Annotated in this window: 52 protein-coding genes, 1 tRNA gene and 2 pseudogenes (2 of these 55 only partly in view); 20 read left to right on the forward strand and 35 right to left on the reverse strand. The window is 57.1% G+C overall.

Annotated features, from left to right (window positions below; genetic code table 11):
- From glnG to glnA, 3 genes are all read right to left on the reverse strand, one after another.
- On the reverse strand, positions 1 to 178 hold the beginning of the coding sequence (gene glnG / locus ENH71_RS09860) for a nitrogen regulation protein NR(I) (RefSeq protein ID WP_294135241.1). The gene continues 1244 nt to the left of window position 1, outside the view; the window shows 178 of its 1422 coding nt (coding positions 1-178); the start codon lies at positions 176 to 178; its stop codon lies off the left edge, out of view.
- 21 nt (positions 179 to 199) lie between these two features.
- A complete protein-coding gene (gene glnL, locus ENH71_RS09865; RefSeq protein ID WP_294135237.1) occupies positions 200 to 1348 on the reverse strand; it encodes a nitrogen regulation protein NR(II) in 1149 nt (382 codons plus the stop codon).
- 332 nt (positions 1349 to 1680) lie between these two features.
- A complete protein-coding gene (gene glnA, locus ENH71_RS09870) occupies positions 1681 to 3090 on the reverse strand; it encodes a type I glutamate--ammonia ligase (protein ID WP_294135234.1) in 1410 nt (469 codons plus the stop codon).
- Positions 3091 to 3522: 432 nt separating this feature from the next.
- Here glnA and thiI point away from each other — a divergent pair, with 432 nt between their 5' ends.
- Complete coding sequence (thiI, locus tag ENH71_RS09875; RefSeq protein ID WP_294135232.1) at positions 3523 to 4977, forward strand: tRNA uracil 4-sulfurtransferase ThiI; 1455 nt, start codon at positions 3523 to 3525, stop codon at positions 4975 to 4977.
- A 63-nt stretch (positions 4978 to 5040) separates the two neighbouring features.
- On the opposite strand, the gene ENH71_RS09880 is transcribed toward thiI, so the two are convergent.
- The 3 genes from ENH71_RS09880 to ENH71_RS09890 all read right to left on the reverse strand — a co-directional run bounded on the left by ENH71_RS09880 (position 5041) and on the right by ENH71_RS09890 (position 8929).
- Positions 5041 to 6171 carry a HupE/UreJ family protein gene (locus ENH71_RS09880; RefSeq protein ID WP_294135229.1) on the reverse strand — a complete coding sequence of 377 codons (1131 nt, stop codon included), beginning with the start codon at positions 6169 to 6171 and terminating at the stop codon, positions 5041 to 5043.
- A complete protein-coding gene (locus ENH71_RS09885; RefSeq protein ID WP_294135227.1) occupies positions 6168 to 7412 on the reverse strand; it encodes a tetratricopeptide repeat protein in 1245 nt (414 codons plus the stop codon). The genes ENH71_RS09880 and ENH71_RS09885 overlap by 4 nt, the downstream gene beginning before the upstream one ends.
- An 86-nt stretch (positions 7413 to 7498) precedes the next feature.
- Positions 7499 to 8929, reverse strand: a complete 1431-nt coding sequence (locus ENH71_RS09890; RefSeq protein ID WP_294135225.1) for a DUF4331 domain-containing protein — start codon at positions 8927 to 8929, stop codon at positions 7499 to 7501.
- Between the two features lie 459 nt (positions 8930 to 9388).
- On the opposite strand from ENH71_RS09890, the gene typA reads away from it, so the two are divergent.
- Both typA and dtd read left to right on the forward strand, forming a co-directional pair.
- Positions 9389 to 11215 (forward strand): translational GTPase TypA, encoded by a 1827-nt coding sequence (typA, locus tag ENH71_RS09895; RefSeq protein WP_294135222.1) that lies wholly within the window; start codon positions 9389 to 9391, stop codon positions 11213 to 11215.
- Between the two features lie 293 nt (positions 11216 to 11508).
- Entirely contained in the window at positions 11509 to 11943 is a 435-nt protein-coding gene (gene dtd / locus ENH71_RS09900) for a D-aminoacyl-tRNA deacylase (RefSeq protein ID WP_294135219.1), read from the forward strand.
- Positions 11944 to 11970: 27 nt separating this feature from the next.
- On the opposite strand, the gene ENH71_RS09905 is transcribed toward dtd, so the two are convergent.
- From ENH71_RS09905 to fabA, 20 genes and pseudogenes are all read right to left on the reverse strand, one after another.
- Positions 11971 to 14100, reverse strand: coding sequence for a TonB-dependent receptor (locus ENH71_RS09905; RefSeq protein ID WP_294135216.1), 2130 nt, complete (start codon positions 14098 to 14100; stop codon positions 11971 to 11973).
- 124 nt (positions 14101 to 14224) lie between these two features.
- Positions 14225 to 15019, reverse strand: a complete 795-nt coding sequence (tatC, locus tag ENH71_RS09910) for a twin-arginine translocase subunit TatC (protein ID WP_294135214.1) — start codon at positions 15017 to 15019, stop codon at positions 14225 to 14227.
- Positions 15020 to 15568: 549 nt separating this feature from the next.
- Positions 15569 to 15775 (reverse strand): annotated as a pseudogene (gene tatB / locus ENH71_RS09915) (Sec-independent protein translocase protein TatB); the annotation flags it as partial.
- 91 nt (positions 15776 to 15866) lie between these two features.
- Positions 15867 to 16121, reverse strand: a complete 255-nt coding sequence (gene tatA, locus ENH71_RS09920) for a twin-arginine translocase TatA/TatE family subunit (RefSeq protein ID WP_294135211.1) — start codon at positions 16119 to 16121, stop codon at positions 15867 to 15869.
- Positions 16122 to 16200: 79 nt separating this feature from the next.
- Positions 16201 to 16557, reverse strand: a complete 357-nt coding sequence (locus tag ENH71_RS09925) for a phosphoribosyl-ATP diphosphatase (protein ID WP_294135347.1) — start codon at positions 16555 to 16557, stop codon at positions 16201 to 16203.
- Positions 16558 to 16616: 59 nt separating this feature from the next.
- Positions 16617 to 17036: a phosphoribosyl-AMP cyclohydrolase gene (gene hisI / locus ENH71_RS09930; RefSeq protein WP_294135208.1), complete on the reverse strand. Its 420-nt coding sequence runs from the start codon at positions 17034 to 17036 to the stop codon at positions 16617 to 16619.
- A 28-nt stretch (positions 17037 to 17064) separates the two neighbouring features.
- Positions 17065 to 18633 (reverse strand): ubiquinone biosynthesis regulatory protein kinase UbiB, encoded by a 1569-nt coding sequence (gene ubiB / locus ENH71_RS09935; RefSeq protein WP_294135203.1) that lies wholly within the window; start codon positions 18631 to 18633, stop codon positions 17065 to 17067.
- 10 nt (positions 18634 to 18643) lie between these two features.
- Positions 18644 to 19282 carry a 2-polyprenyl-3-methyl-6-methoxy-1,4-benzoquinone monooxygenase gene (gene coq7, locus ENH71_RS09940; protein ID WP_294135344.1) on the reverse strand — a complete coding sequence of 213 codons (639 nt, stop codon included), beginning with the start codon at positions 19280 to 19282 and terminating at the stop codon, positions 18644 to 18646.
- Positions 19283 to 19336: 54 nt separating this feature from the next.
- Positions 19337 to 20644 (reverse strand): phosphoribosylamine--glycine ligase, encoded by a 1308-nt coding sequence (purD, locus tag ENH71_RS09945; protein ID WP_294135200.1) that lies wholly within the window; start codon positions 20642 to 20644, stop codon positions 19337 to 19339.
- Between the two features lie 16 nt (positions 20645 to 20660).
- On the reverse strand, positions 20661 to 22232 hold the full coding sequence (gene purH, locus ENH71_RS09950) for a bifunctional phosphoribosylaminoimidazolecarboxamide formyltransferase/IMP cyclohydrolase (RefSeq protein ID WP_294135199.1): 1572 nt from the start codon (positions 22230 to 22232) through the stop codon (positions 20661 to 20663).
- Between the two features lie 60 nt (positions 22233 to 22292).
- Positions 22293 to 22637 carry a DNA-binding transcriptional regulator Fis gene (gene fis, locus ENH71_RS09955; RefSeq protein WP_294135195.1) on the reverse strand — a complete coding sequence of 115 codons (345 nt, stop codon included), beginning with the start codon at positions 22635 to 22637 and terminating at the stop codon, positions 22293 to 22295.
- Positions 22637 to 23689, reverse strand: a complete 1053-nt coding sequence (gene dusB, locus ENH71_RS09960; RefSeq protein ID WP_294135192.1) for a tRNA dihydrouridine synthase DusB — start codon at positions 23687 to 23689, stop codon at positions 22637 to 22639. The genes fis and dusB overlap by 1 nt, the downstream gene beginning before the upstream one ends.
- Entirely contained in the window at positions 23682 to 24311 is a 630-nt protein-coding gene (locus tag ENH71_RS09965) for a DUF3426 domain-containing protein (RefSeq protein ID WP_294135189.1), read from the reverse strand. The genes dusB and ENH71_RS09965 overlap by 8 nt, the downstream gene beginning before the upstream one ends.
- Before the next feature lies 1 nt (position 24312).
- Positions 24313 to 25197 (reverse strand): 50S ribosomal protein L11 methyltransferase, encoded by an 885-nt coding sequence (prmA, locus tag ENH71_RS09970; protein WP_294135187.1) that lies wholly within the window; start codon positions 25195 to 25197, stop codon positions 24313 to 24315.
- Positions 25198 to 25227: 30 nt separating this feature from the next.
- Positions 25228 to 26583, reverse strand: coding sequence for an acetyl-CoA carboxylase biotin carboxylase subunit (accC, locus tag ENH71_RS09975; RefSeq protein ID WP_294135185.1), 1356 nt, complete (start codon positions 26581 to 26583; stop codon positions 25228 to 25230).
- Between the two features lie 12 nt (positions 26584 to 26595).
- Entirely contained in the window at positions 26596 to 27057 is a 462-nt protein-coding gene (accB, locus tag ENH71_RS09980; protein WP_294135182.1) for an acetyl-CoA carboxylase biotin carboxyl carrier protein, read from the reverse strand.
- 68 nt (positions 27058 to 27125) lie between these two features.
- A complete protein-coding gene (gene aroQ / locus ENH71_RS09985; protein WP_294135180.1) occupies positions 27126 to 27566 on the reverse strand; it encodes a type II 3-dehydroquinate dehydratase in 441 nt (146 codons plus the stop codon).
- A gap of 140 nt (positions 27567 to 27706) precedes the next feature.
- Positions 27707 to 28156, reverse strand: a complete 450-nt coding sequence (locus ENH71_RS09990) for a protein-disulfide reductase DsbD domain-containing protein (RefSeq protein ID WP_294135175.1) — start codon at positions 28154 to 28156, stop codon at positions 27707 to 27709.
- Between the two features lie 28 nt (positions 28157 to 28184).
- Positions 28185 to 29402, reverse strand: a complete 1218-nt coding sequence (fabB, locus tag ENH71_RS09995; protein ID WP_294135172.1) for a beta-ketoacyl-ACP synthase I — start codon at positions 29400 to 29402, stop codon at positions 28185 to 28187.
- A gap of 62 nt (positions 29403 to 29464) precedes the next feature.
- Complete coding sequence (fabA, locus tag ENH71_RS10000; protein WP_294135169.1) at positions 29465 to 29992, reverse strand: bifunctional 3-hydroxydecanoyl-ACP dehydratase/trans-2-decenoyl-ACP isomerase; 528 nt, start codon at positions 29990 to 29992, stop codon at positions 29465 to 29467.
- A 163-nt stretch (positions 29993 to 30155) separates the two neighbouring features.
- On the opposite strand from fabA, the gene ENH71_RS10005 reads away from it, so the two are divergent.
- Genes ENH71_RS10005 through ENH71_RS10015 form a run of 3 tightly spaced genes read left to right on the forward strand, consistent with a single transcriptional unit; the run spans position 30156 to position 33868 of the window.
- Positions 30156 to 31658, forward strand: coding sequence for a mannose-1-phosphate guanylyltransferase/mannose-6-phosphate isomerase (locus ENH71_RS10005; RefSeq protein ID WP_294135167.1), 1503 nt, complete (start codon positions 30156 to 30158; stop codon positions 31656 to 31658).
- 15 nt (positions 31659 to 31673) lie between these two features.
- The gene (gene galU / locus ENH71_RS10010; RefSeq protein ID WP_294135164.1) at positions 31674 to 32501 is read left to right on the forward strand and encodes a UTP--glucose-1-phosphate uridylyltransferase GalU; all 828 of its coding nucleotides are present in this window, start codon (positions 31674 to 31676) and stop codon (positions 32499 to 32501) included.
- Positions 32502 to 32521: 20 nt separating this feature from the next.
- Positions 32522 to 33868, forward strand: a complete 1347-nt coding sequence (locus ENH71_RS10015) for a phosphohexomutase domain-containing protein (RefSeq protein WP_294135161.1) — start codon at positions 32522 to 32524, stop codon at positions 33866 to 33868.
- On the opposite strand, the gene ENH71_RS10020 is transcribed toward ENH71_RS10015, so the two are convergent.
- From ENH71_RS10020 to pgi, 4 genes and pseudogenes are all read right to left on the reverse strand, one after another.
- Positions 33855 to 34346, reverse strand: a complete 492-nt coding sequence (locus ENH71_RS10020; RefSeq protein ID WP_294135159.1) for a GNAT family N-acetyltransferase — start codon at positions 34344 to 34346, stop codon at positions 33855 to 33857. The two genes, ENH71_RS10015 and ENH71_RS10020, sit on opposite strands and share 14 nt — an antisense overlap.
- Positions 34346 to 35281, reverse strand: a complete 936-nt coding sequence (rimK, locus tag ENH71_RS10025; RefSeq protein WP_317622404.1) for a 30S ribosomal protein S6--L-glutamate ligase — start codon at positions 35279 to 35281, stop codon at positions 34346 to 34348. Before rimK ends, ENH71_RS10020 begins: the two co-directional genes overlap by 1 nt.
- Before the next feature lie 84 nt (positions 35282 to 35365).
- Positions 35366 to 35782, reverse strand: a pseudogene (locus ENH71_RS16080) (retropepsin-like aspartic endopeptidase); the annotation flags it as partial.
- On the reverse strand, positions 35779 to 37443 hold the full coding sequence (gene pgi / locus ENH71_RS10030) for a glucose-6-phosphate isomerase (protein WP_294135155.1): 1665 nt from the start codon (positions 37441 to 37443) through the stop codon (positions 35779 to 35781). The gene pgi and the pseudogene ENH71_RS16080, both read right to left, overlap by 4 nt.
- A 184-nt stretch (positions 37444 to 37627) precedes the next feature.
- On the opposite strand from pgi, the gene ENH71_RS10035 reads away from it, so the two are divergent.
- From ENH71_RS10035 to ENH71_RS10045, 3 genes are all read left to right on the forward strand, one after another.
- A tRNA-Thr gene (locus ENH71_RS10035) sits at positions 37628 to 37705 on the forward strand.
- Positions 37706 to 37739: 34 nt separating this feature from the next.
- Complete coding sequence (locus ENH71_RS10040; RefSeq protein ID WP_294135153.1) at positions 37740 to 38132, forward strand: acyl-CoA thioesterase; 393 nt, start codon at positions 37740 to 37742, stop codon at positions 38130 to 38132.
- A 323-nt stretch (positions 38133 to 38455) separates the two neighbouring features.
- On the forward strand, positions 38456 to 41401 hold the full coding sequence (locus ENH71_RS10045; protein WP_294135150.1) for a TonB-dependent receptor plug domain-containing protein: 2946 nt from the start codon (positions 38456 to 38458) through the stop codon (positions 41399 to 41401).
- A 113-nt stretch (positions 41402 to 41514) separates the two neighbouring features.
- On the opposite strand, the gene cobB is transcribed toward ENH71_RS10045, so the two are convergent.
- Complete coding sequence (cobB, locus tag ENH71_RS10050) at positions 41515 to 42264, reverse strand: Sir2 family NAD+-dependent deacetylase (protein ID WP_294135147.1); 750 nt, start codon at positions 42262 to 42264, stop codon at positions 41515 to 41517.
- A 106-nt stretch (positions 42265 to 42370) separates the two neighbouring features.
- On the opposite strand from cobB, the gene bcp reads away from it, so the two are divergent.
- From bcp to ENH71_RS10070, 4 genes are read left to right on the forward strand one after another with little or no spacing between them, the layout of a single operon-like run.
- Positions 42371 to 42844, forward strand: a complete 474-nt coding sequence (gene bcp, locus ENH71_RS10055) for a thioredoxin-dependent thiol peroxidase (RefSeq protein ID WP_294135144.1) — start codon at positions 42371 to 42373, stop codon at positions 42842 to 42844.
- Positions 42841 to 43653 carry an alpha/beta fold hydrolase gene (locus ENH71_RS10060; RefSeq protein WP_294135141.1) on the forward strand — a complete coding sequence of 271 codons (813 nt, stop codon included), beginning with the start codon at positions 42841 to 42843 and terminating at the stop codon, positions 43651 to 43653. The genes bcp and ENH71_RS10060 overlap by 4 nt, the downstream gene beginning before the upstream one ends.
- Positions 43650 to 44423, forward strand: a complete 774-nt coding sequence (locus ENH71_RS10065; RefSeq protein ID WP_294135137.1) for a pyridoxine 5'-phosphate synthase — start codon at positions 43650 to 43652, stop codon at positions 44421 to 44423. Before ENH71_RS10060 ends, ENH71_RS10065 begins: the two co-directional genes overlap by 4 nt.
- Positions 44395 to 45687, forward strand: coding sequence for an MFS transporter (locus ENH71_RS10070; protein WP_294135134.1), 1293 nt, complete (start codon positions 44395 to 44397; stop codon positions 45685 to 45687). The genes ENH71_RS10065 and ENH71_RS10070 overlap by 29 nt, the downstream gene beginning before the upstream one ends.
- Here ENH71_RS10070 and ENH71_RS10075 read toward each other — a convergent pair.
- Positions 45665 to 46285 (reverse strand): arylesterase, encoded by a 621-nt coding sequence (locus tag ENH71_RS10075; protein WP_317622403.1) that lies wholly within the window; start codon positions 46283 to 46285, stop codon positions 45665 to 45667. The two genes, ENH71_RS10070 and ENH71_RS10075, sit on opposite strands and share 23 nt — an antisense overlap.
- Before the next feature lie 316 nt (positions 46286 to 46601).
- Here ENH71_RS10075 and ENH71_RS10080 point away from each other — a divergent pair, with 316 nt between their 5' ends.
- The 4 genes from ENH71_RS10080 (at position 46602) to pdxH (ending at position 51388) form a co-directional block, all read left to right on the forward strand.
- Entirely contained in the window at positions 46602 to 47318 is a 717-nt protein-coding gene (locus ENH71_RS10080) for an ABC transporter ATP-binding protein (RefSeq protein WP_294135124.1), read from the forward strand.
- On the forward strand, positions 47311 to 49944 hold the full coding sequence (locus tag ENH71_RS10085) for an ABC transporter permease (RefSeq protein ID WP_294135121.1): 2634 nt from the start codon (positions 47311 to 47313) through the stop codon (positions 49942 to 49944). The genes ENH71_RS10080 and ENH71_RS10085 overlap by 8 nt, the downstream gene beginning before the upstream one ends.
- A 65-nt stretch (positions 49945 to 50009) precedes the next feature.
- Positions 50010 to 50702: an MORN repeat-containing protein gene (locus tag ENH71_RS10090; protein WP_294135118.1), complete on the forward strand. Its 693-nt coding sequence runs from the start codon at positions 50010 to 50012 to the stop codon at positions 50700 to 50702.
- A 47-nt stretch (positions 50703 to 50749) separates the two neighbouring features.
- Positions 50750 to 51388, forward strand: coding sequence for a pyridoxamine 5'-phosphate oxidase (pdxH, locus tag ENH71_RS10095; RefSeq protein WP_294135110.1), 639 nt, complete (start codon positions 50750 to 50752; stop codon positions 51386 to 51388).
- A 15-nt stretch (positions 51389 to 51403) separates the two neighbouring features.
- Here pdxH and ENH71_RS10100 read toward each other — a convergent pair whose 3' ends face one another.
- Positions 51404 to 52663: a 6-phosphofructokinase gene (locus tag ENH71_RS10100; protein WP_294137781.1), complete on the reverse strand. Its 1260-nt coding sequence runs from the start codon at positions 52661 to 52663 to the stop codon at positions 51404 to 51406.
- A gap of 190 nt (positions 52664 to 52853) precedes the next feature.
- On the opposite strand from ENH71_RS10100, the gene ENH71_RS10105 reads away from it, so the two are divergent.
- A complete protein-coding gene (locus tag ENH71_RS10105; RefSeq protein WP_294133932.1) occupies positions 52854 to 53432 on the forward strand; it encodes a UbiX family flavin prenyltransferase in 579 nt (192 codons plus the stop codon).
- Here ENH71_RS10105 and ENH71_RS10110 read toward each other — a convergent pair.
- On the reverse strand, positions 53427 to 53963 hold the full coding sequence (locus tag ENH71_RS10110) for a TIGR02444 family protein (protein ID WP_294133931.1): 537 nt from the start codon (positions 53961 to 53963) through the stop codon (positions 53427 to 53429). The genes ENH71_RS10105 and ENH71_RS10110 overlap by 6 nt on opposite strands.
- A 73-nt stretch (positions 53964 to 54036) precedes the next feature.
- Between ENH71_RS10110 and mpl the strand changes: the two genes are divergently transcribed.
- Positions 54037 to 55446: a UDP-N-acetylmuramate:L-alanyl-gamma-D-glutamyl-meso-diaminopimelate ligase gene (gene mpl, locus ENH71_RS10115; protein ID WP_294133925.1), complete on the forward strand. Its 1410-nt coding sequence runs from the start codon at positions 54037 to 54039 to the stop codon at positions 55444 to 55446.
- A gap of 10 nt (positions 55447 to 55456) precedes the next feature.
- Positions 55457 to 56083 (forward strand): LON peptidase substrate-binding domain-containing protein, encoded by a 627-nt coding sequence (locus tag ENH71_RS10120; RefSeq protein WP_294133922.1) that lies wholly within the window; start codon positions 55457 to 55459, stop codon positions 56081 to 56083.
- An 18-nt stretch (positions 56084 to 56101) separates the two neighbouring features.
- Here the strand turns inward: ENH71_RS10120 and ENH71_RS10125 are convergent, their stop codons facing one another.
- Positions 56102 to 56374, reverse strand: partial view of a chemotaxis protein CheW gene (locus tag ENH71_RS10125; RefSeq protein WP_294133919.1) — the 3' portion only. 213 nt of this gene lie beyond the right edge of the window; 273 of the gene's 486 nt are visible here — the last part of the coding sequence; the start codon falls outside the window, past its right edge; its stop codon occupies positions 56102 to 56104.

Here is a 56374-nt window from a genome sequence, read left to right on the forward strand (position 1 = left end):
CGGGCATACGGATGTCGCTGATGATGGCGTCAGGTCGCTCTCTTTCCAGTCGATGCAGCAGGTCGTCGCCATTGTCAAAGCAGTGCGTGCTCAGACCAGAGCGGGTGAGAGACTTTTCCAGCACCCAGCGGATGGACTTGTCGTCATCCAGTACCCAGACCGTTGTGTGTTTGCTCATGGTATCAATACCCCGTTAAGACTACTTGCCAAACTGACCATTGTAGATCCCGGCGCTGTATGCACCCGCACCGTTATTGCCTGTCGGCGCCTGCGTCAGGACAGGCAGATAAATGGAAAAACGCGTGCGGCCCGGTTCGCTGCTGCACTCGATAATGCCTTTGTGCTGGTTGACGATGGAGTGGGCGATCGACAAGCCCAGTCCGGTGCCTTCCGCGCGCCCGCTGATCATCGGGAAAAAGATGTTGTCGACCAGCTCCGGTGGCACGCCAGGACCGTTGTCAACAACCTCCAGTCGTGCCACCAGGCGGTGGAATACGGTGCCAATGGTGACGTTGCGCATTACCCGGGTTTTCAGTTCAATCAGCCCTGAGCGATGTTTGACGTGCGGGCTTTCAAGCGCCTGCACGGCATTGCGCACGATGTTCAGAACGGCCTGGATAAGTTGTTCGAAGTCACCCTGCAGCTCCGGAATACTCGGGTCGTAGTCGCGTACCAGCGTGATGTCTCTGTCGCTGACCTCGGCGTCGACCAGATTACGCACGCGCTCCAGCACCTCATGGACATTAAGCGAGCGGTACTCCATGGGTTTGCGTGATCCGACCAGGCGATCAACCAGCTTGTGCAGGCGGTCCGCCTCTTCAATGATGACATTGGTGTAATCGGTCAGGTCGGAATTGGGAAGTTCGCTGGCCAGCAGCTGCGCTGCGCCGCGGATACCACCCAGGGGATTCTTGATTTCATGCGCCAGGCCACGAACCAGTTCACGTGTGGTTTCATGCGTGGAAATCAGGGTCTCGTCGCGACTGATGCGCTCAGCATAGTTCATGCTCTGGATTTCAATCATCACCGCGGCATCGGGAAAGTCATGCAGTGGCGTAACCGTATAGTCGACCTGCAGACTTTTGCCGTTGAGCAGGTGTAATTGTGTTTTGCGTTTGGTGAAGCTGTGGTTGCCATCAACCGCCTGCCGGATAGCAGTCACGTCGTCGGTGGCGTGGAGGAAGATATCGCCCACGAAGGCGTTGTTGACCTGGCGTCCGCTGATGGCCAACAGGGTTTCTGCCGCCAGATTGATGTATTGCAGGCGCAGGTTGTTGTCCAGCACCAGGATAGAGGTTGCCATTGTGTCTAACAGGCGCTTGTAAGAGTTGTGACTGCTGGATTGCATGGTTGTTCGACATACCTCGTTAGTTAAGGCAGGAGCATGCAATAAACAAACCATCTTCGGTAAATAGGCTCATTACAGCGCATGACGCGGTTGTTGTGCTTTTTTGGCGCGGTTTCCCGTGGTTCTGCAACGAAGCAGTGGCATCCGCAATGTTGCGAGCGGCCCAACTATGCACCAATATGGTGCGATTGGCAATTTAAACGTCAGATCGCGTGCCTGGTATGGCCAGATGAGTGCTCAAAAAAAACGCCCGTCGGTTGCTTCCGACAGGCGTTTTTTGGCGTCAGACCCTGGCTGCGGTATCAGCGCTCAGGGTCCTGGCTGCTCGGGGATCAGCAGCTGTAGTACATATCAAACTCAACCGGGTGAGCAGACATGTTCAGGCGTGTGCAATCCTGTTGTTTCAGTGCGATGTAACCATCGATCAGGTCGTCGCAGAATACGCCGCCCTGTTTGAGGAATTCGCGATCCTGGTCCAGTGCTTCCAGCGCCTGATCCAGTGAGTAGCAAACCTTTGGAATTTCCGCTTCTTCCTCTGGCTCCAGGTCATACAGATCTTTGCTGGCAGGGTCGCCAGGGTGGATCTTGTTCTTGATGCCGTCAAGGCCAGCCATCAGCAATGCAGAGAAGTACAGGTAAGGGTTGGCAGTACAGTCGCCAAAACGCACTTCAATACGAATCGCTTTCGGGTTGCCGCCCAGCACATACGGAATACGGATGGAAGCAGAACGGTTGCGTGACGAGTACGCCAGCAGTGTTGGTGCTTCAAAACCCTTGACCAGACGCTTGTAGCTGTTGGTAGAAGCGTTACCGAAGGCGTTCAGCGCTTTGGCGTGCTTGATGATACCGCCGATGTAGAACAGGGCGGTCTCAGACAGACCAGCATAACCGTCGCCGGCAAACATGTTCTTGCCGTCTTTGGAAATCGACATATGCACGTGCATACCGGAACCGTTATCACCTACCAGCGGCTTGGGCATAAAGGTCGCGGTTTTGCCGAAAGCGTGCGCAGTGTTCAGTACGCAGTATTTCAGGATCTGTACTTCGTCAGCCTTGTACACCAGTGAGTTGAACTTGGTGCCGATTTCGCACTGGCCAGCGTTGCCCACTTCGTGGTGGTGCAGTTCGATCTCAAGGCCCATGGCTTCCATGGTGTCGCACATGGCGCCACGCAGGTCGCTCAGTGAGTCAACCGGAGGTACCGGGAAGTAGCCGCCTTTGACTTTCGGGCGGTGACCCATGTTGCCGCCTTCGATGGACTTGCCGGAAGACCAGGCTGCTTCTTCGCTGCCGATCTTGAAGAAGGCGCCGTCCATTGCCACGTTCCACTTAACTTCGTCGAATACGAAGAACTCAGGCTCCGGGCCGAAAAACGCCTGGTCGCCGATACCGGTGGACTTAAGGTATTCTTCAGCGCGGCGCGCCACGGAGCGCGGATCACGGTTGTAACCCTGCATGGTGCGCGGCTCGATGATGTCGCAGCGCAGGTTGATCTGCACTTCGTCAGCAAACGGATCGAGCACGGCTGTCGTGTCATCCGGCTTCAGGATCATGTCTGATTCGTTGATGCCTTTCCAGCCGGCGACCGAAGAACCATCAAACATCACGCCTTCCATAAAGCCTTCGTCAACGACGGCTGCAGGGAAGGTTACATGCTGCTCTTTACCTTTGGTATCGGTAAAACGCATGTCAACCCACTTGGCATCGTTCTCTTTGATTAAGTTTATAGTCTTCTCAGACATTCCTGATCCTCCGTGTGATCGAGAATTGGGTGACGGTTAAGGTCACAGTTTAAAATCTGATACGGTCGCGGTTCGCTGCCGTTACTCAGTGTTTATTTTCTTGTGTGCCGATCTTGTGCAGTGGTTCGCACTCAACAAGCCGGGCATTCGGCATTATAATAGCGTTTGTATACCATGCCCGAGTACCGGTGAATGAGCAAGATATATGCCATTGTTCACGGGTGCCGGGACCCCTGTATATCAAGAGTTCGCTGGCCGGGCAGTGTCAGTGAGCCAATAATTAGGCACCAATATGGTGCATTAAAAACAGTAATCGCACACAACGGGTGCATAATGCCCTTTTTTGATGCGTTAGTCTCACTTTCCGCCTGGAAATTTTTCCCGGTCACTCGTCATCCGCTTGCCAGACAAGTCGAACACAAGGTCAGTACCATGCTTTTTGTTATCCGCTTTTTCCCTGAAATCACCATCAAGACGCGTCCGGTGCGCCAGCGTTTGATCAAGGCGCTCCGGCGTAATCTGAGGATACTGATGGGCCGGGTCGATTCGCGTATCAGTGTAACCGGTGACTGGGATATTCTGGAAGTGGAAACCCACAGCGACGATGAAAATCTGGTCGCGCAGGTTATCGACATGCTGCGCGACACGTCGGGCATCTCCCTGATCAGTCAGGTCAGCAAACGGCCACTGCCCGATTTTGACGGAATCCTGGCTGAAGTTCTACCGTTTTACCGTGAGCGTCTGCAGGGGCGCAGCTTTGCTGTGCGCAGCAAGCGTCAGGGCAAGCACGATTTCAGCTCCATGGATTTGGAGCGTTTTCTGGGCGCCGCCCTGATGCGCGAAACCGGCGCCAGCAAGGTCGATCTGCGTCAGCCGGACGTCACGGTGCGTCTGGAGATACGCCAGCAGACCCTGTATGTGGTAACCCACCAGTGGCGCGGTCTGGGAGGGTATCCCATGGGTACCCAGGAGCCGGTGCTGTCGTTGATTTCGGGAGGCTTTGATTCAGCGGTGTCGAGTTACCTGTTCATGCGCCGTGGCATACAGACACATTTTCTGTTCTTTAATCTGGGGGGTAAGGAACATGAGTTGGCGGTGAAAGAGGTAGCACTGTATTTGTGGATGCGCTTTGGCTCCTCGCACCGGGTCAAGTTCGTCAGCGTGCCGTTTGAACCGCTGCTCAGTGAGATTCTGAGCAAGGTCGATACGGGTCACATGGGTGTGGTACTCAAGCGCATGATGATTCGCGCTGCCGATCAGGTTGCCCGCGACATGAAGTTGTCGGCGCTGGTAACCGGAGAATGCGTGGCACAGGTGGCGAGCCAGACCCTGCCCAACCTGAACGTGATTGATCAGGTGACCGACATGCTGGTTCTGCGGCCACTGATCGTGACCGACAAACAGGACATCATCGACATGGCCCGGCGCATTGGCACCGAAGAGTTTTCGGCTCAGGTGCCGGAGTACTGTGGTGTGATATCGGTGAGGCCAACAACCCATGCCAAAGTGCACCGGGTTATTGAGGAGGAGGCCAGGATCGATTCAGCATTGGTGGACGCGGCGGTGGCTGCGCGCGAAGTGCAGATGATTGATCGTGTGGTCGAGGTGCTGGAGCATCGCGATGTCGAGCCTGAGCAGATGACGCACGTGCCGGCGGGCGCCGTGGTGATTGACATCCGGCACCCCAATGAGCAGGAAAGGGCCCCGCTGAGCACTGATGATTATGACGTCGCCGTGGTGCCGTTTTATCAGCTGGGTACGCGGTTTGCGACCATGGATGCATCGCGGCAATACCTGTTGTATTGCGACAAGGGCATGATGAGTCGACTGCATGCCTCGCATCTGAAAGACGCAGGTTATCTGAACGTGGCTGTGTACCGGCCCTGAGCGCTAACGCACTGATAGCATTGGATGGCTGATACGGCTTTGAGCGCGATCAGTCACCGGCCCTTAACTAAACAGGGCCGGTAGCGATCGTTCTGCCAGCCAGAGGGCGCCGAATCCGGTGATAACGACACCGCTGGCAACCAGCGCCAGGCGCCGGGGTAAACCGGCACGGGCGCTAAGCAGTAAAACCGGCACCAGTACGGCAACAATCACCAGTTGACCTACTTCAACACCTATATTGAAGCTCAGCAGGCTGCTGATAAACAGGTGCGTTGGCAATGACAGATCGCCAAGTACGCCGGCAAACCCGAAGCCGTGGATGAGGCCGAAAGCAAACGCGACTTGCCAGCTGTGGCCGCGAAAAATCGGGAAAATAATATTGAGACCGGTCACCGCCACCGACAGCGCGATCACTGATTCAACCAGTCGCGACGGCAATGCCACAATTTGTAAAGTAGCCAGAATCAGCGTGATGGAATGCGCCACGGTAAACGCGGTGACCACCTTGAGGATGCTGAGGAACAACGTGGGTCGCGGAGTTGCGCCAAGAACTTGCGGGGAATTGCGGGCGGCGTTGGCGCCCAGAACAATCGGAATGATAAGTGCACACAGGAACAGGATATGGTCCAGGCCTATCCAGATGTGCCAGACTCCTTCGATCAGAAATGTCCAGAGATTGGCGAGCGCCGCGACAGAACCGGTTGCCTCGACCCGGTGCGTGGGCTCGGACGGGGAGAACATGCGCAGATGGCTGTTGCCGTTGTGGGTGATGTTGAGTATGCCGCGATGCGATGTATCTATGTCGAACAGCAGGTTGTAGCTAATTTCAGGTACGCCAGAGCTGTCGCAAACCCCACTGAGCGGCAGGTACAGAAACATGGCAGAGTTGCGCCGCTCGACCTGAAAGGCGCCGGGCTGCAATGAGCAAATGCTATCAGCCATGGTCAATTGCAGGCGGGACATTGTGTAGTCAGCAATCGCTGCGCGACGTGCCTGGATTTCTCCCCAGGTGATCTCGGTATCGAGATTCTGGTCGACGCCAACAGCGAGCTCCAGATCACTGGTGGCGATCAGCCAATGCCCGGATATCTGGTTGTTATCTACCGAAAGATCAATAAAGCTGTCGCTCAGGCTATGGCTGAACGCCAGTGCCGGCCAACACAACAAGGCGGCCAGTACAAGTCTTGCTATCATGGTGTTGACTCCGACATGCTATCCAGTATTTCCTGTAAGTTTGCATCTTCAGTGCCCGCGTCACTGATCCAGCGCTCGATTCTGGCCAACGTATCGTGGTCATTATTGGCGGCGGCTGCACTTGCCAGTAACCGCGTATCAGAAGGCTCCTTTTGTTGTTTCCAGTTTTCTGCGGCGGCGCTCAGTGCTGCTGCCGGCTGGTCGGCCAGCGCCAGCGCATACTGTGCATATTCTTTGTATGGAATGGCTTCGTTGCGGATGAAAGCCAGTTCGAAATCCCGGTCAAGTCTGGCCAGTAGCAGGTCGGCGCGTTGCTGATCTGCCGGCGTTCCTGTTGCCAGCAGGGCTCTGGTCAGCAGGATGCTGAGCTCTGCGTTCAAGGTGTTGTCAGACTCGCCTGACAGCAAGGCAATAAGGTCATGGTATCGGCCCTGTTCGAGTAACAGATTGCCGTAGTTGACGGTGACAAAGCTGTTGGCCGGTGAGATTCGTAGCGCGTTTCGGTAATAGTCCTCGGCCAGCGTTGGCTCGTCCAGGCGATGAGCCAGAACGGCGGCTGTGGTCAGTAATTCGGAATAGTCCACAATATTGAGACCGCTGCCGTCACGCAAGGTATCACGTAGCAGAGTCAGAGCCTGCCGGGCGTTGCCGGTGACGCCATCAAGCTGCGCCTGACAGTTGATAAAAACGGGGCGCCGCGCCGATGTCCGTAGCGCTTCACAGCTTTGTGCTACCCGGGCGTAGTCGCCGATCACCAGACCAATCTGTGACTCAATCATCAGGGCCTGAATGTAGGCAGGACCGGCATCTGCGCCGGCACTGATAACGTGTCGCAACTCTGTCAGGGCTGCCCGGAACTGGTGATTGTGCTGCAGCACCGCTGCCAGCAGAATATGATACATCGCCGGTTGTGCTGTTTCGTCCGGCCAGCGCTGCAGGATAGCCTGTGTCCGGCCGTACGCGCGAGCCTCACCACTCGCGGCAGCAATCTGATAAGACGCCATGGCCTGCTGCAGAATGTCCGCTGCGCCGTTGTCGGTGGCGCGCGCTTGCTGCTGCCGGCGAATATCCGCTGCCAGCTCGACGATAGCGGCGGGCAGAGTGTCGACAATGCTGCTATTGCTTTCAGGCGTGTATGGTTGCGCCTGAATGGCTGGTGCCAGCAAGGTCGCTGCTATGAGGCTTGTCGCCAATGCCCACAGTCGCACAGCGTGCGTACCTGCTTGTAATGTGTAAGACATGGTCAGTTGTAACCTTTTCGGGAAGAACTTTATAAGGGCATGAGGCGGAGCATCCCTGCTCCGCTGTCATGCAGGCTAGCTTGCTATCACTGAACTGCCGAGCCCGGCAGTGGTTCGTTCAGGTAGGGAAATGCAGTTTTGAAATCTGCTGCGCTAACCGTGGTCTGGTCCGTGAACGGAGCCGTGTTATTCGGCGCTACCGCTGCGTCTTCGACCAGCGCACCCATCATCACACGCAGCGCGATATCAACCACATCATCACCCGGCCGGCGTCCGTTGGGGAAACCCGCGGTGTCGTTGGCAAGCACGCCCATGTTGAGTTGCTGCGCCGCCGGTTTGGGCGCGATGGATGTATTCAGCCGCAACATTTCACTGCGCGGGAACATGTCGCTGGCGATAGTCTCCGGCAGGTTAAGCCCGGGCACACCGGTAACGGCGGCTATGACATCAGCGCGCGGAAAGTTCGTCGGCGCGACGGCACCGGCGTCAGAGAACAGCAACTCCAGCAGGAAGGGCAGTGTGGGGTTCTCTACGTAGTGCACAAACTGGGCATCGTCGTGCGGATGGCTGCCGTTGAACTTGTCTTTGTCCGGCAGACCAATGACGAGCTCGTTCACCAGCGGGAATCCCAGTCGTGATACCTGCATGGGTTCCTGATCTCCCATATTAAGGCTGGATGTAGTCCAGGCGCCAATCACCGGGTCTTCGGCGGTCAGACAGGAGATCGGTACTTCCAGTGCCAGCGAGGTTACGCTGGCGGCGCCAATGGGATTGGCGACTGCGTCTTCCGAGCCCAGAGGGTTCAGGTTAACCAGATCGAATACCTGGCCGAGATTGACGGCAAAGCCTTCATTGCGCTGACCGACAAAAACGCGGCCGGCGGTGTTGCAGTCAGGTATGCTCAGCGGATAAATGTGCGAACTGGCGTACTGCGCATAGTTCGGGATTGATTTGGTGCCGATATAATCGACCGGTTTGCGAAATGTTGTCGCACTGGTGTCGGCGTTCACTGCGAATTCACGCTGTCCGGTCCTGCGTTCGCCACGGATGACACTGAGCTGGTACTCCTGTCGCGAGTTGACATTGGCGGTGTCGGCAGCATCGGGCCCGATACCACCGGCATTGATCAGCGGGATTGGGACACTGACCCCGTCCACCGGCACTGTGACGCCAGCCAGTATGGTCGAGAAATCAAAGCTGAAGGTGATGTCTTCGATAGAGTCGCCATCATTGTCGACATGAATTTCATACAGACCTGCGGTTTCCAGGTCAAAGTAGTTGGGGCCACCGTACGCAGCCTGCAGCGGGAAATAATTGGCAATAATGGTGACGTAGTCTTCCCGGCCCTCTTCATAACTGCGGAACATGTACAGGTCGGTGGCGTCCAGACGGGGCATGCCGGCGATCATTGGCGCTTCCCGGTGACTCGAGGCGTAACTTAGCGCGGAGACACTGGCGATAGCGGCTGCCAGGGCTATTTTTGTCCATTTCGATCGGTTGTTTTTTAATGTGTTCATACTTGACTCCAATTGACATGAGTGTGATGCATTCGCAGGTCCGCAAGTCGCCCGGGGGCTTCACGCCGGAGCACTGCTGAATCTGTCATCGCCCCTGTTACGTCGCCAGGGTTGCCGGTGGACCGGTATTATTGAACGATATGGTTGTTTTGTTACGGGAACGTGATGGACCTAACAGTTTGCGAAAGTCACCCTGTGAACCGGGTCACAGATCGCGCAATCGAACCGGGTGGCAAAAGCGAGGCGTTAGCGTGGCAGCAGAACCCGTAGCAGCCGGGGTGTTTTGAGGTATTTTTGAGGGATGGATGTCGGGATTCGCCCTGATTGACTGGATACCAGCGCATGGTTGTGTTTTTTACGTCAAAAAGTACTGTGTAATGGAATTGTCAAGATAGTTGTTGTATAATCTCCCACCTTTTTTTCGGCAGTGCTCCCCCCTTTTAGTAATAGGTGTCCCCAGTGATTGAGAAGATCCGCAATATCGCCATTATCGCCCACGTTGACCATGGTAAAACCACGTTGGTCGACAAACTCCTGCAACAGTCCGGCACTCTGGGCGATCGCGGGGGTTCCGTAGAGCGCGTAATGGACTCCAATGACCAGGAAAAAGAGCGCGGCATCACCATTCTGGCCAAAAACACCGCTATTAACTGGAATGGCTACCACATTAACATCGTGGATACCCCCGGACACGCCGACTTTGGTGGTGAAGTAGAGCGCGTCATGTCCATGGTGGACAGCGTGCTGTTGCTGGTCGACGCTGTCGACGGCCCCATGCCGCAGACCCGCTTTGTGACCATGAAGGCTTTCGCCCAGGGTTTGCACCCGATCGTGGTGATCAACAAGGTGGATCGTCCCGGCGCGCGTCCTGACTGGGTGCTGAACGAAGTCTTTGACCTGTTTGACCGACTGGGTGCCACGGATGAGCAGCTGGACTTCCCGGTGATCTATGCCTCTGCGCTGAATGGTATTGCCGGCATGGAAGCCGATGATCTGGCCGATGACATGACACCGCTGTTCCAGACCATCATCGACAAGGTACCACCACCCCCGGTTAACGCTGAGGCGCCTTTTCAGATGCAGATCAGTGCTCTGGACTACAACAGCTATGTTGGCGTTATTGGTATCGGCCGTATTACCGGTGGTGTTGCCAAACCGAACATGCAGGTTACCGTCATCGACAAGGACGGCGAAACCCGCAAGGGCAAGATTCTGCAGGTGAAGAGCCATCTGGGTCTGGATCGGGTTGATGTGACTGAGGCCCGCGCCGGTGAGATCATCTGTATCACCGGTCTGGACAGGCTGAACATCTCCGACACGCTGTGTGACCCTGACCATGTCGAGGCGATGACGCCGCTGACGGTTGATCAGCCCACCATCACCATGACCTTCCAGGTCAATGATTCGCCCTTTGCCGGCCGAGAAGGCAAGTTCGTCACTACGCGTAATATCAGGGAGCGCCTGGATCGCGAGCTGATCCACAACGTCGCGTTGCGCGTTGAGGAAGGGGAGACGCCGGACAAGTACAAAGTATCGGGCCGTGGCGAATTGCACCTGTCGGTATTGATCGAAACCATGCGTCGTGAAGGTTTTGAGCTGGCGGTATCACGCCCTCAGGTAATCATGAAAGAAATCGACGGTGTGCTCAGCGAGCCGTTCGAGATCCTGATGATTGACTGCAACGATGAGCACCAGGGTTCCATTATCGAAGAACTGGGCCTGCGTCGCGCTGAAATGTCGGACATGCTGCCCGACGGCAAGGGTCGTGTACGCCTGACCTTTACGGTACCGACACGAGGTCTGATCGGCTTCCGCTCCATGTTCCTGAGCATGACCTCGGGTACCGGCATGATGAACCATGTATTCGATCATTATGGTCCGGCCAAGGCGGGTGATCTGGCCGCGCGCAAGAATGGCGTGCTGGTATCCATGGTCACCGGCAAGGCTTTGGGTTATTCCCTGTGGGCACTGCAGGAGCGTGGCCGTCTGTTCATCGAGCCGAACGTGGAAGTCTATGAAGGCATGATCATCGGTCTGCACAGCCGCGACAACGACCTGGTGGTGAACCCCATCAAGGGTAAGCAGCTCACCAACGTGCGAGCGTCCGGCACCGATGAAAACATCGTGTTGACGCCAGCCGTGCGGCATACGCTGGAGCAGGCCATGGAGTTTATCGATGAGGATGAGCTGGTTGAGATTACTCCTGCGAGCATTCGTATCCGGAAGAAGCATCTGACCGAGAGTGATCGGAAGCGTGCCAGCCGTGGTGGGTTGGCTCGGGGTTAATGCGATTTTTGTCTGTGGGCTGCGCCTGATGACCGGAAGTAGGGGGGAGGTTCCTTGCACATGTGCTGCGCTCACATCCCCCCTACTCCCGGTCCTCAGGCGCGCGTAAGCGGAAGTGACCATTCTCGAATCAACAACGGTAGAAGCACGTGCCGGGAACAGTGGGAGGTTCCTTGGCCTGCAAATGCTCCTGCATTGCAGGCATTTCCGCCATCCATGGCGGTCACTTACACCCTCGCTCACGACCCCTCACTACTGAACATCGTGCGCAGTTAACTGACAGTGGTGTGTTCATGATCGCTTTGATTCAACGTGTTACGCATGCCAGTCTGAAGATTGATGGGGCTGAATACAGTCGTATTGGTCAGGGGCTGGTTGTGCTGTTGGGTCTGGAGCGGGATGATACGCTGGCAGCAGGTGAGAAGCTGCTGGGTAAGGTGCTTGATTACCGTGTGTTTGCCGACAGTGAAGGGCGCATGAATGGCAGTGTGCGGGATGTCGGCGGTGCGGTGATGCTGGTGTCGCAATTTACGTTGGCGGCTTCAACCGACAAGGGCCTGCGGCCCGGTTTTTCGTCGGCCATGCCACCGGCAGAAGCCGAAGCGCTTTATGACCAGTTGGTCACCTGGCTGCAGTCTGAGCATCCCGGCACTGTCACCGGCGAGTTTGGTGCCGATATGAAAGTGTTGCTGGAAAACGACGGCCCCGTCTCCTTTATCTTGCGATAGCGGTATCAGGGGCCTGTCATCCCTCCGTCAGAAGTACATCATGAAGCGGCCATAAATGCTTCGGCCCAGTCCGGGCAGTCTTTCCCGCATAGCAAGGTCAGGGTTTACTGCACGGTTGTATGCGCCCAGATGATCACGATAGGTTTTGTTCAGCAGGTTATTCACACCCAGTCCGATTTCCGTGCGTGCTGTTGGCCTGAAACTGGTCGACAGGTTGACGATTGTGTAGCCAGGTGTCGCTTCTTCCAGGTTGGTCAATGACACGTCGTCCTGACGAGCGTAACTGACGCTTTCCAGGGAGCCGGACCAGTTATTGCCCTGGTAGTCGACAGCCACTATCAGATTGTCTGGCGCGATGCGGTACAGGTTGTCATCGATGTCACGTCGTTCTCCGCGCACCATGCTGGCGACTGCGCGCAGCTCAAAACGGTCGCTCAGCGCAAAGCCCGACTCCATATCAAAACCGGTGTAGCGTGCTTCTACGTTAGAGAAAACCAGCGGTATGGGAGTGCCCATGCCCATGTTTGCCATCATCCGGGCGAAATTGTTGGTCAGGGCAATGGTGCTCGGTGTGCCCTGAATAAAGTCATCTACCTGCTTGATAAATGCGCGTGGATAAAACGTAAGGCGCCCCTTTTCCAGATCAAAGCCGAGTTCGATTTCATGTGCCACCTCCGGGGTCAGATCCGGATTGCCCACATACGTTTTGCCGTCCGCGAGGCCACCGGTCGATTCTGCTGGCAGCCACAAATATCTTTCCTGGTAAGACGGAGATCGGCTCTTGCGCGCTGCACCGGCATACCAGGTGACATCATAGCCTGCGTCGATGCTGAAGCGCGCAAACCAGTCGGTATTGTTGTCGGTTTTAGACAAATCCTGGGCGTTGAACAGGTTGGCGATATTATTCGCCATCATGTTCATCATGAATGGACCACCAGCGGCCAGATTCATCGGGTTGAGATTGGCGTCGACCCGGGCCGAGTCAGTTCGCACCTGATTGAAGCGCACGCCGACATCAAGCCCGCTGATGTCGCCAAGCGATATGTTGCGCTCAAGGAATACCCCCGTCACATTCCTCTCTGAATCCTTGAAGTTATCGATAAAGAAAAACCTGCTGTTCGGATTCTGTATCAAAGCGATATGATTTGAGTAGTGTCCATCAATACCGACTTGCCATGATCCATTGGCAACCTGACGTTCAGCCTTAATGCTGAAGCCTGAATTATCGCTGGCAGTGTACGCGTGGCGGTACCTGGAAATGTCTGCGGGCGGCGTGCGCAGGTGATAATTCGTCATCCAGTGACCAATATCATTCATCGACACTTCTGCCGTTATCTTCAGGTCCGGGCTGTCCCATACATAGCGTCCGCGGATAAGGTCACTGTCAACCAGTTGTATGTCCATGGGCAGTGCAGCGGTGCCGGCGTGGCCAGTGTCATTTTTGGTGAAATCAACACTGAACTCGTGATCGCCGGAGCGAAAGCTGTAACCCAGGTCATAACGGTTACGCTCGTACTCCGAGGGGCGAATGGTACCGTTGCCAAAATCACTGTCATCAGCCTGCTCGGTCATGACAAAACCGCGAAACAGGTGATTACGATTGGCGAGGGAGAGGAATACGCTGCCTACCAGCCCTTGATTGACAGATTGCGCGCCAAAGTAGGTGCGGCCGCCCCATTCAAAGTCATTGCTGTCGCCAAAGTCGCCGCTATAGGTTATGGCCTCCATGTGGCCGCCGATGGTCTCCTGGCCGGCACTGACCGGCGTGATGCCACGGCTGATCGTGAGTGATTCCAGCGCCGCTACCGGCGCGTAATGCAATGGTGCATCCATCGCGTTGGGGCCGCCAGAGCTGACATGAGCGCCGTTGATGACAACATTAATTCGGTCGCCGTGCATGCCACGGTACTGCGCCACGCCGGTTAATTCGCCATTACGGTTTACGTTGGCGCCGGGCATTTTTTTTAGCAGCTCGGCGGTGTCAGCGGGTGCGACCATAACGTCATCGGTGCGGACGGTATGGGAATCGCGCGCGCCGATAACCACCATCTCTTCGACGGCACCTTGCGGTTGCGCAGTTGCAGCAGCAGTCATGACGGTAAGGGAGGTCAGGCCAAGCGTTATGAGTTTGCGGGGGGAAGTTGGGAGTATTGTCATAGCGGTCCTCTGCGATCTATCCTGAAAATATCTGTTCAGGATGGATTATAGGGAACGAAGAGGGCCGTTGCGCTGTGACATATTGCCACTGCGACGGATTGTCACAGTGGCAAGAACATGAGGATTAGAGATCGTCGGAGTCGATGTTGCCTTCTTCTGCGGCTTTTTTCTTTAAAAACGCGCTGCCAAAGAAAACACCCACCTCAAACAGCATCCACATCGGAATCGCCAGCAGCGACTGCGTAAACGGATCCGGCGGCGTCAGCAGCATCGCTACCACGAAACATCCGACAACGACGTAGGGGCGTTTCTTCTTCAGGTCTTCCGGTTCAATCAGCCCGGCCCACATGAAGAGGAATACCGCAATCGGGATCTCGAACGCAAAACCAAAGGCAAAGAAGATCTTCAGCACAAAGCTCAGATAACTGGCGATGTCAGGCGCGACGGCAATGTCTTCGGGTGCCACGGAGACAAAGAAGCTGAATACGACGCCAAACAGGACATAGTAGGCGAACGCCATGCCGGCATAAAACAGCATCACACTGGAAACAAACAGCGGAATGGCCAGTGATTTTTCGTTCCGGTACAGGCCGGGTGCTATGAATGCCCAGATCTGAAACAGAAGATAGGGCGCGCATACAAACAGCGAAGCGTAGAAGGTCAGTTTGAACGGCGTGAAGAACGGTGATGTCGGATCGATTGCGATCATGCTGGTGTCTGGCGGCAGCACCGACACCAGGGGCGACGCAACAAAGGTGTAAATGTCATTGGCGAAATAGATCAGTGACAGAAACACCACCAGTAGGGCAATAATGCACCTCAGGAGGCGGTCACGCAATTCCACAAGATGCCCAACAAGGGTCAGATCTCCCGAGACGTGCGATTGCTGCTTATTACCCGCTGAAGGGTCTTCTGTCATGTCAGTCTCTCAATTCTTGCCGGAGGATGAGTCCGAATCTTTCGGCTTGTCATTAACGGCAGAAAACTTACCTTTTTGCATGCTTACAATACCGCTGGGCGGGGTGCTGTAGATATCCCGGGAGGCCGCTGACTCGTCCGGGGATTCCCCGGCTTCCGGCGCCGCTTCCGCGTCGATGCCGGTCTGCGCGGTGGACTCTACGGAGACGCCTGCTTTTTCTTCTACGACCTGTTCGTCGGTTGCATGCCTGTCGGTTGATTGTTCGTCAGCGTCCGGGTCGTCAGTGGCTGGCGCGCCTGCCGTCTGCGGGGATGTCTCAACCTGGGTTAGCTGTGGTGTTGGTGTGGCGTCGGCCTTGCCCGGCGCTTGATAGTTTTCCGGCGCAGGTGTCGGGATGCCTTCATCGGCGCTGGTGGTTGCTTTCGGCGCGGGCGTATTCTTGCCGTTCACATCGATTGAGCGTTTCACGCTGTCTTCGGCGCTTTTGATCTCTGACTGCGTATCCTTGATCAGTTTGTTGGCATTTTGTTTGGCTTTTTCGATATCACCCAGAATGGATTCGTTGTGCAGCTGACGCCGGATTTCATCGGTATTGATCTGCTGTTCAATCTCGGATTTGACGTTGTTGAAGCTGCGTTTGGCCCGGCCAAACCACAACGCACCGGTGCGGATGGCACCGGGCAGTTTATCCGGGCCCAGTACCAGCAGGGCCACGATACCGATGAGTAGCAGCTCCATAAAACCTATATCAAACATCGCTGCAATCCACGTGCTATACCCATGTAACGGTGAGACGTAAAGCCTTCAGGCACCCCAGACGGAACAGGGGCACCCGGCGCTGTTGTTGTTACTTGTCTTTTGCTTTTTCGGTGTCAGCGTCGTTATGCGTTTCGCTGCGCATCGTATCCGTGCCGATCTGACCGGGGTCTTCCTCGTCCTTGTTGTCGTCCTCGTCATCCTTGTCTTTGACCGCCTGCTTGAAGCCCTTGAGCGCGCCGCCCAGGTCGGAGCCCAAAGTGCGCAGCTTCTTGGTGCCAAACAACAGCACGATGATCAGTGCGATGATTAGCAGTTGCCAGATACTGATGCCGCCGATACCCATGTTTCCTCCGGTTTAGCCTGTAATTTGTCACCTGAGTGACACTGTGTTTGATGAATCCGTGTTTTGTGGCTCTGTGTTCTTATGAGTCGGGCCTGGACGCCTTTTCCACCAGACCCGATATGTTAAAACGCTTTGCCAGTTCTTCCAATACCTGTTCGTGGTTCAGGTTCAGGTGGCTCAGCATCACCATGCTGTGGAACCACAAATCTGCGGTCTCACTGATCAGTGCCGCGGCATCGCCACCGGCGTCGGTGTCGCGCGCTGCCAGAATGGTCTCTACTGCTTCTTCGCCGACCTTTTCCAGTATCTTGTTCAGGCCTTTCTGATGCAGGCTGGCGACGTAGGAGGTGCTGGCATCTGCCTGTTTGCGCTCAGCCAGAATGGCGGCGAGCTGCGTCAGGGTGTCGGGGCTTGCTGTGGTGCTGTTATCGCTCATGGCTGTTTGTGTTTCGCTCAGGGCTGCTTGTGTTTCGCTCAAGGCTGTCTTTGTTTCGCTCAGGGCTGCTTCGCCGGGCTGCCGTACATCACTGACGGATCCTTGAGTACCGGATCCGTGGTCTGCCAGGAGGTTTCGCCATCAACGGTGGTCAGCGTCTGGTAGAAACAACTTTCACGCCCGGTATGGCAGGCGATGCCGCCGACCTGCTCTACCAGATAACAAACCGTATCGCCGTCACAGTCCAGCAGGATATCGTGGATACGCTGCACATTGCCCGATTCTTCGCCTTTACGCCAGATCTTCTGACGTGAGCGCGACCAGTACACCGCGCGCCCTTCCGCCAGCGTCAACGCCAGTGCTTCACGGTTGATCCAGGCATGGGTGAGCAGGCGGCGGGTTTGGCTATCCTGCGTGACGACAGGCACCAGGCCGTCGTTATTCCATTTGATCTGATCCAGCCAGGCTGTGTGACTCATGTTTGGCTCGCGTTAACAGTATGCTCTTTCACTGCGTAAAATACAAAAAACCGATGACAAGTGCGGCCACAAAAGCCACTGTCAGCAGGTGTCTGGTCTGACGCCGACGGCGCTTCTCGATCTGTCGTTGCTGCGCGATGACAATTTGCAGCGTTTCGTTGAGAGCGGCCACCTTCTCATGCTGATTCAGGCTGTTCAGTACCAACTGCGGCAGCTGCGGAAATTGCTCAACCCAGTCGGGCACATGATTTTTCAACTCGCGCCACAGGAACGAGGGTTTCATGCGGCGACGGTTCCAGCTCTCCAGAAACGGCAGCGCAGTCTGCCACAGATCAAGCTCCGGGTACAACTGACGCCCGAGCCCTTCGACATTGAGCAGGGTTTTTTGCAACAGCACCAGGGATGGTTGCACTTCCATATTGAAGCGTCCGGCGGTGCGGAACAATTGCACCAGCAGGAAACCAAAGGAAATATCCTTTAATGGTTTTTCGAAAATGGGTTCGCACACGGTGCGCATGGCTGCCTCAAATTCCACCACCTTGGTGGTCTTCGGTACCCAGCCGCTTTCCACATGCAGCTCAGCCACCTTGCGGTAATCACGCTTGAAAATGGCCAACAGATTGCGTGCCAGATACTGCTGATCTTCCCGGCTCAGCGAACCGATAATGGCGCAATCAATGGCGATATATTTGGGGTTCTGCGGATCTGTCGGATCGACAAAGATATTGCCGGGGTGCATATCGGCGTGAAAGAAGCTGTGTTCGAAAACCTGGGTGAAAAAGATTTCGACACCGGTTTCCGCCAGCTTCTTCAGATTCACCTGCCGGGCCTGCAATTGCGTTATATCAGATACCGGAATGCCATTGATGCGCTCGGTGACCAGCATGCCGTCCCGACTGACGTCCCAGTACACCTGCGGCACATAAAGCAGGGGTGAGTGCTCAAAGTTGCGGCGCAGCAGCGTGGTGTTGGCGCCTTCGGCCATCAGGTTAAGTTCGCCCAGAATGACGTGTTCATAGTCGGCAATCACTTCGCGTGGCCGCAGGCGACGTCCATCGGGCACATGGCGTTCGATCAGGCGCGCCAGCCACTTGAGCACAACAATATCCTGGCGGATGGTTTCGTTGATGCCCGGCCGCAGTACCTTGATGACCACCTGGTCGCCGTTGAGCAGGGTGGCTTCGTGCACCTGGGCGATAGAGGCCGACGCCAGCGCAGTGTTGTTGATGGAGCGGAAGTGACTTTGCCAGGGACTTTCCAGCGCGGCTTCGACAATGCTGGTAATGGTGGGCGAGGTAAAACCCGGTACCCGATCCTGCAGGCTTTGCAGTTCGTCAGCCAGGGCGTGGGGCAGGAAGTCCCTGCGCGTAGACAGAAGCTGACCGAATTTGATGTAGATGGGACCCAGCTCTTCCAGGGCTGTGCGCAGGCTCTGTTCAGGTGACAGGCGGCGCGCGGCGTGACCGGCCCAGGGCAGGCCAACGATGCCCATGATCAGGCGTATCAGCCACGAGCGCGCGGTCAGCGGGCTGAGCTGATGCAGTCGGTACTTGGCAGCGACCGAGATAATTTTGAGGAGACGGGGCAGGTGCGACACCGTTGGCGTCTCAGATCCGGTGGGTCAGTGTTTTCATGACCCCTGCCATCAGCTTCATGCCTGCTTTGACGGGCAGAGGCAATTCAGCGCCGCCTGCGGCCATGGCCGCGTCACCGTGAGTGCGCTCGTCCATGATCATCTGCGTCAGCACGGCTTTACTCTTGTGGTCATCGGCGGGCAGCCGCTCAAGATGGTCTTCCAGATGCTCGCAGACCTGCCTTTCGGTTTCGCCGACAAAACCCAGGCTCCATTTGTCGCCTATCAGTCCGGCTGTGGCTCCCATGCCAAATGACATCGCATACCAAAGCGGGTTGAGCACGCTGGTGCGGCTGTCCAGCTCCTGCAGGCGGGTTTCACACCAGGCCAGGTGATCAATCTCTTCACGGGCGGCGTGATCCATGCCTGCGCGCACATCGGGCAGTCGTGCGGTCAATGCCTGACCCTGATACAGCGCCTGGGCGCAGACTTCACCGGTGTGATTGATACGCATCAACGATGCCGCCTGTCGTCGATCGGCGGCGGACAGTTCGGCTTCATCAACAGCCGCAGCCGGTGTATGACGGGCAGCATTGCTGCTGCCGGGGATCAGTGTGTGCAAGGCCTGGTCGAGCTGTAACACCAGCCGATCGGCGAGACTGAATGACAACATGTCCTGTTTTTTGTCCATGGTTTGTATCATTACCTCATCTTGCGATTAGTGCCTTCACGCAGGCGTTACCTTCTGCATCTCACGGGTTATGGCCCGGTAACCGATATCACGCCGACACGCCATTTTGTCCCAGCTGATCCTGTCAGCCAGTTCATAGGCGGCCTTTTGCGCCTGTGTGACGGTGTCGCCAAGTGCCACCGCGCACAGTACGCGGCCACCATTGGTAACTACCTTACCATCTTTCAACGCAGTACCGGCATGGAATACCTTGGCATTGCGTTCGTTGCCTGTGGTCGCTTCCAGGCCATGGATCGGAATTCCTTTGTCGTACGCTTCCGGGTAACCGCCACTGGCCAGCACCACACCAATACTGGCGCGGTCATCCCAGTTTGCCTCAACTTCGTGCAGGCGTTTGTCCAGCGCAGCTTCGCACAATGCTGCCAGGTCGGATTGCAGGCGCATCATCACCGGCTGCGCTTCGGGATCGCCAAAGCGGCAGTTGAACTCGATCACGTTGACCGCGCCTTGCGGAGATATCATGACGCCGGCATACAGAAAACCGGTATACGGGTTTCCTTCGGCTGCCATGCCGCGCACAGTTGGCATGATGACCTCGGCCATGATGCGCTCATGCACGTCCCTGGTGACCACCGGGGCCGGCGAATAGGCGCCCATGCCGCCGGTATTCGGCCCCCTGTCACCGTCGTCGCGGCGTTTGTGATCCTGCGAGGTAGCAAGCGGCAGCACGTGCTCGCCGTCTACCATAACAATGAAGCTGGCTTCTTCTCCTTCGAGGAAGGTTTCAATAACAACACGACTGCCGGCATCACCAAAGCTGTTGCCGGACAACATGTCGCGAATGGTGGTGTCGGCCTCATCCTGATTCTGCGCAATAATCACGCCTTTACCGGCGGCCAGGCCGTCGGCCTTGATCACGATGGGCGTGCCCTGCGCCTTGACGTAAGCGATAGCCGCGTCAGCGTCGGTGAAGTTCTGGTAGCTGGCGGTGGGTATCTGGTGCCGTGCCAGGAAATCCTTGGTGAAGGCCTTGGAGCCTTCCAGTTGCGCGGCGCCCTTGCGGGGGCCGAAGCAGCGCAGACCCTGTTCCGTAAAATAGTCCACCACGCCGGCTACCAGCGGTGCTTCGGGTCCGACCACTGTCAGCCCGACATTATTGCTGTTGGCAAAGTCGACCAGTGCCGCAAAGTCCAGCGGGTCAATGGCCACATTCTCAATGCCCGCTTCGGTGGCGGTGCCGGCATTACCGGGCGCAACAAAAACGGTGGTAACGCCGGACGCCTGCGCCAGCTTCCAGGCCAGCGCGTGTTCGCGCCCGCCATTGCCCAGTACCAGAATATTCATAGTGTCTTCGTCCGGATTAATGTCTGAAATGGCGAATGCCGGTGAACACCATCGCCATACCGGCTTCATCGGCCGCAGCGATGACTTCGGCGTCGCGCATGGATCCGCCCGGCTGAATGACCGCAGTGATGCCGGCAGCGGCGGCGGCATCAATACCGTCGCGGAACGGGAAGAACGCATCAGACGCCATCACCGAGCCGGCGACTGTCAGGTTTTCATCAGCGGCCTTGATGCCGGCGATTTTGGCGCTGTAAACCCGGCTCATCTGGCCGGCGCCCACGCCAATGGTCTGCTGGTTCTTGCAGTACACAATGGCATTGGATTTGACAAACTGGGCGACAGTCCAGGCAAACATCAGGTCGCTCAGTTCCTGTTCGCTGGGCTGGCGTTTGCTGACCACGGTCAGGTCGCCTTTGCTGATCTGGTGTATGTCCCGGTCCTGCACCAACAGACCGCCGTTGACGCGTTTGAAGTCCCAGGCCGGCACCGGGTCTGCCGCCAACGCACCGCAGCTTAAGACGCGTACATTGGGCTTTGCTTCCAGCACGGTCAGCGCTTCATCAGATACCGTTGGCGCAATAATGACTTCGCTGAACTGTTGGTCAATTATGGCGTTGGCAGTGACGGCATCAAGCTCTCGGTTGAATGCAATGATGCCGCCGAATGCCGATGTTGGATCGGTTTTGAAGGCCAGTTGATAGGCAGCTTCTATGGTGTCTGCCACAGCCACGCCGCAAGGGTTGGCGTGTTTGACAATGACACAGGCGGGCTGCGAAAAGCTTTTGACACATTCAAGTGCTGCATCCGTGTCAGCAATGTTGTTGTATGACAGTTCTTTTCCCTGCAGTTGTTCGGCAGTACTGACGCTGGCGTCCCGGGCGTCGTTTTCAGCATAAAAAGCTGCGCTCTGGTGCGGGTTTTCGCCGTAACGCAGATCCTGCCTCTTGTGAAACTGGCTGCTGAAGGTTCGCGGATAGTCGCTGCCGGTGACGATGCGGCCCAGATAGTTGGCAATAGCTCCGTCATAGGCAGCGGTATGCTCAAAGGTTTTGACCGCCAGATCAAAGCGGGTGGCCTGACTCAGGGTGCCGCTGTTGAGCTTCATTTCAGCAATGATGCCAACATAGTCGTCCGGGTTGGTAACCACAGCGACCCAGGCGTTGTTTTTGGCGGCGGCGCGCAGCATGGTGGGACCACCGATATCAATATTTTCAATTGCCGTGGGCAGATCACAGTCGGGACGGGCAACGGTTGCCTCGAACGGATAGAGGTTGACCACCACCAGGTCTATCGCCGGGATGTCGTGTTCCTGCATTACGTCGCCATCGATGTCGCGGCGCGCCAGGATACCGCCGTGCACTTTCGGGTGCAGGGTCTTGACCCGACCGTCCATCATTTCCGGAAATCCGGTATAGTCAGCGATTTCGATGGCGGGAATTTTTTCTTTCTGCAGCAGGCGGAAAGTACCGCCGGTAGAAAGGATCTCCACGCCAGCCTGGTGCAGGGAGCGGGCGAAATCGGCAATGCCGGTTTTGTCCGAGACGCTGATCAGGGCGCGTCGGATAACAGCAGGTTTATCTGTAGACATAACGTAATCTTTACTTGGGTGTAGTATGAAAAAGGTGGGATGGGACGTTTAATTCAACAATCAATCCGACAATCCGTTTTGCCGGAAATTCAGCAATCCGTGCTGCTTCAATTTTTTGCGTAGAGTACCACGATTCAGGCCCAGCATGGTAGATGCCCGGCTCTGGTTGCCATCGGTCTGTTTGAGCACAGCCTGCAGCAGAGGCGCTTCAACTTCGCTTAAAACCAGCTCGTACAGATCGCTGATCAGGCCTTCGTCATCAACGTCGGCAAAATAATTTGCCATCGCCCGCTCCACCGCCTGTCGCAGGCTGCAGCGGGAGCTCTCGAGACTGAACGCTGCGTGTTCGGCTGGCGATAGCAGCGCCTCTGATGGCAGGCCGGAAGCCGGATCATCTTTTTTCATCAAGCCAATACCTGACGTCTAGGGTCGTCGTTATGGCGCCGCGCAGAAGGCAACAAGTCAGCAGGGCACAGGTTTTCTGCAGCACTGGCGGCGTGATAGGTGCTCAGCAAATCCAGTTGTGCTTCAGCGTCACTGAGCTGCATGAATTGTTGTTTGAGCGCTTCGCCGTGCGGCAAGACCTTACTGTACCAGTCAATGTGTTTGCGGGCAAAGAGCGGACCGCGAACGTCGCCATAGAACGCGTGCAAGGCGCTGATGTGGTCAATCATCAGGCTGCTGATGTCGTGCGGCGGCGGAGTTTCGCTGGCAGACCCGGTATCCAGATACTGACGGATCTGCCGGAATATCCAGGGATTACCCTGTGCTGCACGTCCGATCATCAGGCCGTCAGCTTTGGTGTGGTCCAGCACGTATCGGGCTTTTTGGGGACTGTCTATGTCACCGTTGGCAATGACCGGAATGCTGATTCGCTGTTTGATCTCGGCAATGGTGTCGTATTCCGCGTCGCCCAGAAAACGACACTCCCGGGTGCGGCCATGCACGCTGAGCATGGCAATGCCGCAGTCTTCGGCAATGCGGGCAATGTCGAGACCGTTGCGCTGCTCCCGGCTCCAACCGGTGCGTATTTTAAGCGTTACCGGTACATCGACCGCTGAGGTCACCGCGCGCAGAATGCGTTCAACCAGTTGCGGGTCCCTGAGCAGCGCCGAACCGGCCGCCTTTTTCAGAACTTTCTTGGCCGGACAGCCCATGTTGATATCAATCACTTCTGCGCCCTGCCCGGCGTTGACGCGAGCGGCATCGGCCATCATTTGCGGATCAAACCCGGCAATCTGGACGATATCGGGGCCGCACGCAGTTGAGTGCTTCAGGCGCAAGCGATGCTTCTCCGTATCCCAGAGTGCCGGGTTGGCGGCGACCATTTCTGCCACCGCCAGCGTGGCACCCTGCTGCAGGCAAATCTCGCGAAACGGCAGGTCACTGACGCCGACCATGGGGGCCAGCATCAATGGCTGTTGCAGAGTATGGCGACCCAGTGTGAAGCTATTCATGGGCAAATCGTACCTGATAATTCACCGCGTCGTCAGCCGGCGTGGCGAAAGCAAGTTGTATGGTGAGACTTTCCTGCGCCGACAGGGCCGTTGGTGAGGCTGCTGCCGCGTCAAGGTGGTCCCGCGGGTAATAGTCTTGCGGGTAAAAGCGTCGGCCGGCTGTCTCGCGGCCGGTGGTGTCCGAAAACACCAGGTCGATGGCCGGTAAAGGCTGGGCAAAGTCGGCAGCGTTGGTGAAGCTGAGTACCATCTGTGAAATATCCTGAAAATCCGGGTGTGGCTCGATGGACAGCTGATTGCTGACGATTCTGCTGCTGTCCTGCCGTGCAGGTAACACGCAGTCGGCAACGTCGCACAGGGCCAGCAGCCAGGGGCGTATGATTCCGTGTTGGCTGATACGGTCGAGATGCTGGTAGCCGATCTGGGCAATCAGGCTGGCGGTCAGCAGCAGGCAAAGGCCGGCGTAGCCAGCAGCGCGCCAGAACGGGGTGCGCCCGGCCGGAGCGGATAGCGCGGCGGAAATTCCCGACTCGTCCGGATCGGGCAGGCGAGACGTCAGCGCACCGGAGAAAGTGCCGTTGTTGTTGTCAGGCGCGGTGTCAGTTTCGACCAGTGTCCACATATCAGTTGCCCGTCAGCCGGGTGCCTTCGATCCTGACCCACTCGTCCTGGATGACAGGCGCCTGCATGGCAAAAAACGGCGCATAAGAGGCCATCAGGGTTTCCGTTTGTTCGGACAGTACGCCGGACAGGATCAGTTTACCGCCTGGCTTGGTGAGGCTGGTCAGGACCGGGGTCAGTTCTGCCAAGGGTCCGGACAGGATATTTGCCACGACGATGTCCGCGGGGGCGTGGGCCTCTCCGGGCAGATGCACGGTCATCAATCCGGCAGAGATGCCGTTCATGTCGCGGTTATTGCCGCTGGCAGTGACCGCCTGCGGATCATTATCCACGGCGACGACCCGGTTGGCCCCGAGCAGAGCGGCGGCAATGGCCAGAATGCCCGAGCCACACCCGTAATCGATCACGCTCTTGTTGGTCAGCTGTTGGCTGTCCAGCCAGGCCAGGCAAAGCGCCGTGGTCGGGTGGGTGCCAGAGCCAAAGGCAAGGCCGGGATCGAGCATGATATTGACCGCGTCCGGCTCCGGGGGTTCGCTCCAGCTTGGGCACACCCAAAGTCGCTCGCCAAATCGCATTGGCCTGAAATCGCTCATCCAGGCGCGTTCCCAATCCTGGTCAGCAATTTTTTCGGTTAACAGATCGCTTTCCAGCAACCGGCTGCCGGCGGTAACGGTGGCAATGATGGCATCGGCGTCGGCGTCGTCTTCAAACAATGCGCACAGCAATGTCTGCTGCCACAGAGGGGTGCTGCCCGGATCGAGCTGGAAAACCGGTTCATCTTCAGCGTCGAGCAATGTCACCGACACTGCCCCGATCGACTGGAACAGCTGTTCCATCTGCGGGGCTTCTGCGTCGGTGATCCGCGCCTTTATCTGTAACCAGGGCATAATCGTTTCCACATGACCGGAGGTCGGCCGTCAGGCTTTCTTGTGACCACCATTGAGCATGTTTTCCAGGTAGTGGATGTTGACACCACCCTTGCGGAAATTGAAATCGCGCAGGATATCCTTGTGCAGCGGCGTATTGGTCCGGATGCCGTCAATCAGCAGTTCGTCCAGCGCATTCTGCATACGTACCAGCGCTTCATCGCGGTCTGCCCCGTAGCTGATCAGCTTGGCAATCAGTGAGTCGTAATACGGCGGTACGGTGTAACCACTGTAAATGTGCGAGTCGACCCGTATGCCGTTGCCACCCGGCGCGTGAAACAGGTTGATTTTGCCCGGGCAGGGCATGAACGATGACGGGTCTTCGGCATTGATACGGCACTCAAAAGCGTGGCCCTTGATTTTGATATCTTCCTGTTTGATGTCCAGTGGCATGCCGCTGGCGATCTTCAGTTGTTCCTTGACGATATCAATGCCGGTGACCATTTCGGTGACCGGGTGCTCTACCTGAACACGGGTGTTCATTTCGATGAAGAAGAACTGCTCATCCTGATACAGGAATTCGAGCGTGCCGGCACCACGATACTTCATCAGCTTGCAGGCCTTGATGCAGGTCTCAGCGACCTGTGCGCGCACGTGGTCGGGAATACCGGGGGCCGGTGCTTCTTCAATCACCTTCTGATGCCGGCGCTGCATGGAGCAGTCGCGATCGCCCAGATAAATCGCGTCGCCCATGCCGTCGCCCAGCACCTGGATCTCAACGTGGCGCGGGTTCTCCAGAAACTTCTCCAGATAAACGACGTCGCTGCCGAAGGCGGCTTTGGCTTCAGACTGGGTAACATATATGGCTTTCAGCAGCGCCGCTTCACTGTGCACGACACGCATGCCGCGACCACCACCACCGGCGGCGGCCTTGATGATCACGGGATAGCCGATACGCTTGGCAATGGCCAGAGTGCGCTCGGAGTCGCCGTCCAGCGGGCCGTCGGATCCGGGTACGGTGGGGACGCCGGCGTCGATCATGGCCTTGATGGCGGACACCTTGTCGCCCATCAGGCGGATGGTTTCTGCACGCGGACCGATGAAAACAAAACCGCTGCGCTCGACCTGTTCGGCGAAGTCGGCGTTCTCTGACAGGAAACCGTACCCGGGGTGGATTGCCACCGCATCAGTGACTTCGGTAGCGCTGATGATGGCGGGCACGTTGAGGTAGCTTTTGGCGGCACTGGCCGGGCCAATACAAACGGATTCGTCAGCAAGGCGCACATGCATCAGGTCGCGATCGGCGCTGGAGTGCACGGCAACGGTCTTGATACCGAGCTCTTTGCACGCGCGCAGGATTCGTAGTGCGATCTCGCCGCGGTTGGCAATCAGGACTTTCTCAAGCATAGGTCTTACCCTTTAAACAATGGTGACCAGGGCCTGGTCAAATTCAACGGGCTCGCCGTCCTGAACAAGAATCGCTTCCACGACGCCACTGTGATCGGATTCGATCTGGTTCATCATCTTCATGGCTTCAACGATACAAATGACATCGCCGACTTTCACGTGCTGGCCGACTTCAACAAATGCCGGTGACGAGGGGGACGGCGACCGGTAGAAGGTACCTACCATCGGCGACTTCACCACATTTCCGCGAATTTTCTTGCTGTCCTTGCCGGCTTCGGGCGCTGGCGCAGGTGCGGCGGCCGGGGCGGGAGCGGGCGCAGCGGGTGCCGGTGCGCTCTGATATTGAACCGGTGGCGGTGTGACCTTGCTGGCGCGGCTGATGCGAACGGCCTCTTCACCTTCCTTGATCTCGATTTCCGCGACGTCGGAGGACTCGAGCAGTTCGATAAGTTTTTTTACTTTTCTGATATCCATAATAGCGTCTCTTTACCTGGGGATTACGTCTGTAAGGTTTATGTTATTGGTTTGTTTATTGATTTTTTTCAAGTGCTGGTTCGTCGCAGGGCCGACTGCAGGGCCAGGTCATAGCCCTGGGAGCCCAGCCCGGTAATGGTGCCGATAGCGATGTCGGAAAAATACGAGTGATGGCGAAAACCTTCACGTTTGTAGACATTGGACAAATGAACTTCGATGAACGGGATATCCACCGCCAGCAATGCGTCGCGCAGGGCGACACTGGTGTGGGTTAGCGCCGCCGGGTTGAAGATGATGAAATTGATCTCTTCACGACGGGCGTCGTGGATGCGGTCGATCAGTTCATACTCGGCGTTGCTTTGCATGTGCATCAGGTGATGGCCGGCGTCCATGCAGGCGCTACTGAGGCGCGCGTTGATGTCATCCAGAGTTTCCGGGCCGTAAATCTCGGGTTCGCGGGTACCCAGCAGATTCAGGTTGGGGCCGTGCAGCACAAGTATGGTCGCCATAGTCGATTCCGTCGATCGTATTTTTGCTCTAATGGCGGCATTTTGTCAGATTTTTCTCAGATTTTCACCTTCAAATTGTGGTTTTTCTCTGATCTTTTCTGTTTTGCTGGTGTCGGCGGAGAGTTGGTGGCGTGTACGGCTCAGGGCGTTATTTCCAGCAACCGCGTTTGTGGTGGATAACAAAGCCCGGCATCGGCGCAGCCCTGATACCGGATTTGCAACTGATAACGGCTGTCAACGGTGATACCGGCAGGCAATGTCACGGGGGTGGTCAGATTGCCGTAGTAAACCACAACATCACCGAAAAATTCATCGTGGTGGCTGGTTCCTGCGGGCAAGGTGACATCCAGCTCGCGCGTTGTGCCATCAGGCGCGACCAGGCTGAAACCGAACTTGTCCTGATACAGATAGTATTCGGGCGCCACTGTCCATTGGATGGTGACCGCGTCGCTGGCATCCAGGCTGGTATAAAACCTGAACGCCTCATCAACGTCGAGAAAGCTGGGCCGGCTGCCGCCAAACAGGCCGCTGGGCTGCGCTGCCGCCGCTGTGCTGACGAGAAGCGCAAGCAACACCAGTGTGACCTTCACGGCACTGTTATGGCAGTGTTTTTTGCTATTATGCCTGATAGCGTTCGAAAACCAGAGTTGCATTGGTACCGCCGAAGCCGAAGCTGTTGGACATGATGCAGTCGAGTTTGACGTCGTCCATGCGTTTGGTTGCAATATTAAGACCGGCTGCTTCAGGTGCAAGTTCCGTTACGTTGATGGAAGCGCTGACAAAATTGTTTTGCATCATCAGCAGGCTGTAAATAGCCTCTTGTGCGCTGGTGGCGCCCAGTGAGTGGCCAGTTTGCGACTTGGTGGAATTGATGATGGGGGATTTGTCGCCGAATATTTCCTTGATGGCGCGCAGTTCACTGACATCGCCCACCGGTGTGCTGGTGCCATGCGTGTTCAGATAGTCGATTGGCTTGTTGACTGTCGCCAGTGCCATTTTCATGCAGCGCACGGCGCCTTCGCCTGAGGGCGCGACCATGTCGTAACCGTCTGACGTAGCGCCGTAACCGGTGATTTCGGCGTAGATCCTGGCGCCGCGGGCGAGAGCGTGATCCAGTGACTCAATGACCAGTACGGCGCCGCCGCCGGCGATGACAAAGCCGTCGCGTGATACGTCAAACGGACGGGAAGCTTTTTCAGGCTCATCATTGTGCGTCGTGGTCAGTGCGCCCATGGCATCAAACAGATTGGTCAGTGTCCAGTGTTCGGACTCGCCGCCGCCGGCAAATACCACATCCTGCTTGCCCAGTTGAATCAGCTCGACCGCGTTGCCAATGCAATGGGCGCTGGTGGCGCAGGCCGAGGAGATGGAGTAGTTAACACCCTTGATCTTGTAGGGTGTTGCCAGGCAGGCAGATACCGTGCTGCCCATGGTGCGCGGAACCCGATAGGGCCCGATCTTGCGCAGACCTTTGGTGCGCAGAATGTCGGCAGCCTCCACCTGATCCTGTGACGAGGAGCCGCCCGCGCCCATGATGATGCCGGTGCGCTCGTTGGACACATCGCTGTCTTCCAGGCCGGCATCCTTGATAGCCTCGTCCATGGCAATATAACCATACGCCGCCGCATCGCCCATAAAGCGCAGTACCTTGCGATCGATGTGGTCTGCAAAATCGATATTCACCCGGCCGGAGATCAGCGCGCGCAGGCCCATTTCCTCGTACTCCGGGTTGTAGCTGATGCCGCTGCGCCCGTCACGCAGTGCTTCAAGCACCGCCTGCTGGTTATTACCTATACAGGAAACAATACCGATTCCGGTGACAACAACGCGTTTCATAATTACCTCGTCAGAACTATTTGGTGCTGTGTAGCAGTTTTTCGAATATTCAGAAGTCAGTGTCAGAAACTGGCGTCCGGGGTGAAAAGGCCAACTTTCAGGCCTTTGGCCGTGTAGATGACGTTGCCATCAACAGCAACAGTGCCGTCAGCGACTCCCATAACCAGTTTACGCTCAATAATGCGGCTGAGCGAAATTTCGTAGGTGACCTTGCTGGCACTGGGCAGAATTTCACCGCTGAATTTGACTTCGCCGGAGCCGAGTGCACGACCCTTGCCCAGGTTGCCACGCCAGCCCAGGTAGAAGCCGACCAGTTGCCACATGGCGTCAAGGCCCAGGCATCCGGGCATCACGGGATCTTCCGGGAAGTGGCAATCGAAAAACCAGAGGTCAGGCCGGATGTCGAGCTCTGCGATGATCAGGCCTTTGCCGTGCTCGCCGCCGTGGTCGTTGATTTCAACGATCCTGTCCATCATCAACATGTTGCCGACGGGCAGTCTGGCATTGCCGGGACCAAACATGCGGCCGAAACCGCAGTCGATCAACTCGTCGCGCTCATAGGAGCTTTTGGGCGTAAATCCTGTATTCATAAGCTATTTTGGCACCAGATTGTCGCAAAGCGTGCAATATTATCGCGAGCGGGCAAAATAATCGATACTATTTTGCCCCACGGCCTGTTGCAATGTTGTGACGGACAGGCGAAAGCGATGTATCTGGGTTAGACTTGCAGCCCTGCATTTCGAAGGAAACGATATGATTATCCCGGTAATTCTGGCTGGTGGCGTTGGATCTCGCCTGTGGCCACTGTCGCGCCAACTCAATCCCAAGCAGTTTATTTCGTTCGCTGAGTCGTCGGCAGGCATCGACAGCCCGACGCTGTTTCAGGCGACACTATCACGGCTTGCCGGCATTGATGGCCTGGCCGCGCCGATCGTGATCTGTAATGAAGAGCATCGCTTTCTGGTGGCTGAACAATTGCGGGTGCTGGATATCCGCAATGCCAGCATCCTGCTCGAACCCGAGGGGCGTAACACGGCGCCGGCGGTGACCCTGGCCAGCATTCTGGCTGCCCGCCATATTGCCCAGCAGGCCGCCCCTGATGCGGCGGAACCGGTGCTGCTGGTGTTACCTGCCGATCACATCATTGGTGATCCGGCGATTTTCCGACGTTGCGTAACGGCAGGCGTCAGGCAGGCACTGGCGGGGCGTCTGGTCACCTTTGGCATTGAGGCGACGTATCCCGAAACCGGCTACGGTTATGTCAAGCGCGATACTTCCGGTCCGCAGCAAGCAGGCGAGAATCTGTCGCCGGCAGGAGCGGCCGAAGCCTTTGCGGTAGCACGGTTTGTGGAGAAGCCTGATGCGAAGACCGCTGCCGGCTACCTCGCTGATGGCTCCTACTACTGGAATAGCGGCATGTTCATGTTTACCGCAACCCGGTGGTTACAGGAGCTGTCACGCCTGCAGCCGGACATGGTGTCAGTTTGTCAGGCTGCCTGCCGGCAGCCGCAACAGGACGGCGATTTTGTCAGGGTGGCTGCCGATATCTTTGCGACATGTCCGTCCGACTCGATCGATTACGCTGTGATGGAAAAAACCGCCGACGCCGTGGTCATTCCGATGGCCGCTGCGTGGAGCGATATGGGGGCATGGAGTGCGCTGTGGGATGTCAGTGAGCACAGGACCGACAACAATAACGTGGTCATTGGCGATGTGCACTGTGTTGACGTCAGGGACAGTTATATTCGCGCCGGTTCCAGGCTGGTGGCTGCGGTTGGCATTGAAAATGCAGTCATCGTGGAAACCGCTGACGCTGTGCTGGTGGCGAACAAGGATCAGGTGCAGAACGTCAAACAGGTTGTGCAGTGGCTGGAGCAGCAGAATCGCACCGAGGCAGTCAGCCATACTCTGGTGTACCGGCCCTGGGGGTCTTACGAAAGTCTGGCTCATGGGCCGGGCTTTCAGGTCAAGCACATCAGGGTCCGGCCAGGCGCGGCGCTGTCTTTGCAAATGCACCATCATAGGGCAGAGCACTGGGTGGTGATCAGCGGGGAGGCAACCGTCACCTGTGACGAGCGGATCTTCACGCTGACCGCCAACCAGTCAACTTTTTTACCGCTGGGTTGTAAACACCGGTTGCAGAATAAAAGTGATGAATGGATAGAGTTGATTGAAGTTCAGACCGGCGACTATCTGGGCGAAGACGATATTGTCAGATTTGAGGATGTGTACGGTCGCGTACCGGCCACCAAGTAAAGGAGTGTGCAAGTAATGATCAAAAAATGTCTGTTTCCGGCGGCTGGCTACGGTACCCGCTTTTTGCCAGTCACCAAGGCCATGCCCAAGGAAATGTTGCCATTGGTGAATAAACCCCTGATTCAGTATGGTGTTGAAGAGGCGCTGGCGGCAGGCATGGCCGGCATCGCCATTGTCACCGGCCGTGGCAAGCGTGCAATCGAAGACCACTTTGATATCAGCTTCGAACTGGAAACCCAGATCGCTGGCACGTCGAAGGAAAGTGCCCTCAACGAAGTCCGTCATATCATGAAAGAATGCACATTCTCCTACACCCGTCAGGTGCAGATGAAAGGCCTGGGGCACGCCATTCTCACTGGCGAAACCCTGATAGGCAATGAGCCTTTTGGTGTGGTGCTGGCGGACGATTACTGCGTCACTGAAGGTGACGGCGTGCTGTCGCAGATGGTGGCGCTGTATGAGAAATATAATTGCAGCATCGTGGCGATTGAAGAGGTGCCCCGCGAGGAAACCTACAAATACGGGGTGATTGATGGCGAAGAAGTCGAACCTGGCGTGTTTCGCATCAGCCAGATGGTGGAGAAACCGGATCCCGCTGATGCGCCGTCCAACCTCGCCATTATCGGGCGTTACATTCTGACGCCGGACATCTTTGATGTTCTGCGCACAACGCCGCCAGGGCGCAACGGGGAGCTGCAGATTACCGACGCGCTGATGATGCAGGCCCAGCAGGGCAAGGTGCTGGGTTACCGGTTCAAGGGGCGTCGATTCGATTGCGGTAGCGTGGAAGGGTTTGTGGAAGCGACCAACTACAACTATCAGAACATTTATACACGCCGCTGACACGCCGGCCGGGACTTGCCATGGACATTACCTGTTTTAAAGCGTACGACATCCGGGGCCGGGTGCCTGATCAGCTGAATGCGGACATCGCCTATCGCATCGGCCGCGCCTATGCCGACTACCTGCAGCCCAAAGACGTGGTCGTAGGCCATGATATTCGTCTGAGCAGTCGCGAGCTTTGTGATGCACTGACGCGTGGGCTGACAGAAGGCGGTGTTGATGTCATTGATATCGGCCAGTGTGGTACCGAAGAGATCTATTTTGCCACCTCGTACCTGAAAACATCAGGTGGCATTGTGGTTACCGCGAGTCACAACCCGATGGACTATAACGGCATGAAGCTGGTTCGCGAGGGGTCGCGGCCGATCAGTGGCGACACCGGTCTGCACGACATCAAGCGGCTGGCGGAAGCCGGTGATTTTTCCACGCCTGGTAAAACCGGGTCGCTGCGCCAGCAGGACACGCGCGCGGCGTATATCGCGCACCTGCTGACCTATATTGATGTGTCAGCGCTGAAACCATTACGCCTGGTGATCAACGCCGGCAATGGCGGCGCGGGGCCGGTGGCCGACGAACTGGCCAGCCACCTGCCGTTTGAGTTTGTGCGTGTTCACCATGAACCCGATGGACACTTTCCCAACGGTGTTCCCAATCCCCTGTTGGAGGAAAACCGTGCGCCGACCATTGCGGCGATCAAAGCCAACAACGCGGACCTGGGTATTGCCTGGGATGGTGATTTTGACCGTTGCTTCTTTTTTGACGAGCGTGGCGACTTTGTCGAAGGTTACTATATCGTTGGCCTGCTGGCACAAAGCTTTCTGGAGCGCGAAGCCGGCGCCAGCATTATTCATGACCCACGGCTGACCTGGAATACGATCGAAATATGTGAGCAGCTTGGCGGCAAGGCCGTGCAGTGTAAAACCGGGCATGCCTTTATCAAAGAGCGTATGCGGCTGGAAGATGCGATCTACGGCGGCGAGATGAGTGCCCATCACTATTTCCGTGATTTTGCCTATTGCGACAGTGGCATGATTCCCTGGTTGCTGGTATGCGAATTGATCTCACGTAAGGGTAAGCCGTTATCGCAGCTGGTTGCCGAGCGCATGGCGGCATTCCCAGCCAGCGGCGAAATCAATCGCACGGTCGATGATGCCGCTGCCTTGCTGGCGGAGGTGGAAAAAAAGTATGCACCGCTGGCGCAGGCCATCGACCATACCGATGGTCTGAGCATGAGCTTTGCCGACTGGCGTTTCAATATGCGCATGTCCAACACGGAACCGGTGGTGCGTCTGAACGTGGAGTCACGCCGGGATACGGCCTTGATGAAAACCAGAACCGCCGAGTTGCTGGCGCTTATGCAGCCCTGATCATGCGGTAACGAATATCATCCTGGGTTTCGATAACAAACCCCAGATGATGATAAAAGTGATACGCAGGATTGATTTTCAGCACGCTGAGGCGAACGGGCAGGTTGCGCTCGTTCGCCTGCAGCATCACGTCAGCAATGATGGCGGAGCCATAACCCTGGCGTTGCCACGCCGGATCGATCAGCAGCATCTCCAGATAAAGATGATCAGCTTTCTGCTTCAGGTGGTAACCACCGATGTCTACGCGACGCTGGCCGGATGTGGCACCGGTGCCGGCTGTGTCAATGCTGGCAATTGTAAAGCTGGAGGCTGGCAGGTTGGCAAAAAAGCTGTGTTCCTGAAACAGCTCATTCCAGCCCCAGGTGCGGGTTATATATGACTGCATGCCGGTCTTGAAAATCCGGTATGCCCAGTCCATTTCCCGGGGCCGGGCTTTGCGGTAGCTCAGCCCGGGTTGTGTGTGCCCGGCAGCAGTCATTATGTCGGGTTCGCTGATGCATCACCGGTGCCGATCGGGGTCGCCAGGCGACGTTTCCAGCCCATCTGTTTTTCGATGGCGCTGATCAGTGCGCCGGCCAGATCCTTGCCACAAACATCTTCCATGTCATCCAGTGATGGCGAGCTGCTGACTTCCAGTAATAGCGGACCTTTGCGGGCACGGATAATATCAACGCCGGCGACTCGCAGGCCCATGCTTTTGGCTGCCTTGATGGCAATGCGACGTTCCTCGGCACTGATGCGGGCGGCAATGATGCTGGTGCCGTGCTGTTTGCTGCTACGGAATTGCCCCGGCAGCGCCTGTCGTTCAACCGCGCACACCACCTTGTTGTCGACTACCAGCAAGCGCAAAGACTTGCCTTCTGCTTCTTTGATGTACTCCTGTACCAACAGGTTCGCCTGCAGCGACCTGAACGCATTGATAAGGCTTTCCGCTGTCGTTTTCGACTCGGCCAGCACCACCCCGCGTCGCTGCGGACCTTCCAGTAATTTAACGATCAGTGGCGCACCATTGACCATGTCGATCAGGTCATCGGAGTCCAGCGGGCTGTCAGCAAAACCGGTGGTAGGAATGGGCAACCCCTGTTGTAGCAGATGTTGCAGTGAGTGCAGCTTGTCGCGGGAGTGACTGATGGCCGCAGCGCTGTTCAGCGAGTATATGCCCAGGTTCTCGAACTGGCGTACCAGCGCACAGCCGTAAAATGTGAGATCCGGCCTGATTCTGGGAATAACGGCGTCCAGACCGTTCAGCAATCGACCGCCGCGATAATGGATCTCCGGGTGTTCGGCGTCGAGCTTGATGTAGCATTGTCGCACATCATAAAAGCGAATCCGGTGCCCGCGCTCCTCGCCTGCCTCCATGATGCGCTGGTTGCTGGGCAGGTCAGGGTTGCTGGCCAGCAGGCCAATACTCAGGCCCGAGGTTTCCCGCGTGTGCTCCTGATACAGGGTTTCAATCTGTTTGTTCTTGATATCACCGCCCAGGAATCCGGCGGCCGGGTCGACCAGAATGCGTCCGTTCATGGCTTCGCGGCCCAGCAGCATCCGGTAGCCCATGGAGTCGCGGTTGGTCAGCGTCAGCTCGATGTCCCACTGCTGGTCGCGGTGCTGCAGGCTGGTGCGCACGACGTAGCGTTTTTCGCCGATGCCACTGGAGCTTTTGATCACGCGTTTGTCGATGACTTCGGCTTCGCAGCGAATAATGGTGCGTCGGTTTTTTTGCAGCGGGTGTACTTCAAAACTGACCCAGGAACTGCCGGCCCGCTTGAACGGCCGGATATTGAAGGCGTGCAGGGACGATGTTTTGGCACCGGAGTCGACACGGGCTTTGACCGCCGGTATACCCAGGGTGGGCAGGGCGCACCACTCCTCGCTGCCGACAATGAGTTTATCTGTATTGCTGTCCTGCGTGTTCATGATGTGCTCCCGGCCTGTTGCAGGCAATGACTGATCAATGCCTGGCTTGATGGATCCAGCCCGCGTGTTGTGGCCTGATCGCCGCTCAGCGCGGCAAACGCCGGCGTGCTGAGTTGCTTGCCTATTTCTACACCCCACTGGTCAAAGGCATTGATGTTCCAGATGACACTTTGCACGAAGACCTTGTGTTCATACAAGGCAATGAGGCTGCCCAGATTAAAAGCGCTCAGTTCCGTGAGTAACAGCGTTGTACTGGGGCGGTTGCCGGGGGCCGCCTTGTGCGCGGCCAGTGTCCCGGCAAGTGACGGGTCCATATCTGCTGCGAGCATTTCGTCTTGCGCCTGTTGCCGCGATTTGCCTTCCATCAGGGCGCGGCTTTGACTGAAGCAGTTGGCCAGCAGATGTTGATGCTGTTTTGCATTGCCGGACACAGTCGGGCGCGCGACAGCGATAAAATCGGCCGGGACAAATTCTGTGCCCTGATGCAAAAGCTGGTGGAATGAGTGCTGGCCATTGGTGCCGGCGCTGCCCCAGATCACCGGTCCGGCACTGAACTCAAGGTCCCGCCCGCCACGATCGACGGACTTGCCCAGGCTTTCCATCTCCAGTTGCTGCAAAAAACAGGGTAACAGTTCCAGGTCTTGCGCATAGGGCAGTACCGCGTGACTGCCGGCGCCCCAGAAGTTGCGGTACCAGACCGCAAGCAATCCCATCAATACCGGTACATTGGCTGCCAGCGGCGCGGACGCAAAATGCTGGTCCACCAGCGCCGCGCCGGCCAGAAATCGACGGAATTGTGCCATGCCGACTGCGAGGGCGATGGGCAAACCGATGGCAGACCACAGGGAGAACCGGCCCCCGACCCAGTCCCACATCGGGAATATCTGGCTATCCCTGATGCCGAATTCGACGGCGGCGGTTTTGTTTGCAGTGACCGCAACAAAATGCCTGTGTAGTTCGGCCTCGGCTTGTTGCGGGTTGTGGGCGGCCGCGATAAACCACTGACGTGCCTGCCTGGCATTCTGCATGGTTTCCAGCGTGGTAAACGATTTTGAGGCCACGACAAACAGTGTGGTCTCCGGTCGCAGCAGCGCCAGACACCTGTGCAAATGTGCCGGATCGACATTGGACACGAAGTGGCAACGAACACTGCCCTGATGTTGCGCGCGCAGGGCGCAGGTCGCCATGGCAGGGCCCAGGTCTGAGCCGCCGATGCCAATGTTCACCACGTCACGAACAGTGTCTCCTGCGTAACCTTGCCAGGTGCCGGTGTGAACCGCGCTGACCAGCGACTCCATCTGCGCCAGCGCCGCGTCTACGTCGTTTTTAATGTCGGGCCGGGCGGGCACATCCAGGCCGCGCAGTGCCATGTGCAGGGCGGGACGTTGCTCGGTGTTGTTGAGTGGTGCGCCACTGAAAAGTTCGTCAATGGCCCGGGGCAGGTTGAGGGTGTCGGCTAACTGTATCAGCGACGCCAGGGTTTGCGTTGTCACCAGATGTTTGGAAAAATCAGCCCGGATATTGCCGCAATCAAAACTCAGTGATGCGCAGCGCTGCGGATCCTGCGCAAACAACCCGGTGATTCGGGTTCCCGATGCGACCAGTTTGGCCTGATGAGTCTGGAGCTGACGCCATACTTCCGTTTCGTGAGCCCTTGCCATCTACTGTCTGCCATGATTGCGTGTAAATCAGTAAGTTATCTTATAATCTTCGGGGGTTCAATTGCTCCTTGGCGCTGTCGGCGGGGTTTTGTGAAAAAAAAGTTGCCGAACGATTTTTTCACTGCTAGTATGCGCGGCCTGAAAGTGTTGACCAAATGTCTTCGGTTACACACTTTTTGATGACGCCGACATAGCTCAGCTGTGGTAGAGCAACTGACTTGTAATCAGTAGGTCCCGGGTTCGACTCCTGGTGTCGGCACCACTTTAAACGAGTGGCATTTCCTGGCGGAACTTCTATGTCCCTGTTCAAACATCGCATGACGGTTCGCGATTACGAATGCGACATGCAGGGAGTAGTCAACAACGCCGTCTATCAGAATTACCTTGAACACGCCCGCCACGAATTCCTCAAGTCCCGCGATCTCGATTTTGCCCGGCTTACTGCCGACGGCATCATTGTGGTTGTGGTGCGTGCGGAAATCGATTTTCTGCGCTCGCTGCGCAGCGGAGATGCGTTCGACGTCAGTGTGGCGCCGGTCATGGATTCCCGCATCCGGCTGGCCTTCAATCAGACCATAGTTCACGCCGACTCCGGCGAACAGATGCTGCGCGCACGCATCATCACCACCGCTGTCAATGCGCGGGGACGGCCCTATCTGCCGGCTGCTCTGCAGGTACTGCTGGGCTGACCCGGCGTCACTGAATTATTCCACTGCTGCTTTTCACCAGGTTCCTGCGTCGCCTTGCTGGCGCCGGCAGATGGCGTGCCCGAACAGGGCATATTCAGACTTTGACAGCGAAAATGTGAATTTGTTCATGTTATTCATGTTTTCTGGCGATAAGTATATTCCAATGTGCCCGTCTCTGTGGTAAAAATGCGCCGTACTGTGATGTTACAAAATGTAATTGTAGTGTCACGTTTAAAAATAAATGTCTACTACTTCGAGGAAATGTCGTCAAATTCGAGCCATTTGGATATGACGCAGGCCTCGAAATCAAAGGTGAGTAACTGATGATAAAAAATACCAAACTAAGTCGCGCCATTAAGTTGGCCATGCTGTCGGGTGCCTATACCGTCGGGTTGGGTGCCTTCTCCGCGGCACAGGCTCAGGATGCTGGTGCCGAGATCGAAGAAGTGGTTGTGACCGGTTCGCGGATCACCAGCCCGAACCTGACTCTGTCCAGCCCGGTAGCATCTGTCGATGCCGAAACAATCGAGCTGCGCCAGGTCAACGTTGTTGAGGAATTCCTGCGGGAAATTCCAGGTGTTGTCCCCAGCATTGGCGCCTCGGTGAACAATGGTAACGGCGGTTCTACGTTCATCGACCTGCGTGGTCTGGGCAGCAACCGTAACATCACGCTGCTGAACGGCACCCGTGTCGTGCCGGCTGACCTCCAGGGCCGCACAAACCTCGACATCATCCCGGTGGCCCTGCTTGAGCGCGTTGACGTACTGACCGGCGGCGCTGGTACTGCTTACGGTGCCGACGCTATTTCCGGTGTTATCAACTTCCGCACCCGCACTGACTTTGAAGGCCTGGACATCCGTGTTTCTCAGTCCGATACGTTTGAGGGCGGCGGCGAGTCCAACCGTTTCGACGTAACTCTGGGTGGTAACTTTGACGACAACCGTGGTAATGCCGTTATCAGCATGGGTTACACGGATCGTACTGCACTGACTCAGGGCGAGCGTGACTACAGCGTAGAGAATATCTCCTCAATCAGCGGTAACGCCGGCGGTTCATCTACATCTATACCGACCCGTTTCACTCTGCCGGGTGCAGCGCCTGCTGATATCCGTGCCGTGGTCCCCGGTTACACCAGCGGCTTCCTGCAATCGTCTCCGGACGGTTCAAGGCTTGAGCCGTATTACCAGGATTTCAACTTCAACCCCTTCAACCTGTTCCAGCTGCCGCTGGAGCAGCATCGTGCCTACGGCAGCGCGAACTACCAGCTGACTGATGACGTTGAGTGGTATTCTGAAGCACTGTTTGTGCAAAGCACGAACATCACCAATCTCGCCCCTTCAGGCAGTTTCGGTTTCTCTGCAATGACGCCGCTGTCTAATCCCTTTATTCCGGATGCGACCCGTGGTCAGCTATGTGGCGCGTTTCAGATTGACGCGGCTGCATGTACTGCCGCTGCTGGCGCAACCGACCCAAGTGATCCTGCTTACCAGGAAGTGAATGTCAACTACGCGCGTCGTTTCCTTGAGCTGGGTCCTCGTACCAATGAACGCAAAACCACTGCATGGCAGTTCAAGACCGGCGCCCGCGGTGACCTCACTGACACCTTGTCATGGGATCTGTTCTACGCCACTGGCCAGTCTGATCTGCGCCAGCAACAGGGTGGTAACGGTACCCGTTCACGTCTGACTCAGGCAGTTCGGGCCACTAACCCGAATACCTGTCTGGATACATCCGGCGGTTGTGTGCCCATTGACCTCTGGGGTCCGCTGGGCAGCATTACATCGGAAGTTGGTGAGTTCCTTGATGTGGGCAACGGTGGTTCGGAATTCACCGAGCTGGACCAGTTCCAGGCCTTTGTCAGCGGCGACCTGCCATGGTCCTTGCCTACCGTTGATGCGCCTATCTCTGGTGTTGTTGGTTACGAGCAGCGCGACTACACTGCCGGCCTGACCAACGATCTGCTGACGCAGACTCCTGGTGAAGTGTTGGGTAACGGCGCTGCCGCACCTAATACCTTCGGTACCTATGACGTGTCCGAATTCTTCTTCGAAGCCAACGTTCCGGTCTTGCAGAACATGGCACTGGTCGAAGAACTGACCCTTCAGCTTGGCTTCCGTTCTTCTGACTACTCGACTACGGGTGTGGAAGATACCTGGAAAATCGGTGGCACCTGGTCGCCAACGGAAGACCTTCAGTTCCGTGGTAATTTCCAGCGCGTTACTCGCGCACCCAACATCAGCGAGTTGTTCGACCCGGCCGTAACCGGCCTGGATAACTTCTCTTCTGATCCTTGCGCAGGTGCTGCGCCTGAAGGCAATGCTCAGCTGTTGGCCGTTTGTCTGGCGCAGGGCGCACCGACGAACACTATCGGCGGTATCGTAGTTGACCCAGCTGGTCAGGTGAACGTCACCACGGGTGGTAACCCGAATCTGGAAGCTGAAGATGCCGAAACCTGGACGATCGGTGCGATCTGGCAGCCATCCATGGTTCCCGGTTTGTCATTGACGCTGGATTACTACAGCATCCTGGTTGAAGACGCGATTACTGACCCGACTCCGGATGACGTATTCTCGGCCTGTTTCGGACCCAACTTTGCTACTGGTAGCATTGCTCTGTCGGGCGCTTCGGCTTCAGATCCGGCATGTACTGGTATCCGTCGTAACCCGGAAACCGGCAACCTGTTCGGCAACGTTGCAACGACTGCCGGTCTGCCACTGGTACTGAGTAACCAGGGCACACTGGAAACTTCCGGTATTGACGCGACTGCCAGCTACACGTTTGACCTCGGTGGTATTGGTTCGCTGAGCTACAACGGCAGCCTTAACTGGACTGAGCAGTCCCTGTTCCAGGCCAGCCCGAATGGCCTGAATCGTGAGTGCACCGGCTTCTACAGCGGCAACTGTGCGTCACCGCAGCCTGACTTCATGGCGAATCAGCGTGCCACGCTGCAGACAAATGTGCTGGACCGCGATGTCGATGTGTCACTGCTGTGGAGATACCTGTCGGAGATGGAAGTTGAGCCAGGTTCTGGCACGTATCAGCCGCAGTTCCGCTCTATGGACGCGGCTAACTACTTTGACCTGACAGTACGTGGCAGCGTCACTGAAGAGTTCGAGTTCACGTTGGGCATCCTGAACCTGGCTGACCGCGAGCCTGACGTTGTAGGCTCCAACATTGGTGCAACTGCCTACAATACAGGTAACGTGTACCCGTCTACCTACGATCCATTGGGTCGTCGTTACTCCCTGACCTTGCGTTACAGCATGTAATGGGATCAAGCCGGGTTTGACCCGGCTTGAAGACAAAAAAAGGCGAACTCAGGTTCGCCTTTTTTTTGTCTCATCGAAAACCAACCGCATCAACACCGCCAACAACTGCTGGTTCAGTTTGCGGAGCTGAGCAGCCGCTCGACATAGTCAGGGACCACGGTGCTGGCCGGGCCGCAGATGTGTTCGTCAAAGTCCGCGTTGGTAGATTCCAGGTTTAGCTCGACGGTATGTGCGCCATGCTCGCGGGCAAGTTCAAAAAAACCGGCAGCAGGATAGACGTTGCCCGATGTGCCAATGGCGATAAACAGATCGCATTGTGTCAGGGCTTTGGTAATCTTTGCCATGGACAGGGGGATTTCCCCAAACCACACCACATCAGGACGAAGATTGCCGGGTTCACGGCAGCAGCGGCAACAGGTGTCGAGCATCAGGTCTTCGCGTATGTCAAAGCTCAGTCCGCTTTGCTCGCAGCGCATTTTAAGCAGCTCGCCGTGCATGTGCACCAGTGCCCGACTGCCGGCACGTTCATGCAGGTTGTCTATATTCTGGGTAATCAGCAGGAAATCATGCCCGGGCAAATCGATGACGCTGTGTTCCAGCCGCGCCAGCGCGGTGTGGGCCGGGTTGGGCCGGATTGACGCGTTCAGCAACAAGCGCCGACGATCGTTGTAGAATTGATGCACCGCAACCGGATTGGCTGCAAAACCCTCCGGGGTGGCGACGTCCTCAACTTTGTGATCTTCCCACAGGCCATCGCTGGCCCTGAATGTCCGGATACCGGATTCGGCGGAAATACCTGCGCCGGTTAAAACCACTATTCGCCTGGCTGCTACCATATCAGTGTGATGCCTGTCCTGTTGCATGAGTGCGGCGCCTATTATGGACTGTTAATCGGCCTGGCCTCAAGGCAGGGGATGAAGCCGGGTGGCGGTGGCGTTATAATGCCGACAACCCCAAAGGAGCAACCTTATGTCCATTCCTGCTGTCGGTAAGCCGGCGCCCGCATTCAGCTTGCAGAATCAGGACGCAGAAACTGTGTCACTGGCTGATTTCAAAGGCAAAAAAAATGTCATTCTGTATTTTTATCCCAAGGCCATGACGCCCGGTTGCACGGTGCAGGCCTGTGGCCTGCGCGATAGCGCGGCCGAACTGGCTGACCTCGATACCGTGGTGCTGGGCGTGAGCCCCGACCCGGTCAACAGGCTGCAAAAGTTCATTGACAAGGAGTCGCTGAATTTCACTTTGTTGTCCGACGAAGACCACGCCGTTGCCGATAAATACGGTGCCTGGGGTCTGAAAAAATTCATGGGCCGTGAGTATGATGGCATTTTGCGTCAGACCTACATCATCGACAAGGACGGTAACCTGCGGCAGGTGATGGACAAGGTCAAAACCAAGACGCATCATGATGATGTGCTGGGCTGGATCAAGGATCATCTGTGAAACTGAATTTCAGACAATATGGCGACAGCGGCGAGCCGTTGCTGATTCTGCATGGGTTACTGGGCAGTCTGAACAACTGGGCCTGGCACAGCCGGAAGCTGGCCGAACACTTTACGGTGTATGGGCTTGATCTGCGCAACCACGGCGCTTCGCCACATGATGACGCCATGTCATACGCCCTGATGGCGCAGGATGTGGTCGAGTTTATGGATGACCACAACCTCAGGGCGGTTCATGTGCTGGGGCACTCAATGGGTGGCAAAGTCGCCATGCAGCTGGCCATGGATCATCCCGAGCGGGTAAAACGTCTTGTGGTCGCCGACATTGCACCGGTGCAGTACGGTGGTGAGCGTGGTGAACACGATGAAATTTTTGAAGGTCTTTGTGCCCTGGATATTGACACGCTGACCAGCCGGACAGAAGCCGGCAAACAATTGGCGCCATGGGTTGAAGACGAGGTGGTCAGACAGTTCCTGCTGAGCAATCTGGCACGCGATGATGACGGTGGCTACAGCTGGCGCATCAACCTGCCGGTGTTGCGTGACAGTTATCCGGCGATGCGCGACAAACCTTCGGGAGAGGGCGTGTTTGACGGAGACGTGCTTTTTATCCGCGGTGATCTGTCGGACTACATCACTGAGTCGCATCGGGAAGAGACGCTGCGGCACTTCCCGAAGGCGAGCATCAAGACGCTGATGCAAGCCGGTCACTGGTTGCACGCAGAGAAACCCGAGTCCTTCAACCGATTGGTGCTCGACTTCCTTTCTGATTCAGACTCTCATTCTGACAACAAACAGGCTGACTCATGACTGTCCTTAGTGTCAACGTAAACAAGATTGCCCTGTTACGTAATTCACGTGGCACCAATTATCCCGACCTGTTGTATTTTGTGCGCAAGATCATTGGCCACGGTGTCAAAGGCATTACCGTGCACCCGCGACCCGATGAGCGGCATATTACCCGGCAGGATGCGCACGATATTGCCGGGCTGTTGCGGAAGTATCCGGATGTTGAGTTTAATATTGAAGGTTACCCGTCGGCAGATTTCATGGCCCTGATTGAGGCTCTGCGACCGGCCCAGTGCACGCTGGTGCCTGACGAACCGGGTCAGTTGACTTCCGATCATGGCTGGCAAATTGCACAAAGCCGCAACCTGCTGGACGAGGTATTGCCCCAGCTTCGCCAGTGGGGGGTGCGCAGCAGCCTGTTTCTGGATCCGGAGCCTGCGGCGGCGGAGCTGGCCGCCGGGGTGGGTGCAGACCGTATCGAGCTTTACACCGAACACTTTGCACGAACATTTGCGGCCGGTGACGGCCAGCAGACACAGTCGGTGTTGACCCGCTATCTGGCCACCGCCGACCGGGCCGTGGCAGGTGGACTCGGTGTCAACGCCGGTCACGATCTGAATCTGCAAAACCTGGCCCTGTTTCTGTCCGGCGGGCAGGTGCAGGAAGTTTCCATCGGTCATGCCCTGATCGTTGAGTCGCTGGAGTTGGGCATGGATGAGGTGTTGCGCCGTTACCAGGCGATCTGTGGGGCGCCGCAGGCTGATGCGGGTGACGCCAACCGTGGCGCGTAACGGCCCGGTATTCTACGGCTACTGGATCATCCTTGCCGCGTTTGTCACCCAGTTTGTCGCGGTGGGTTTGCAGAATTACATCATTGGTCCGTTTACCATCCCGATGACGGAAACTTTTGACTGGACCCGTGCCGAATTTACCTCGGCACGCTCGATTGGCCAGATGGTCGCTGCCGTCACCGGCTTTTTCATCGGCGCCGGTGTCGACAAGTACGGCGGCCGTCCGTTTATTCTGGTCGGCGCAGTTATCCTCTCGATTTCTGTATTCCTGCTGGGCAGTGTGCAGACGCTGAGCCAGTGGGTGCTGGTCAATGGCATCATACTGACCATTGGTGCTGCCATGATCGGCAACCTGGTGGTCAACGTGACACTGGGCAAATGGTTTGTCGAACGCCGCGGGCGTGCCGTTGCCCTGGCTGCCATGGGTGTGTCACTGAGTGGCGTGTTGTTGCCGGTGTTGACCACCTGGCTGGTGGATACCTTCGGCTGGCGCCAGGCCTGGCATGTGCTGGGTATCGGAGCCGCAGTGCTGGTGCTTCCGGCCGCTCTGGTTATCCGGCGCAGTCCGGAAGACTACGCCATGAACCCGGACGGCCGCACCGCCGATGAGATGGCATCAGAGATGGGAGACAAGGCACGACTTGACTTCGCCAGCTCAATGACCCGGCGCCAGGCGATGCGTACCGGGCGCTTTTATGCCCTGGTGGTGGCCTTTGGGCTGTTCCAGATTTCCATTACCGTGATGTTATTGCAGACGGTGCCGTTCATGACCGATGCCGGGTATTCCAGGATTGTGGCGGCCTCCATGATTTCAATTAGCTCGATACCTTCCTTCATCAGCAAGCCTTTCTGGGGCATCTTCATTGACCGCTACAGTGCCAGGCCGCTGGCGGCCATTGGCGCCGGCATTACCGGTTTTGCCCTGATCATCATTGTGCTGGCAGTACAGGCGCAAAACGATTTTCTGGTATACGCCGCGTTTCTGATCATGGGTATCGGCTGGGGTGGCCTGATTCCGTTGCAGGAAGTGATCTGGGCGACCTTTTTCGGGCGGCGCTACCTCGGGTCGGTACGTGCCACGGCAATGCCTTTTACCTTTGCCATGACAGCCCTGGGGCCGGTGATGGCGGCAGCGTATTATGACCGGTTCGGCAATTACGATAATGCGTTTCTGTTGATGGCGTTCTGTAATCTGGGGGCGGCAGCGATGCTGATGCTGATTTCAGACCAGCGGCCGGTGATCAAGGTCGATCCGTTGCCGTGAGCACACCCTGCAAGACCGGCCACACAGTGTCCACAATCATGGGTTGCGCTGCAGCCGTCGGATGAATGCCGTCGTCCTGCATCAGTGCCGGGTTGTCGGCGATGCCCTCAAGCAGAAACGGGATCAGCACCAGGCCATATTCGTCAGCGAGTTCCTGGTATTGCGCATAAAACGGCGCGGTGTAACGCGGGCCATAATTGGGCGGAATCTGGATGCCCGCCAGAATGACTCGTGCTCCGGCCTGCTGACTCATCTGTATCATGCGTTCGAGGTTCTGGCGGATACTGGTCACTGGTAGTCCGCGCAAACCATCATTGCCGCCCAGTTCCAGCATCACGATGTCCGGCTGGTGGGCGTCCAGCATGGCCGGCAGTCGGGCCAGACCACCGGCGGTGGTTTCGCCGCTGACACTGCCGTTGACCACTTGCAGGGCCGTGGACTCCTCGCGTAATTGTTGTTGCAGCAATGCCACCCAGCCATCACGCTCGTCCATGCGATAGGCGGCACTCAGGCTGTCGCCGAAAACCAGCAACACGCCATCATCGCTTTCCGCACTGGTGCTGGCGCAAAAACCGGCAGCCAGCAAAAACACGCACAGCACAGCCGAGCGCAAGGCACTAAAATAGCGGACCTGAGGTCCGGGTGCAGGTAATCGGGTTGTCAGCGCTTTAACAGTCATAACTCGGTACAATCTTGGTTTTGGTTAATCCGCTAGCGGTACAATGGTGGTTTTGGGCGACAGGCGGTCTTTGTGCCGCGCCAATACAGGTTAAAGTACTGTTAATACGTCGCGGATTCAATCCCGGTCCAGTGGCATGACCGTGAAATGAACCGTTTTCCGGCGCGCGAGCGTATCATTTGTCAGCCTGCCAGCGATTGTCTGGCACCGCATTTACTCAGAGGCGATGGTCTGTATGACAGCAATGATTGAAGCCAGGCACCTGTCCAAGCAGGTGGCAACCAGTGAAGGCCAGTTGGTCATTCTGAAAGATATTTCGCTGAGCATTGACGCCGCCGAGGCGGTGGCCATTGTTGGCGTGTCCGGCTCCGGTAAATCGACTCTGCTGGGCCTGATGGCCGGCCTGGATAGCGCCAGTGGCGGTGATATGCTGCTTGACGGACAAAACCTGAGCACCATGGATGAAGAGGAACGGGCCCAGCTGCGCGGCCGCTCTGTCGGGTTTGTGTTTCAGTCCTTTCAATTACTGCCCAGCCTGACGGCGCTGGAAAACGTGATGCTGCCCATCGAGTTGAAAAACGATCGTGACGCCCGTCAGAAGGCGGCCAATTTGTTACAACGGGTAGGGCTCGAGTCGCGCCTGCAGCACTATCCCAATCAGTTGTCAGGCGGTGAGCAGCAGCGGGTAGCGATTGCACGCGCATTCGCGTCGCAGGCAAAAATCCTGTTTGCCGATGAACCGACCGGAAATCTTGATGCTGCCACCGGTGCCCGGGTCATTGATCTGTTGTTCTCGCTGAATGCCGAATTCGGCACTACGCTGGTGCTGGTCACGCACGATGATCGTCTGGCACAGCGCTGTGGCCGCATGGTGCGGCTGGTTGCCGGCGAGATCACCGAGGATGTCAGTGTCGACGTCGCCGCGAATGTCGGGGATGCGGCGCATGTCTGAGTCTGCACAGACGGTCTCGGCGTCAGCCACAACCTTGATGCGGGTGGCCCTGCGCCTGTTATGGCGCGACTGGCGCGGCGGTGAGTTGCGCCTGTTATTGCTGGCCATGGTCATGGCCGTTACCTCGGTCAGCGGTATTGCCCTGTTTACCGATCGCCTGGAGCGGGCGCTGGTGCAGGAATCTGCCACCATGCTCGCCGCCGATCGTGTTCTCAGTGGTCGTCAGCAGCCGCCCCGCGAATGGTTGCAGGAAGCAGCACAGCGGGGCCTGGCGACGGCCGAGGTACAGGCATTCGCCTCCATGGTGTTCTCCGATCAGGGGAATTTGCTGGTCGCAGCCAAGGCCGTCAGTGAGGCTTATCCACTGCGCGGTGAGCTGCGCGTATCGGATCAGCCGTTCGGCGCCGCCTATACCGATAACGACGGCCCGGCCCGGGGTGAAGTCTGGGTCGAGTCGCGGGTACTGCCGGGGCTCGGCATTGATGTTGGCGATACCCTGTATGTGGGTGATGGCGAGTTCGTGGTCAGTCGCGTACTGGTGCAGGAACCGGACCGGCAGCAGGGCGGCATGATGGATAATGCCGGGCCCCGGGTGTTGATGCACCTGGATGATGTGCCGGTGACCAATATCATTCAGCCAGGCAGCCGGGTGAGCTATCGTTATCTGTTTGCCGGTGAGCTCGCCGCGCTGGATGTGTATGCCGACTGGGTTCGTGAGCAGTCGGACGGTGATTTCCGGCTGCGCGATGTGCGCGACGAAAGTCAGGAAGTAAGTGAAGCGCTGGCGCGCGGCGAGAGCTTTCTGCTGCTGGGCAGTCTGTTTGCGGTGTTGCTGGCCGGTATCGCGATTGCCCTGACGGCGCGGCGCTACAGTGAACGACATTTTGATTACGCCGCCATCATGAAAACCCTGGGCTGTACCTCCAACCAGATATCCGCAATTTATTTTGGCATCCTGTTATCGCTGTTGATCATTGCTGTCGTGGTAGGTTCGTTATTGGGCTGGCTGGTACACGAAGGCATACTGATCCTGTTGCAGACGGTGATTCCCATTGCCTTGCCGGCAGCATCCCTGACGCCATTCTGGCTGGGCGCGCTGACCGCGTTCATCTGTCTGTTTGCGTTTGCCATGCCGCCGCTGCTGGCGCTGAAACACACCTCGCCGCTGCGCGTGCTGCGCAAGGACCTCGTCGATGCCCCGCTGAGCACCGCGCTGCCCTATGTGTTTGGTATCGCCGGCGCTCTGGTGCTGATTGTCTGGTACAGCCAGGACCTGTTGATCAGCGTGATCCTGGTCGGCGCGGTAGCGGGCGTCGCACTGCTATTAAGTGCCATGTCATATCTATTATTGCGCACCGGGTCTGCGGCCGGTATGCGCGCCGGTAGTGCCTGGATGCTGGCCATGTCGGCCGTGCGCCGCCGGCGAAGACAAAGCGTGTTGCAGGTGCTGGTGTTTTCACTGACCATCATGTCATTGCTGATTCTGGCGCTGCTGCGCACCGATCTGATCAATGACTGGCAGGCACAGCTGCCCGAGGACACGCCCAATCACTTCATGATGAATATCAGCGATAGTCAGGTTGCGGGTATGCAGACGTTTCTGCAGGAGAACGAAGTCGACGCCAATCCGTTTTATCCCATGGTGTCGGCCGGCCTGTTGACCGTTAACGGCGCACCGGCGCCGCATCCCTGGGACGATGATGACGATGAGCAGGGCCGCTCCACAATGACCGAACGCTCGGGTGACAACGACCGCGATGCTGACGCTGACCGGCAGGACACGGAAGCTGGCGGCGCGGACGCGACTGACAGACCGCAGCGCGTGGAGAACCGTCAGGTTACCTGGACGGCACAATTGCCACCGGACAATGAAGTTGTTGCCGGCAGCTGGTGGGCAGAGCAGAGCATTCCCGGTCGGGTGTCCGTGGAACGCGACTATGCCGAGCGCATTGATGTGAACCTGGGTGACGAGCTGGTGTTCCGGGTCAATGAGCAGGAAGTGACTGCCATTGTCGATAATATGCGCACAGTGCGCTGGGACAATATGCAGCCCAACTTCTTTTTTATCTTTTCACCGGGCACACTGGATCATCTGGGAGCAACTTACCTGTCGACGTTGTTGCTGGAGGGCCAGGAAAAGCTGCTGCTAAACGACCTGTTGCGCCAGTTCCCCACGATTGTGGTGCTGGAGGTTGATGCCCTTATCGAGCAGATTCAGAGTATCATTGCCCAGGTCAGCTCCGCGATTGAGTTGATCGCCGGCCTGGTATTGATCGCCGGTGCGCTGGTTCTGTTGTCCTGTGTCAACGCGACACTGGATGAACGTTTCCGTGAGAATGCCATCCTGCGAACGCTGGGAGCGGGGCGTAAGCTGATCATGACTTCATTGTTGATCGAGTTCGCCTTTATCGGTCTGTTGGCCGGTGTCATTGCCACTGTGGGGGCGGAGCTCAGCCTGTATTATTTGCAGTCGGAGGTCTTCCAGCAGGAGTTCGCGTTGCACTATTGGGTGTGGATTGCCGGTCCTTTGGCAGGTACAGTCATTATTGCCGGGCTGGGGTTTGCGGCAACCCGCAAAGTCGTCAATAGCAGCCCGTTGGCAGTGCTCAGGCAATTGTCAGCTTGACGCCGGCCACAGTGCCGGGCCCGGCACACAGCGGCCGGCGGCCCGATGGTCTACAGGAGTCAGATATGAAATTGAATTTGTCATGGATGCCGCGCGTGCATCTGCAAGCAGTCAACGCCGGCGCGGGCACCATTAGAGCCATGGGCTCGGGTGCGCTGGTCGTGCTGTTGCTGACGGCCGGGCTCGCGCCGAACGTGCTGGCGCAGAGCTGGCTGATCAATCCGCCCGCGGAACTGAGCCGGGAGTGCGCCTATGGCGACTGCGAGAATGGCTACGGTATTCTTGAGATTCGCACAGAGTTGGGCACCGACCGTTATGAAGGCACGTTCAGTGATGGCAAATTTGATGGCCAGGGTCGCTATGAACTCATGGTCAGTCGCAGTGAACAGGCTTACTACGATGGTGACTGGGAGATGGGTGTGCGTGAGGGGCGCGGCACCTTCTGGAATGGCGTATCCAATTTATATATCGGTCAGTGGCAGAATGATTTGCGCCATGGTCGCGGTGCGTATTTCTTTGGTGTGCAGGACTGGACGCCCAACAGACACTCCGAGCAGTGGCTGCAGAATAATGTCGAAAATTACACGGGTGATTTTGTCGAAGATCTTTATGAGGGGTATGGTACCTACCGTTGGCCTGACGGGTCGCGTTACGAAGGCGAGTTTTATGCCAACGAAAAACACGGCAACGGAACGTTCTTCTACCCCACGGGTACCCGTCGGGAGCAGTACTGGCAGTATGGCCGTTTTATCCGCTGACAGCGTAAGCGCAGGCATAACTCTCTGATATCAACATAGGTAACTTCATGGATTTGCAGTCTATCCGCCGTGAGTATCTCAGCGGCAGTTTAACGCGTGAGCATTTGCAATCAGATCCGGTCGATCAATTCGGGCTGTGGCTGGAGCAGGCCATCAAAATGGAGCTGGCAGATCCGACCGCGATGGTACTGGCAACAGTCGGCGCCGATGGTCAACCGGGCCAGCGTGTGGTGTTGTTGAAGGGGTTTGATGAACACGGTTTTGTGTTTTTCACCAACTATGACAGCCGCAAGTCACGCGATATCGCTGCCAACTCGCATGTCAGTCTGCACTTCCCCTGGTACCCCATCGAGCGTCAGGTGCTGGTGTGCGGCGTGGCAGAAAAAGTCAGCGACGAGGAATCAACTGCCTATTTTCAGAGCCGTCCCCGGGAGAGTCAATTGGGCGCCTGGGCCTCACCGCAAAGCCGGCCGCTGGCATCGCGCAGTGTGATGATGCAGCAGTTTGACACGATCAAGGAAAAATTTGCCGATCAGGACATACCGAGGCCGGAATTTTGGGGTGGTTTCCGGGTCAGGCCGAGCCGCATTGAATTCTGGCAGGGCGGCGCCAACCGACTGCATGACCGCTTCCAGTACGCCCGCCAGGCCGACGGGCACTGGCAGGTTGATCGTCTGGCGCCGTGATCGCCGTAAAAACTGTCAGCCTTTCCAGGCCGGCAGCTTTTGCGATACCAGTACGTTTTTCAGGCGCGCATATTGTGGCAACCCGTTTTTGTAGGGCGGGTAATCTTCGCCACGTATCAAAGGTGAGAAATAGTCGCGGGCTTTTTGTGTGATGCCAAAGCCGTCCGCGGTGATGTAGTCGCGCGGCATTGGCTTCTCAACATTGGCGACTTCGGATAAGGGCGCTTCGCCCACCGTCCAGCGATAGGTTTTGCCCGGTTTGCGCACGATGGTCGGCATCACTGCGCTTTTGCCGGCCAGGGCAAAATCCACTGCGGCCTTGCCCATGGCGTATGCCTGCTCTACATCCGTCGCCGATGCAATGTGGCGCGCAGAGCGTTGCAGATAGTCCGCCACAGCCCAGTGGTATTTGTATCCCAGTTCCTGTTTGATCATGTTGGCCAGAAAAGGTGCCACACCGCCCAGTTGCGTATGACCGAACGCGTCCTTGCCGCCAGCGTCGGCCAGGAACTGGCCGTTGCTGTAATGTGCGCCCTCGGATACCACCACGGCGCAGTAGCCGAACTTTTTGACACAGGCCTTTACCTTGCGCATGAAAGCAGCCTTGTTGAAGGCAATTTCCGGAAACAGAATAATGTGGGGTGCATCCCCTTCCTGCTCGGCAGCCAGGCCCGCCGCGCCGGCTATCCAGCCAGCGTGACGCCCCATGACTTCCATGACAAACACCTTGGTGGAGCTTTCACACATGGAAGCGACATCCAGGCCGGCCTCGCGGATGGAGACCGCGACGTACTTGGCGACAGAGCCAAAGCCCGGGCAGTTGTCGGTGATGGGCAAATCATTGTCCACGGTTTTGGGAATACCGATGCAGGTGATCGGGAAACCTTCTTTCTGACTCAGCATGGAGACCTTGTTGGCCGTGTCCTGCGAATCGCCACCCCCGTTGTAAAGAAAATACCGGATATTGTGCGCACGAAACACCTCCATCAGGCGCTGGTACTCGGCACGGTTGTCGTCCAGACTCTTCAGTTTGTAACGGCAGGAGCCGAAGGCGCCAGCAGGTGTGTGGCGCAGTGCGGCGATGGTGGCCGCTGTTTCCTTGCTGGTGTCGATAAGCTCTTCGGTGAGGGCACCGATAATACCGTTCCTGCCCGCATACACCTTGCCGATCTCGGCTTTGTGCTGGCGTGCGGTTTCAATCACTCCGCAGGCGCTGGCATTGATGACAGCGGTGACGCCGCCGGACTGGGCGTAGAATAGATTAGCTTTAGCCATGAAGAAACCTGTGTGCTGCCTGCGAGTATGATGTTTGTGCCACGCCGGGTCCGGATGTCAGTGCCGGGGCCAGGCGGGTAGTGCAATGTGGGCTGTGTCGGGCATAATGTTACAAAGTGCCCGCTGGCTTGGCAATCAATGACGCTCAATTGCTGTGGTCAGGCGGCTATTAAACCATACAGGATACATAATGAAACGACTGATTATAGGGATGTCCGGCGCCAGTGGTCTGATTTACGGCATCCGGATGCTGGAAGTGTTAAAGACCGCGCCCGGGATAGAAACCCACCTGGTGTTGACCGGAGCCGCGCGCCTGAATATCAGTCTGGAAACCGACTGGCAGGCTGACGCGGTCATGGCCATGGCTGACGAAGTGCATTCAGTCAAAGATCTGGCCGCCAGCATCGCCAGTGGTTCCTTTCGCACGGACGGCATGATCGTCGCGCCGTGCTCCATGAAGACCCTGTCTGCCATTGTGCATTCGTATGCGGACAACCTGCTGACCCGCGCGGCGGATGTGGTGCTCAAGGAGCGCCGCCGGCTGGTGTTGATGCCGCGCGAAACCCCCCTGCATGTAGGGCACTGCGAATTGCTGCTCAAAGCCTGTCAGCTGGGCGCTATCGTCGCGCCGCCGATGCCGGCGCTGTATACCAAGCCGCAGACTGTCGACGACATCATCAACCACAGTGTCGGGCGGGTACTGGACCTGTTTGATGTTGATTCAGGACTGGTGAAGCGGTGGCAGGGAGCTGCCGCAGGTGCGTCATAGTGCCAGCGAGGCCTGGCTCAGCAGCGACACGGTGGATTCGTCCAGTGCTGTACTGAGGTTGTGTTCACGGGCATACAGTGCCAGATTCCTGCGGATGGCCGTCGAGGCATCGTTATCGGTCGCCGCCGACTTGCCGGCGGGCGCTGCCGTCACCAGTCCGGCCAGCGCGCGCAGTTGCATGAATTCAGTGTCCAGCTCCAGTGCCTTGATGCGTTCGCGCAAGCTTTCCTGGTCCGCACCGGCAATGCCCGCGGTGTCGGCCGGGTGGGGTTTGAGCCAGCGCCGGGCCTGTCGTAATGGCCGTACCAGTTGCTCTCGCCAGTGGCGGGAAAATGCCGACGCCTGCGCAAACCCGGTCTCGCTCAGTACGCCGTGATAACAGCCATGCCAGCAACACATCAGCAGCAAAACCACATCGACATCGTATTCGTCCTGCAGGCGCAGACACAGCGCCGTGATACCGGGGCGGGCGTAAACATCGCGTGCGAAGTGCAGCAGATCAGGTTGTTGTTGAGGATCCGGGGCTGTCATGGCTGTTTGTCACATTTTTGTGTTCGTTGTTCAGGGATTTGCTAAAGTAGCAGAATAGCTTACAGGAACTTATATGCACATTCACATCCTTGGTATCTGCGGAACCTTCATGGGCAGCCTGGCTGTGCTGGCGAAAGAATTGGGCCACACGGTCAGTGGCTCCGATGCCAATGTTTACCCGCCCATGAGTACGCAACTGGAAGAGCAGGGCATCCGGCTTTGTGAGGGCTTTGATCCCGCACATCTGCAGCCGCATCCGGACCTGGTGGTGGTGGGCAATGCCATGTCACGGGGCAACCCGGCGGTGGAGTATGTCCTCAATCAGGGGCTGCCGTACTGCTCCGGGCCGGAATGGCTGTCGCGCTTTGTGCTCCAGGGCAAGTGGGTGCTTGCGGTGGCCGGCACTCACGGCAAGACTACCACCAGTGCCATGGTGGCGTGGATACTGGAATATGCCGGCATGCAGCCGGGGTATCTTATTGGTGGCGTGTTGAAGAATTTTCCGGTGTCGGCGCGTTTGGGCGGCAGCGACTTTTTTGTTGTGGAGGCCGATGAGTACGACAGTGCGTTTTTTGATAAACGCTCGAAGTTTGTCCACTACCGGCCCCGAACGCTGATACTCAACAACCTGGAATACGACCATGCGGATATTTTCCCCGATCTGGCAGCGATTCAGCGTCAGTTTCACCATTTGATCAGGATCGTACCGGGTGAAGGCCTGATTATACGGCCGCGATTTGATGAGGCGCTGGCGCAGGTGCTGGAGCAGGGCTGCTGGACGCCGACACAAAGTTTTGCCGTGCTGGATGCCGAACGCGATGAAGGCGGGCGCCCCGAGCCCAGTGGCTGGGGCGTGCGCCTGTTGCAGGCAGACGGCAGTGTGTGTGAAATCAGCAAAACCAGTCATTTGGGCAGCACTGTCAGTGCGCGGCTGCAATGGTCACTCAGCGGGCGTCATAACGTGTGCAACGCTGTAGCGGCAATCGCGGCAGCGCATCATGTTGGCGTTGACATAACGGTGGCCTGCGAGGCACTGGGCAAGTTTGCCAGCGTCAAACGGCGCATGGAGCTGCTCGGTGAAGTGCGGGGCATTCATGTCTATGATGACTTTGCGCATCATCCGACGGCCATTGAGACCACGCTGGACGGCATTCGCCAGCGACTGAACGAGATTCCCGGCAGTCGCCTGATTGCTGTTATCGAGCCGCGCTCGGCCACCATGAAAATGGGGGTGCATCAAAGCTGTCTGGCGTCATCCTGCCGGGCCGCCGACCTGTGTCTGTGGATGTCGGGTGCCGGCAATGGCCTCGACATTGAAGGAATTATTGCCGAAAGCCCGGTGCCCGCCCTGAACTTCAACAGCGTCGACGACATTGTTGCCTACCTTAGTCGGCATTGCCGGGCGGGTGATCATATTGTGATCATGAGCAATGGTGGTTTCGGTGGTATTCACGGCAAACTGCTGTCAGCGCTGGCGGCCTGAAGGGGGACTGTTGACCACCATTCTCAAAGAGCCTGAGCTGATACCGCTGTTCCCGCTGCGTTCGGTGTTGTTCCCGGGCGGCCGCCTGCCGCTGCAGGTATTCGAGCAGCGATATATTGATCTGGTCAGTCATTGCATGAAGACCGACACCGGTTTCGGTATCTGTCTGATCAGTCAGGGCGCGGAAACGGTGCGGCCCGGCGCGCGTCAGCAGGTGGAACGTATCGGGATGTATGCCCGTATCGTGGACTGGGATCAATTGCCCAATGGTTTGCTGGGGATCACTGTCGAAGGCCGGCACAAGTTCTCCGTGCAGGACTGCTGGGCGCGGGACGACAAATTGTTGATGGCAACCGCACAGTTTTCACAGCAAGACTTTCTGGGGCAGCCCGCATTGCCGTTGACCGGGCAACACCAGGCGCTGGTGGATTTGTTGCGCGATCTGTCGGCACATCCATTAATCGAGAGTCTGAATCTGGAAATCGATTTTGACGACAGCCGGCAACTGGCCTGGCGGCTCAGCGAACTGTTACCGGTGCCGGTGCAGCAGAAGCAACAATTGCTGGCTCTTGATGATACCGATGAGCGACTGCAGGTGATCGAAAACCTGGTGGCATCGGTGATGCACCAGGGCTGACTGCTGGTCAGAGGCTCGCTAGCGTGGCAGCAGCTCGGTGACCCGGCTGAAGTCCACCAGAATCATCAGTTCATCATCTTCATTGTAGACACCCTGGATGAAGCGGGCACCGGCTTCGTTTCCGGTCGCGGGTGGGATCTCAATTTCCTGTGCATTCAGGTCGACAATGGCCGATACTTTATCGACCACGATGCCCAGCGCGAAATCCTCGATTTCTACCACGATAATGCGGGACTGCTCGGATACGGCGTGATTCGGCAAGCCAAACACGCCCCGGCCATTGATCACCGT

The organism is Pseudohongiella sp., from assembly GCF_011050365.1.
In the GTDB taxonomy this organism is placed as follows: Bacteria; Pseudomonadota; Gammaproteobacteria; order Pseudomonadales; family Pseudohongiellaceae; genus Pseudohongiella.

Excerpts from the sequence above, each read along its gene's own strand:
- cobB (WP_294135147.1), bottom strand. The coding sequence starts at position 42,264 with ATGCAACAGGACAGGCATCACACTGATATGGTAGCAGCCAGGCGAATA.
- ENH71_RS10015 (WP_294135161.1), top strand. The coding sequence starts at position 32,522 with ATGGACATTACCTGTTTTAAAGCGTACGACATCCGGGGCCGGGTGCCT.
- ENH71_RS10005 (WP_294135167.1), top strand. The coding sequence starts at position 30,156 with ATGATTATCCCGGTAATTCTGGCTGGTGGCGTTGGATCTCGCCTGTGG.
- ENH71_RS09885 (WP_294135227.1), bottom strand. The coding sequence starts at position 7,412 with ATGTCTTACACATTACAAGCAGGTACGCACGCTGTGCGACTGTGGGCA.
- ENH71_RS09890 (WP_294135225.1), bottom strand. The coding sequence starts at position 8,929 with ATGAACACATTAAAAAACAACCGATCGAAATGGACAAAAATAGCCCTG.
- ENH71_RS10070 (WP_294135134.1), top strand. The coding sequence starts at position 44,395 with ATGCGGGTGACGCCAACCGTGGCGCGTAACGGCCCGGTATTCTACGGC.
- fabB (WP_294135172.1), bottom strand. The coding sequence starts at position 29,402 with ATGAAACGCGTTGTTGTCACCGGAATCGGTATTGTTTCCTGTATAGGT.
- ENH71_RS10085 (WP_294135121.1), top strand. The coding sequence starts at position 47,311 with ATGTCTGAGTCTGCACAGACGGTCTCGGCGTCAGCCACAACCTTGATG.
- ENH71_RS10090 (WP_294135118.1), top strand. The coding sequence starts at position 50,010 with ATGAAATTGAATTTGTCATGGATGCCGCGCGTGCATCTGCAAGCAGTC.
- ENH71_RS10065 (WP_294135137.1), top strand. The coding sequence starts at position 43,650 with ATGACTGTCCTTAGTGTCAACGTAAACAAGATTGCCCTGTTACGTAAT.
- ENH71_RS10020 (WP_294135159.1), bottom strand. The coding sequence starts at position 34,346 with ATGACTGCTGCCGGGCACACACAACCCGGGCTGAGCTACCGCAAAGCC.
- purH (WP_294135199.1), bottom strand. The coding sequence starts at position 22,232 with ATGTCTACAGATAAACCTGCTGTTATCCGACGCGCCCTGATCAGCGTC.
- ENH71_RS09925 (WP_294135347.1), bottom strand. The coding sequence starts at position 16,557 with ATGAGCGATAACAGCACCACAGCAAGCCCCGACACCCTGACGCAGCTC.
- hisI (WP_294135208.1), bottom strand. The coding sequence starts at position 17,036 with ATGAGTCACACAGCCTGGCTGGATCAGATCAAATGGAATAACGACGGC.
- ENH71_RS10045 (WP_294135150.1), top strand. The coding sequence starts at position 38,456 with ATGATAAAAAATACCAAACTAAGTCGCGCCATTAAGTTGGCCATGCTG.
- tatC (WP_294135214.1), bottom strand. The coding sequence starts at position 15,019 with ATGACAGAAGACCCTTCAGCGGGTAATAAGCAGCAATCGCACGTCTCG.
- galU (WP_294135164.1), top strand. The coding sequence starts at position 31,674 with ATGATCAAAAAATGTCTGTTTCCGGCGGCTGGCTACGGTACCCGCTTT.
- bcp (WP_294135144.1), top strand. The coding sequence starts at position 42,371 with ATGTCCATTCCTGCTGTCGGTAAGCCGGCGCCCGCATTCAGCTTGCAG.
- ENH71_RS10105 (WP_294133932.1), top strand. The coding sequence starts at position 52,854 with ATGAAACGACTGATTATAGGGATGTCCGGCGCCAGTGGTCTGATTTAC.
- purD (WP_294135200.1), bottom strand. The coding sequence starts at position 20,644 with ATGAATATTCTGGTACTGGGCAATGGCGGGCGCGAACACGCGCTGGCC.
- glnL (WP_294135237.1), bottom strand. The coding sequence starts at position 1,348 with ATGCAATCCAGCAGTCACAACTCTTACAAGCGCCTGTTAGACACAATG.
- ENH71_RS10110 (WP_294133931.1), bottom strand. The coding sequence starts at position 53,963 with ATGACAGCCCCGGATCCTCAACAACAACCTGATCTGCTGCACTTCGCA.
- ENH71_RS10080 (WP_294135124.1), top strand. The coding sequence starts at position 46,602 with ATGACAGCAATGATTGAAGCCAGGCACCTGTCCAAGCAGGTGGCAACC.
- prmA (WP_294135187.1), bottom strand. The coding sequence starts at position 25,197 with ATGCCCTGGTTACAGATAAAGGCGCGGATCACCGACGCAGAAGCCCCG.
- ENH71_RS10040 (WP_294135153.1), top strand. The coding sequence starts at position 37,740 with ATGTCCCTGTTCAAACATCGCATGACGGTTCGCGATTACGAATGCGAC.
- mpl (WP_294133925.1), top strand. The coding sequence starts at position 54,037 with ATGCACATTCACATCCTTGGTATCTGCGGAACCTTCATGGGCAGCCTG.
- pgi (WP_294135155.1), bottom strand. The coding sequence starts at position 37,443 with ATGGCAAGGGCTCACGAAACGGAAGTATGGCGTCAGCTCCAGACTCAT.
- ENH71_RS10100 (WP_294137781.1), bottom strand. The coding sequence starts at position 52,663 with ATGGCTAAAGCTAATCTATTCTACGCCCAGTCCGGCGGCGTCACCGCT.
- thiI (WP_294135232.1), top strand. The coding sequence starts at position 3,523 with ATGCTTTTTGTTATCCGCTTTTTCCCTGAAATCACCATCAAGACGCGT.
- tatA (WP_294135211.1), bottom strand. The coding sequence starts at position 16,121 with ATGGGTATCGGCGGCATCAGTATCTGGCAACTGCTAATCATCGCACTG.
- fis (WP_294135195.1), bottom strand. The coding sequence starts at position 22,637 with ATGAAAAAAGATGATCCGGCTTCCGGCCTGCCATCAGAGGCGCTGCTA.
- ENH71_RS09905 (WP_294135216.1), bottom strand. The coding sequence starts at position 14,100 with ATGACAATACTCCCAACTTCCCCCCGCAAACTCATAACGCTTGGCCTG.
- ENH71_RS09965 (WP_294135189.1), bottom strand. The coding sequence starts at position 24,311 with ATGTGGACACTGGTCGAAACTGACACCGCGCCTGACAACAACAACGGC.
- fabA (WP_294135169.1), bottom strand. The coding sequence starts at position 29,992 with ATGAATACAGGATTTACGCCCAAAAGCTCCTATGAGCGCGACGAGTTG.
- ENH71_RS09880 (WP_294135229.1), bottom strand. The coding sequence starts at position 6,171 with ATGATAGCAAGACTTGTACTGGCCGCCTTGTTGTGTTGGCCGGCACTG.
- dtd (WP_294135219.1), top strand. The coding sequence starts at position 11,509 with ATGATCGCTTTGATTCAACGTGTTACGCATGCCAGTCTGAAGATTGAT.
- pdxH (WP_294135110.1), top strand. The coding sequence starts at position 50,750 with ATGGATTTGCAGTCTATCCGCCGTGAGTATCTCAGCGGCAGTTTAACG.
- dusB (WP_294135192.1), bottom strand. The coding sequence starts at position 23,689 with ATGAATAGCTTCACACTGGGTCGCCATACTCTGCAACAGCCATTGATG.
- aroQ (WP_294135180.1), bottom strand. The coding sequence starts at position 27,566 with ATGGCGACCATACTTGTGCTGCACGGCCCCAACCTGAATCTGCTGGGT.
- glnA (WP_294135234.1), bottom strand. The coding sequence starts at position 3,090 with ATGTCTGAGAAGACTATAAACTTAATCAAAGAGAACGATGCCAAGTGG.
- accB (WP_294135182.1), bottom strand. The coding sequence starts at position 27,057 with ATGGATATCAGAAAAGTAAAAAAACTTATCGAACTGCTCGAGTCCTCC.
- accC (WP_294135185.1), bottom strand. The coding sequence starts at position 26,583 with ATGCTTGAGAAAGTCCTGATTGCCAACCGCGGCGAGATCGCACTACGA.
- coq7 (WP_294135344.1), bottom strand. The coding sequence starts at position 19,282 with ATGTTGTCATTCAGTCTCGCCGATCGGCTGGTGTTACAGCTCGACCAG.